Raw genomic sequence first — 45,232 nt, forward strand, 5'->3', positions numbered from 1 at the left:
GATGACAGTCCGGCTTGGGCTAATGGTCGCTGCCGCCGTCAGCATCATTGCCGCCATTCTTAAAATGTAGAGCATAGGATTTCTTTCGCCAAATGTGCTGATTGAGTGGAAAAATACTTGGTATATTCATTTTTTGATTATTAAGATGCTTAAAGCAAGATTATATACCAAAGATTTACCGTAACGCATTGAAAATTAATGATTTACAACCGGTCTCGAAAACCGTTAAGGGAGCAATCCCTTCCAGGGTTCAAATCCCTGTCTCTCCGCCACTTTTCAACGGGTTACAGCGTTTCCTTTATGTTACCAAAAACGCTGTTAGCGTTGAGTTAGCGTATTTTGTTAGCGTATTTTCGACTTATCGCTTACCAAAGGGCGGTCGAGAGATGGGGTTACGCTTACCTTTCTGTCATAGACTAGAACCTGTGATTCGGTCTTATGACCGCTGAAAAGTTGTTTATCTTTTGTCGAGCCCTGATAGTCTGAGATGCCCTTAGCTTTTAAGTCATGAAAAGTAAAGTCGAGGCTTTTCTCCAGCCTCTTACCAGCCTCCTTTCGTGCTTTTGTCCATAAATCATTAAAGCCGTTGTAGCTATATTTCTCACAAAAATAGTTAAAAACAACATATTTTGCATTGTCGTGTAGTAACTTTGCTTTATCAATCGTGAATCGCAACCGCTGAGTCCACGCTTTGATTTGTTTTTTTCCTGTTTTCCCTTGCTGAATAAAGACTCCATCCGGTAGTATTTGCTCCCACCGTAAATTTAATATGTCCGAAACTCGAGCTGCACAGAGATACGCAATTTCCATTCCTATAAACAAAACGTCATCTGCACATTCTATGACTGCTTGATACTCGTCATCGGTAATGTATCTATCGCGAATCTCGGCTTTGAACTTCATCACTCCCGCGCAAGGATTTCCCTTCACATAGCCTCGCTCATATCCCCATTTGTACACGCGAGACATGCTTGCCATTTCATGATTGGCCTGTGTTTTACTTTGCAGGCCACGCTTATCCATGAACGTTCTAACGTGCTCAGGTTTAATGTTGTCAGCTTTCACTTCACCGAATACGGCGATAAGCTTTTTCTGATGTTGCAAATAATCCTTCTGAGTCCTTGGCTTCAGTTCAGAGAAGTAGGCACTGCCAAGAAAGGAGTGCCACAATCGGGAAAAGGTCATGACCTTAGTCAGTTCGGACAGTGTTACTTCATACTGTCGCCATGTTTCAGATATTGACATATCCTTGGGGCCTAGCGCTATCGTTTGATTTCGGCTTGGCTTGAAGTACGTTTTATATTTTCCTCTATATACATTTTTGGGTAATTTATTATCTTCAGGGTTCTTTCTTCTCTGGCCCATTTAAATCACCCCGAAATTAGGCTCTTCCTCTTCTGGCTGATGATTGCCAGTGCTTGGTACGGTCTGAAAGTGTGAACGGTAGACGGCCGGCTTTCCCCTGGCGTTTTCTTCAAACGGGATATTCAGCTTTGCCAGCCACGCCTTTTGTAATTTCGGTTTTTTGTATCCAGTGAGAATGTACACTTCGTCATCATCAAGAAATGCTATAGTCATAATGATCTCTGCTAAAATCAAGCCGCTGCGCCGTTCGTCATGACGGCGAGCAGGTGCGGGAATTGTGAATCGTAGAAATGGGGCTGCGGATGGCGCGGATTGGCTGGGTCGGTGAGGTTCTTGCCAAACTGCAAGCCTTTCTCTGTGAGCGACCAGAACGTCTACTCTCTGTCGGGATGTTTAGTGCTGGGCCGCGACTTGCGCTCAACGAGGCCCAGCAGTTGCAGACGCTTGAAACCAGACTGTGCGGTATAGGGCTTGCCATGCAGCAGCAAAAGCTCAGTGAGCGAATGCGTGTGACCTCGCTGGAGCCCGTTGTGCTGCCATCGGGTGCGTCTACGGCGTAGGCTGGCAGGATATCCGGCATCCCGAGGGAAGATTGCAGCTTTTTCATTGCCCCCAGCATAGCCGAGGGCGCTATGCGCAATTCCTGCTTGTAGAAAGTGAGCATTGCAATACCCGCCTGCACCTTATCGGTCAGCGTCTGTACCATAGTGGCGGTGTTTACCGATTCCAGTTCATGCCAGCGACGAATGACGCGCATACGATGGATCGCGCTGTAGCCGGTTAGTAAACATTCGGTATGGTCGCGGTCGAGCAGATATTCTGTTTGCAGACGGTTCATGCTGTCCATATAGATATGCTCAAATCTGAGCGCATCTTCCTGAAGGTCATTCAGCATTACCTCAATGGCACGCTTGACATTTTTATGCTGTTTACCTGTTAATTCGGCAATTTCACGAGACGACATGGTTAGCACTTGTGAATTCATCAGGGCTTGGATAGTTAATTCAGACATAAATAATTCTCGTCAATTAAAACGATAATGTGAGTTTGCACACCCGGTATGCGGTGGTGAGGTAATTTCAGGCTGCCATGCGACAGCCACGATGATTTATTGCATGGGCGCTTTAATCCGATGCAGCGCACCATTTACCAGAGAGGCCAGTATTTCCTTTTTCGGCAACCCAGTACGAATGCCTTCCTCATATTCCTCAATAAGCTTGCAGTCCGCTTCAAATTGCGCTTGCCGGATATCATCTTTAAGAAGCCAGCACTCTGTATTGGCCTGATTCTCCATGCGGATAATACGTTTTTCCAGTTTTTCAATTTCTTCGATAAGGCCCGTTTCCCGACGGGCGAGTAATCCGGTGAGTAAGCCATTCATATTTCACCTCGATAGCGTTAATGTGAGTTGGAAAAGCGGCGTAGATTAGGCATCTGCAAGTTCATGCCTAGTTTATCGGCTTTTTGTTGTGCTTCGTAATATCGGGTGATTATCTCCCCATCAGGAAATAACCAGATGCCGGGCGTTGAGTTATAAAGCATTACCGTATCTTTAATAACATTGCTTTTTTTGTCCATGCTGAACTCCTGTATTACAGATAGCCGACTCCCTGACCGGGAGTCAGCGATGAATCGCGTTAATTTTTAGGTTTAGAATTTAAAAGGGGATGTCATCGTCAAACAGCGGTGGCGCTTCATTACTCACTGGCGGTTTATTTTGTTGAGGCTGCCCCTCCTGCTTGCTGGTGAAATCAATCTCGTTAACGATAACGACCGGCGTTGATTTCTCCGTACCATCTTTGGCCGTCCAGCTTTCGAGAACGAATTGCCCTGTAACGGTTACTTTCGTCCCTTTAGTGAGATAGCGGGGTAATTTCTCAGCTCTTGCGCCAAACATGCGGCCCTGCACCCAAGTAACTTTCTCATGCTCGCCATATCCTTGCTTGACGGGCAGTGAAAATGTGGCAATCACCTTGCCATTGGGTGTGCTGCGGGCAACACAATCACTGCCTAGGTTTCCTGAAAATATCACGACGTTTATTGACATTATGCGGCCTCCAGTTCTGCTTTGCGTATATCATAAACATTTTTGGCTTCTGTCTGCTGCGCTGTGCCATTCAACGGCGTCCAGATTTTGCCAAATTCCAGCTTGAGTTCATTTACTGATTTAACGGTCATTGTCTTTTCGGTGAAGGATTTAAGAATATCATCCGAGGTCGGGGATTCTACATGATGTTTCTGAACATCCTTAGAGGGAAGTGCCCATGATGGGATTTTAGGTGGAATCCAATAAAACACTGTGCCATCTTTAAGTTTTGCTCGATTCCAGCCGTCTTTCTTCTCTTTGGATATCGTGGCGAATCCCTCTGTAAGATTATAGAGATATCTCCCGATACCCCACTGAACGGCTGCTCTTTTCATTGCTCCTGACATTCCGCCTTTAACGGCCTCTACCTGAGTATTTTCAGCAGCATCCCATTTTGTTATCCATTCATTATTAATTCTGATAGATATGCCACACATCACACCGCTATCAGGTGCAGGGCGATATTCATTTTTCCAGCCGTCTTTTCCGCATACTTCGTCCAGTCGCTTCATGATGGCTCTGTTGGTTACATAAGCGAGGACCATTGCATAGATTGAATCTTCTCCATATTTTCCCGATTGCTGAATGCGCCATTCGATATCTGATTCTGGAAATGGTGTATCTAGTTGTTCAAGATTCATTGCAGAGTCTCCTTTTAAAAAGGTTCATTACCGTTTGGCATGAAATACTTGATATTTAGCTTTGCGGTGTTTGCATAATGCAGCGATTCCTTCTTAGCTTCACGCATGCCTAAGTGCCGATATTCAAGCGCCTGAATCAAGCAGAAGCGTCGCCATTCCTGACTGATTCGCAGTGTTTGCGGAAAGTCAGCCAGTTTACTTGATAAGTTCATTCTTCCTCCGAGCTTCATATATCTTGATGGTGATATCCCAGAGCAACGCGTCGTGTAATCGTAGAGATTCGGCGATTAGCGCCTGAATTAACTTGTTGGCATAAGTCATAACGGGTTGCCTTGCTGTTTGAGAATATCGATAAGCTTCTTACATCCACTTCTCAGCCATTTTACGATTTTATCCAAGTGAGTTTCTTCCGGGTGATAGCTCCCCATGAGGGCAGCCTCACCCGTGAATGCGTAATTCATGGGGCGCTCCTATTATTATATTGTTATTTGTGTGTTGTATGTCGCGTGACTCATGGTCTCCCAGTTATGGCCGTTATCTTTAGATAACATGCGCCAGCAAAGGGAAAGCCGTATTGATAAATAGCCTGTTCGTCGAATACGTCTTGCATGGATAAGCCCTTCGCGGTACAGACGTTCAAATCGCTTCGCCCGCTCTCTTACCCCGATGGGTATTTTAGGTTTCATTCTCCTTCTCCAGTTTACCGAAGATTTTATTTAAAGTTTCAGCCTGTACGAATTGTACAGCGATACACTCTAAAAATAGTCGACTAAAAACTAACGCTATTGCTGAAAAGATAACTATCTTTGGTTCTGCATCCATAATGCCAATGACAGTGGTTATCCCTGCTGCTATCCATGCCATAATTGAAATGGCGTTGATAATCTTCAGTGTCCAGAATGTTTTAAACATGATGAAATTCCTTTTGTGTTTCACTTTTCAGAGCGCTTAATCACCGGCCTCTTCAAACTCGCCGTTTACATTAAGCACATACCAGGTATCCGGTTTCACGCCGTTATCACCCACCTTGCTGGCGCGGATGTGGATAATGTCACCCTCATCATTGCGGTAGCACAGCACAATCGCGCTGCCCTCAGCGGCTTTAGCCTTACCCTGCGCGCCGAGAGACGCGGCAACCGATCCGATGCCACTAACGTCTGCGGCTGACTGGTCGCCCGCGTTGGTGGCGACTGACCACTCGCCGGTATTGGTGGCGACTGACTGGTAGCCGGTGTTGGTGGCGACTGACCTGTTGCCCGCGTTGGTGGCGACTGACTGGTAGCCGGTGCTGGTGGCAGCTGACCGGTAGCCCGCGTTGGTGGCGGCTGACCGGATGCCCGTGTTGGTGGCGGCTGACTGGTCGCCGGTGTTGGTGGCGGTTGACCGGAAGCCGGTGTTGGTGGCGGCTGACTGGCGGCCGGTGTTGGTGACAACTGACCAGTCGCCGGTGTTGGTGGCCTGTTCTGCGGACTTATCAGTTTTATTCATTATCCACTCGACGGCGCGGTCCACCATTTGGTGGAGGGACAGTTCCTTTCTGATGGTAATTGTGCTACTGGCGAGTTTGTCTCCCTCAGCTTCATGGGCGATATCACCGGATACCTCAACCTCGGCAAAACGGTGGTTCGCTGGCTCGTAGTAAGCGAAGACATCGAGTGGATACTCACAGGCATGAAAACCGGAGCCGCAGACTTCTACCGCGCCCTCGTGCTGGTAGGTTTTCCCGATCTCGAACTGATAATCACGGCAAGTCAGGTCGGCGTTAAAGCCTTTGTAGGCAATGATTTTGGTCATGGTGTTTATCCTTCTTGAGGTTGATGGGTTATTACGCCTGCATCAAAAGTTTTACGAAGTCATCGCGCATTTTCGGTGTGAGAAGGTAGTTAACGATGGCGACGCCCATTTCGGAGAGCCTTACCACGATATGGCCCTTGTCATCGTTTAAAACGTCCAGTTCGTGGACATGATTTTGCCATTGTTCAAGGCCCGTTGGCGTAGGGAGGGTTTGGTTGTAGTTCATAGTGGTAACTCCTTCCGTTGATGTAGTTAATTAGTTTGCAAACCTTATTGGTAAACGACTTTTGAGGCCGTTTTCGGTTAATTCGTATACTGTTTTCTTTATGTCTCCCGTCTCCCCGATGGCTCGTTTGGTATTGAGTGTTCCATTCTCAAGTTCGTTTAGCCAACGCTGGGCCGTGGCCTCAAACGGTTCATTTAGGGTCCCGGTGGCACATGGCAGATATCGTTCAATCTGTATCCAGATATCGCCTCGTCTTTGAAAGAACCTTCCGTTTTGTGTCGAATAGTTAGCACCGTAAATGCTCGGAAATGCCTGAGCCATTAGTTTTACTCCTTCCGTTGATGTGGTGGATACGCTACACTTGGCCTAAACAGGAGGATTTCCCATGGGCCAAGTCGCATTTGATACATTGCAGGCGTCAGAAGAGCTTGAGACTGCCGGTATTTCCAGAGAACAGGCGCGGGCGATTTCGCTCGTTGTACGCAAGTCTCATGAAGTGGCGGATGTGGCTACCAAGGCTGATATTGCCGATGTGAAGCGCGATATAGCTGATGTTTGCAAGGATATGGAAGCCCGCTTCGAGAAGACCGACGCGCAGATAGCCGATGTCCGTAAGGACCTATCCGCAGAGATAGCCGATGTCCGTAAGGATATGGCTAACAGGTTTGATAAGCTGGGACTACAGATGACGGTTCGTATGGGCGGGATGCTGATTGCAGCGATTGGTGTAATGACCGCCATTCTGCGTGTGCTGAAATAGCTTCAGCCGTACACCCGCGTTAACTTTCGCACCTGTTTCCTGAGCCGCTTATTTTCCTCTATTAGACAGGCAATGGTTGATTTATATACCATTGTCTCGTGGTCGTCGTATGGATGAATATTGACATTCATCAAATAGCGCGAATCGCTAATATTATTGCTACCGTCAATGACGGCGACCATCTCACCGAAATTCGGATGGTTGAAGGTCGTTATACGGGGCTTATTAAGTTGCATCATAATTAATCCTTGTTACCGGTAACTTTAAGAAAGCGGTACCATCATGGATAAAGGCATGGTAGAGATTTTTTGTCAGTGGTGATTCTGCAAGGGGTGTCAGCGGTAACAGTTGTGAAGCTACGTGCACAAAGTCACCAAAGTTAATATTGAATTTATCGAAGCATAAATTCTCAATATCGAAATCAACGCCCTCTCGCTGGTCTTCGCTAATGCCAAAGAGTGAGAAAAGCAGTTCTTCATAATCAAATTCGTTCATCATTCAATCCTCCGTTGGCTATCAAAATATTTCCGCTTCTCCCAATCTTCCCGGCATTCTGTGCAGCAGAAATTACCCTTGGTTGACACTTCGCAATAATAGCAGTGGCCGGTAAGGGGTAATTGCTGTCCCTGGTGCTTGGCAAGCACATGTTGGCGGAAAGCTTCTTCGTTCTGGCTAGCTAAATCTACATCATCTGCCATTTTTTATTAAATTCCCTATATTTCTTTAAATCGTTCATGTCAACGCATGGTATTAAGCCATTGGCAAAAATTATTTCACCATCAAGAGCTTCGACAAACCGCCAGTTCTTAAATATGCGGCGTGAAGCATGATTTTTTATGTCGTTCTCTATGGCGGTTGGGAAATCTACGACGTTTTTATCTAGCCATTCTAAGGCATCACTCCATTCATCATAATCAGAAGGGGCAACTGGTTTTGAGCATGGTTTAATAGTGGCAAAATTTTCATCTTCCATAAATACATGCCTCAATCGTTTAATAACTTCCGGGTATTGTCCGTCAGCGGTGCCTGATATTTCTCAACCATCCTCGCGGCATAATCGAGAGCGTCCTCACGGTCGGAGAAGTCGCCGATGGCCTGCGTTGTACCGTCAGCTTTACGGACATCGACGGTGAAAAAGTCAGCGTCATCATTCTCTTGCAGCGTATAGCCCCAATCGTCGTAGGTTGCGCCGGACAGGATTATATCAGTAACAATCGTCCCCGGCGCTATCAGGTGGTCGAATTCGTCGATGAGCTTTTGCATGGTGGCCTCCGTGTTAAGTGCCTGCTTTGGTGACCCTCTCAGGCGGCGAGTATAAGCTTTCGTTCTGCTGGCAGTCGCGCCCATGATAAATATTCACCTGGATAAATATCTTCTGGTGCATCGTCTGTGCTATCTACAATGAAACAGATAAATTCATCATTTTCATCGTAACACGCTTGTGCAAGGCAATAGCCATCACCTGCGTGTATGACAAGATAATATCCTCGCCCATCGACTTTTTCTGGAGTAGATTTATTGGATTCAAATATTAGATTGTATAATTTTGACATATTACACCATGCTCTTGGTTGAGTTGTAAATATCGACTACAGGGGTTTACCCATTACCTAGCTGAAAATATCCCTGCCAGTCGTGTTAAGTGCCTGCTTTGGTGACCCTCTCAGGCGGCGAGGGTTTCCCTGCTTTCCACAGTCAAAGGAAATCTGTTAGACTATGCGCTCCACAGTCTAAAAAGGATACATTATGTTTGAAAATAAAGATGCATTTCAATTAGCGCTAGCATTTACCGAGAGAAAAACTAGTCTTTCATATTATCTAAAACTAGTAATAGAGAACTATAACTTATTAGATAAAGCATTAAATAGTGATGACCCAGTAGAGTCAGTAAAGAAAAAGCCTTTTCATGTTCCTGACGATGCGTTTCCCCCAGAGTAAATTTCCTTGTAAATATCTGCCGCCGCTCTTATCGCAATGAGAGCGGCATTTTTTATTTCATCTCTACTTTTTCCTTTTGCTGCAAGATAAATTGACATGGCTGGAATTTGTGACATTATTTTTGTGAAAGCTTCCGTATCAAAAATCTCACGCCAATGTGATTTTTTTTCAGCATTAGACGAATTACTTATATTTTTAATTAACATTGCTTTGACATCAATGTCTTCAAGAGTTTTAATTTTTCGTTCAAGAATGTTATTAAGTGATTTTAATTTTAAGGCTAAATCGTTTTTCTTCTATTTTCATGATTTTCTCACTTTGTTATATAAAAAGAATAAATCGGTTTACCCCGATACCCCGCCTGAAATAAAGCCACATTCTCCAAGCAGCATGAGCCCTCCTCAAATTCCACGAACGTCCCGCGATGTGGATATCTGGCTTTCATGTGCTTCTGGGCGGAAAGGGTGATTTGCTCTTGGTACTGGGTCAGCGGGCTTAAATCTAGCGGTGGTGCTGGTTTGCGTTTGCTGGCTAATTCTATTTTGGTAAGGGTTTTGCGCTTCTCTGGTTTCAGCCCCAGCACCTTATCTATGCGGGATGCCACAAGTTCTCGCTGGACTGCTTCTGCCTTGCGGCGATCTTTAAGGCGTCCCGAAGCATGGGTGATCGGCCTGATCGTCTTACCATGTACGATAGTCGTCATACTTCCTCCTGTTGATTTTTGGCTGTGCTGGCATCAGCACACTCAGAAATCAGCAAAAGGTTTGCACTTTGTCAGTGCCCATAGAGCGTGAAGCTCGTTGTAAAGAGCGGTTAAATCAGAGCAGACTAATTAATCTGCTATCCCACAGTCTGGCTCGTCTTGAGGCTGTCTGGTGGGTTGATGGGAGAATAATAGGCTTTTGGATTGCATCAAGTCAATCGTAAAAGCGATTATAATTTTCATAATACGATAAATGATTGATGTATAGGTGATTAAAATTTTATTTTACGATTTTCTGTGAGTTGGACTTTAGGAGTAGATAAAAAGAGGGGGGGTAGGGCACTCTCAAGAGAAGGAAGCGGTTAGTCCATCAATTAAATGGAGCTAACCACATAATTATTAGTCAAAAACCCCTGCCACGTAGTAAACTTTTCCTATGATGGTTAGATCTGATATCGATATTATGTCTTCAGGATAATCATTAGGCTTGTTATTTTTCAATCTAACCTTACCTTCAGGTAGCTGATAAAGAGTACGAAGCATATAGACTCCTCCGTATGACACTGCGTAAGTTTTACCATTTCGCACCTCTTTCAAACTTCTATCTAATATAACAATAGAACCTTCCTCTATGTGAGGAGACATACTATCGTCTGGAGCAATGACAGCTACAGAGTTATCCAGAGAAGTATTTGTTTTTAATGAGATATTTTTAGGTAACCAAAACATGGTTTCAGAATCCTTTTCACCCCATTTGCCAGGGGAAAGCACCCACTCCATGCGGTTATATATTTTTATCGCATAAACATCACTGCTTATAGTTTCTTTGTTATTATATGATAAAACCGTATCAGAAAAAAATTGATAGTCGTTATTGTTATAGTTAGCTTGCATTTCTACAATGCCATCTGAAAGCCACTCAGGGTTGACGCCTAAGACTTTGGCTATCTTGAAAAGCTTCTTAGTTCCCGATGCACCACCACTGGTTAGCCTCCATACGCTAGATTGTGCCATACCGACAGCTCTAGCCAAGGAGCCTTGTGTGTGTCCCGTTGCTTTCATTGCAATTTTAAGCCTTTCTGAAAAGCTCACATGAATAACCTTTTGAACTGATTTGTAAAATAATATCGCAAAAGCGATAATTTTTTAAAATAGCAATCACGATTGACTGCGCAACTGAACATACCTATAATCGCATTTGCTTATAGGAGAATCGATTTATGAAAAATTTGGGAGTAGAACAGGCAATAGCTATCGTTGGTAGCCAGATGGCATTAGCAAAAAAGTGCGGCAGGGCACAATCAACGATCTGTGACTGGTTAAATGGCAAAATACAGATCTCCCCTGAATATGTGCCCGATCTGGTCGAAGCCACGGGAGGACTGGTTCCCGCTTACCAATTTCGGCCAGACTTACCTAAGCTGTTCCCGCACCCGGAACAGGCAGCCTAACCAGTAGCATCACCTTCACAACGGACATTCGTCCTACGGTCGCTGACAAAGCGAAAACTCAACATCCCACAGTACCAACTCACTGTGACTAGCTCACGGCATAGTCACGTCTATTGATTACCACACAAAGGATTATCTCCGATGGAGAACGCAAAAACACGCAAAAATTCTGCAGTGGGTTCGTATGTTATCATTTTGTGACAATACGAATAATTTCATTACACAGTTATTGTCATGGTTAATGATTTACTTCAATGAGATTAGATTACAGATCTCTTTTACTTTTATGATTAAAATATGTTTTTCGTTTTCATTGTTTAGTTTCCCTAAAGTGATTATATCATTAACTACTCTATTGAATTTCTTTCTGCGTCGTCTTGATAGCCTTCTTGCTATTTTACCCACAGCTAATATAGGGAATTCTGTGGTGCTGTAGTAACCAGACTCCCTGAGCTGAATGAAGTATTCTTCATAGTATTCGAGGAGAGGTTCTACAGTTTCGTTAAACTCCTTCCTCTTGTCGCGATTTATGGCGCTACGATGCCCCATGAAGTGACCAAGGAGAAAGGCAATAACTGTCCAACCAAACGCAATGAGAGGTAAAAAATGGTTGACGTGTTGATCAACTTCAACAATTTCCTTTGGCATTATTCTTGGACTCTATTCCCGTTTTTTGGATTTGCAATTGGGTATTTTTCGGCAAGGTGACCACCTAACCTGTAGTTCTTTTCTTACCACAATCGGCATTTCTCCGCACGTCGCTGAAAAGCGAGCTTAAAAATCCCGCATCACAAACTACTGTGACAAGTTCACGGCTTTGTCACGTCTATCAATCATCACATTAGGAATTATCACCAATGGTGAATACAAACACACGCAAAAATTCTGCGGTTGAGTTCATCAGCCGTCACCTCGTTGCATCAGCTTATCAGGCTATCACACGCATTAAGCAAACGAACATCGCAAAAATACTCGGCGTCGCTGATTCAACCGTCTTACGCCGCTCTGAAAAGCTCACCGAGACAATGGATATTTTAGCCGCCAGTGGCGTACAGGATTTCGTCTTTGAGGGCGAGAAGAAGCTTCCGCTGGATGAATACCGCTATCTGCTTCGTTCTGCGATGGAGTTAGCACGGATTCATCTGGTAGGGACAGAAAAGAACCCCCCCGGCACGGAGATACTGGAGGCGTAAAAGTATCGGAAATGTGACATAGAGGATTCTTATTAGAAGCGAGAAAACTATGAATCACGCCAAGCAAAAACGCAAGCAAAAACATCATCACCCGCCGGATTATCCCGGCGGCTTAGAGGACATCGCCCAGCGCAATACGGCTTTCGGCAGGCGCCTGGTGGAAGAATTTCGCAAGTTGAAGGAGCGTCGTCATGACTAACGTTGCCTATGCCGATTTCAGGCGTCAAAAGGTAAATTTGCAGATGGAAAATAAAAAACAAGGGCATGTTGCTCTGTTCAGGAGTCTGCTGTCTAAGGAGTGGGCCAAAGATACGGCTAAATTGGCTATGTGGATCAGATTGATTGGTGAGGCATCCTACAAGCCACGTACAGTGAAATTTGCTGGCAAGGAATGGCACCTTCAATTAGGCGAACTAGTCACTACTACTGCTATTCTGGCGCGTAAATTATGTGATCAGGATGGGGCTGAAAAAAGCAAGCAGTCTGTTATCCGAATGCTGAATTTTTTTGTCCGAGAAGGGATGATAACCACCAGAGGAACCAAACTTGGTACTGTGATATGCATCACAAATTATAGCCAATATCAAATAGGGTTAGACGATACACCCACCGATACACGCAAATCCAGATGTGACAATGCTTTGGAGGGGGCACCCGGTACACCACCCGATACACCGTTAGAGCAGTTTTTAGCCGGTACACCTTGCGATACACCAGCCGATACAAACAAACTCAGTGCTGGCAAGGCTTCAGCGTGTATACCCGGTACACCGCCCGAAGCACGATCCGGTGAACAGAACAAGAAATTAGTAGAACAAGAAGTAAATAATAAAACACATAGTCAACTTGCGTTGACTGCGAACTGTGAAAAACCGGAACGCAGAAAACCCATTTCATTCGACTACGAGTCCTACCTGAACGCCTACAACGACATCGTCGGAGACCGGTTACCTCATGCCGTTGAGGTCAATGCGCAGCGAAAACGCAAGCTCAAGTCGTTGGTAGGCTCCCTTGCGACACCGAATCTGGACGGCTTTCGTGCCTACGTTTTGGCGTTTATGGCTGCTGCCAGACCGTTTCACTTTGGTGAAAATGATCGTAGCTGGGTGGCAAATTTTGATTACTTGCTGCAACGCAACACACTGACGAAAATCAGGGAGGGCACACTGTGACAGACCAGGAAATCGAAGCCAGCGTCATCGGTGGCCTGCTGCTAGGCGGTTACACCCCTGATGCGGCGGATGTCCTCGCTACGCTGGATGACGACGCTTTCACCGCCAGTCTGTACCGTGAGACGTTCCGCGAAATTCGTCGTCAGGCGAAAACCCTTGGCCTGATTGACGGGCTGATGGTGGGTGAGGCGATGGGTAGCGGCAACTTTGGCGCGGTGATGGAAACGGCGAAGAAGTGTCCCAGCGCAGCAAATCTCAAGGGGTATGCGCGGGTACTGGCAGACTATCAGCGTGTGCGGCGCTTCACGGCTTTGTTGGGCGATGGACTGGAGCAGGTGCGCCAATCCTCGAACCACGAGCGAGCGCTGGCAGTGATGGGGCAGGTATTGGCCTCCCTGCGTGATATCGACTGCCCCGCCGACGAAGTGCGCCCGATGCATATCGACGAGCTGATAGACCCCTACACAGCGCTACTGGAAAAGCGTCTGAAGAATGGCGAAGCCTCGGACTCATTGAAAACGGGCATTGACGAACTGGATGAAATTCTCGGTGGTATCAATCCGGTAGATCTGGTGATTGTTGCCGCCCGTCCCGGCATGGGAAAGACTGAATTTGCCTTGAAGGTGGCGGAGGGTGTCGCTGCACAGCATACCACACGCCAGATTGACACGGAGAACGGCGCGATCACTGAAATCGAACGCAAGGGAGTATTGATCTTCTCGATGGAAATGGACGCGATGCAGGTTATCGAGCGCTCATTGGCGGGAGCCAGCCATCTTCCGGTTTCAACGTTGCGAAAGCCTTGCCGGATGGATGACGAAGGTTGGGCAAGAGTATCCCAGGGGCTTCGACGCTTACAGGGGCTTGATGTTTGGGTTGTGGATGCGTCATCGCTCACCATTGAGCAGATACGGGCCATTTCTTACCGGCACAAACTTACTCACCCTGCGTTATCGCTGATTATGGTCGATTATCTTGGCCTGATTGAGAAGCCCCGAGCAGAGCGTAATGACCTCGCCGTCGCGCATATTTCAGGCAGCCTCAAGCGTATGGCAAAGGAGCTTAAAACGCCGGTGATGTCGTTGAGCCAGTTATCCAGAAACGTAGAGCAACGCACCAATAAGCGGCCTACCTGTGCTAATTTAAGGGATTCAGGCAGCATCGAGCAAGACGCCGACAGCATCATCATGCTCTACCGCGATGCAGTGTACAACGAGAATAGTCCAGCGGCGAAATACGCTGAACTCATTGTCACTAAAAACCGGTTTGGCACCCAAGGAACGGCTTACCAGGAATTCAAAAACGGGCATTTTATGCCAACCGATCAGGAACAAGCTGCGAACGCTTGCCAGAACAACACTAACGTCGCGCCGATGAAACGTTATGCCAATGGAGCGGCAGTTTAGCGCAAACAGCGAGGAAAATACCGATGACGGCATATTTAACAGAATTAATCGTGGGGCTGCTTTTCATGGCAGCCCTTTTTATTTGGGTGGGTAAATTCAAAGGTGAGTGATGAATAAAACACGCTTCCTTCTGCGTGATGAACAAATACGAGAAAACCTGAAAGCGTTTATTGATTCACTCCCCACTGACGAACACCGCCCCCTCGAAATAACCATCAACGACAGCAAAAGAAATTTGCAGCAAAACAGTTTGTTCCATGTGCTATGCACTGATGTCTCACGGCAAGTGTTGTGGGCAGATAAACCGCGCTCGATGTTGGACTGGAAAGCGTTATTCGTCTCAGGCCATGCCATCGCCACAGGCAGGCCGGGAGAAGTGGTTACAGGGCTGGAGGGGGAATTTTGCAGCATCCGCGAGAGCACAGCTCAGATGGGCGTGAAGCGCATGAACAGTTTGATTGAGTACGCGCAAGCCTGGGCAGTGGGAAACGGCGTCAGGCTGCGGGAGGTGCGTTATTCAGGGGATTATTTTGGGAGAGCAACATGAAAAAGAGATTACAGAACACCAGCATCACTTTTCGGATGTTGCAGCACTGCTTATTCAGGCCGACCAAGCGTTCGCGCAATAAAGTCCGCGAGATACCTGCCGAGGAGGCGGTGACTACTTACGACTACAGCGCTCATATTCGTGACGTGCGGATGATGCGCGCCCGTACTCGGACTTCAAAAATAGATTTACAAGCTCAGTAAACTTGCATGGGTGGTGAGGAAATGATTATCAGCAAAACCCCGAAGGTGTGTAAGGACAGATGGCAGACGCCGCGCGAAGTATTCCAGGCATTAGATGCAGAGTTTGGGTTCTGCCTTGACGCTGCCGCCGACCACGATAACACCCTGTGTCGCCATTATCTGACCGAAGAGGATGATGCCCTGAGTTGCGAATGGCACACCCGGGGTGCCATTTTCTGCAATCCACCGTACAGCAATATCATGCCGTGGGTGAAAAAGGCTGCCGAGCAGTGCGCGTTACAGCAACAGACGGTCGTGATGCTCCTGCCCTCCGACACCTCGACAGCGTGGTTCGCTCAGGCACAAAAAACGGCTGATGAGGTGCGATTTATCACCGAGGGGCGATTGTCGTTTATCAGCGCTGAAACTGGCGAGAAGGGCAAGGCGGGTAACAGCAAGGGTAGCGTGTTGTTCATCTGGCGACCGTGGCGAACCACCCCAAAGGGGATGACCGTGGTAAGCAAGCAGGCGCTGATTAACCGAATGTGGGGGTAGGTATGGCAAATCTTCGCAAAGAAGCGCGGGGCCGCGAATGCATGGTTCGTTTGCCAGGAATATGCGGCGGTGATATCGAGACCGTGGTACTGGCACATTACCGCATGGCGGGACTCTGTGGTACCGGAATGAAACCCCATGATTTGTTCGGTGCCTGGACCTGTAGCCGGTGCCATAACGAAATCGACCGTCGAACCCGTTTAACCGATGCTGAATATGCCCGACTGGCACATCTGGAAGGCGTCATTCGCACACAGGCGGTCTTGCTGAAGGAGGAAAAGCTATCAACGTGAGGCGATACCACATCACTCTCCCGTTTCCTCCCTCGGTCAATCATTACTGGTATCACGCCAAAGGCAAACACTTCATCAAAGAGAAAGGCATCCAGTACCGGCGCTCGGTAATGGCCGAAATCGTGCGTCTACGGCTCGCTGTGCGGTTTTCCGGCCAGATTAGAGTCAGGGTGGTGGCGAACCCACCAGACCGCAGGAAACGGGATTTGGACAATCTTTTAAAAGCGCCCCTCGATGCGCTCCAGCACGCTGGGGTTTACGAAGACGACAACCAGATAATCGACCTGCACATCATCCGGGGCGAGAAGGTGCTGGGCGGGAAACTCGACATCACGTTAACGCTGCTGGAGGCATAGAATGAACATTGAGTGGGTGCGGGGCCGGGTCAGATACGCGTTGGCGGATACTCTCATCGCTGAAAACGGGCAGTTGGGCAATCTGGCGGAGGGGACGCGGATAGAGACCTCACGCTTCAATCGTAACCCGCCGCGCTTCTTGAGCTATGCGAACGGGCGCAAGGTCAGGGTGCCATCGTCGCCGGTGAAAGCGAAGCAAACGCGGGCGAAGGGCAAGTCGGCAATTCTGATGCTTGAGTACAATTATTCTCTCGTGCCCTGGCGTCGTGCCATCGGCTGCCTTGATGAGCCGCTACAGGCGTGGATCCGGTATTGCTACGGTGATTACCGGTATCATGCTGAGCAGCTCAAGGTGCTGCCTTACGTGTGGCAGAATTTCATAGAGCAGCAACCGGGGCATATATCCGACAAGGTGAGGCAGCGCTTACAAGGACTGGCGTTGCTTGCTGTGCAGGTGGTGGCACGGGAAATAGATGGTCGCCCGAATCGCTACACCTATGCTGAACTGGCGGATATGGTGGGTGTGACAGCTGACAATTGGCGGATGAGGTACGAGGGCTATTGGCGCGCCTTAATGGCGGAAGTTTCTGTACTAGATGAATACGCACTGGATGAGCTGTATCAACAGCGAAAGGGGCTTATCGAGGTGAGAAAGAAAAAGGATTTGCAAATGTTCGGTTTTTGCTTATAATTTGGCTATAAATCTATATGATGTTTAAATTGTAGCTAAAGCTTGGATGCATCAAATCCGGCTTCTCAAGGCCTCAACTCCCTCAGGTGTTTGGGGTTTTCTGCTATTGACAGCTACTGATTGCTGAATAAAATTATTGCGTCGCACATCTAATTGTTGTCTAGTCCGTATCAGTTTGCGCAGATGTGCGATAAGGCCCCGGTTAATGCCGGGGCTTTGTTCTAACAAAAAAATCCAAGTGCTTTCTCTAGGGTGGTCATTTTTATATTAGAATCCCCCTTAAGAACCATATCTGTTCGGTACTCAGCAATAGTTTCTAGTGATGACCATACCGTCGAGTCATGCTTTTGTATACTGCTGTGCTGGGATAAAAGCTCTTTATCATCGTAATCTTCGACATTAGTATAGAGGGCCACGTAGCGTAAAGCTTGTACTCGCGATGATTCGCCTTCAGCGCCAAATTTGAACGCATTCTGGACGGCTGCAATTGTTGCGATACATAAGCCGGTAAAAAGAGGATTTCCAATGGAGGCCATGACAGATGAGCCGAGAAGCAACAGACAGAAAGTAAGAACTTTATCAATTCTGCCTGTAATCACACTAAAAATGCGGTGTAGAACATAAGAGTAATAGATTGCGTAAACAGTGTTTTCTCGACTCATAAATCCTCTTTAATTACTTTTACCGCTTCCCCCTGAATTATTTTGAGATGGCGGTGTAATTGGTTTGGGTTGTTTGGCTTGCTCGTAGATTGTCTTTGCAAGCCCTTTGGGTAGACTGTCACCAGTAACTTGATGTTTAGGGTTGCTCATAAATTTCTCCGTGTCTGAATAGTAAATTTTGGCGAGTTAACGATATCAGATGTGGAAATGCGCCGCCAGACGTTATCTGGCACTTATTCCAAGGCTACGCTCCGGCGTGGCCTTTTTAATTTCTGACCGACAGCCACCCATCTAGAGGTGGGGTGATAAAAACAATGGGAAATTACACAACCGGCTACGCCTATAGCTGGGGTTTTGTCACGTGCCTGTTGGGCGTGTTCTCTCTCAGTCAGTGGGCATTGATTATTGGTATTGCCTGTACGCTGGCTACTTTCCTGCTGAACTGGATTTACCGGCATAAGGAATACCGTTTTAGGACGAAACGCGACCAATGAATCCCGATCTCCGTAACCGATTGATAAAAGCCACAGCAGGCGGCGCTATTGCTATGGCCACGGTACTCATCCAATGGCACGAGGGCGTACGCTACACGCCCTACCGGGATTCCGGCGGCGTGTTGTCGGTCTGTTATGGGCATACCGGTAGCGATATCGTTCCTGGTAAACGCTATAACGCTGCTGAATGCCAATACCTGTTGGATAGCGACCTGAAAGCGGCAATGGCCGTCGTTAACGTCAATGTCACGGTATCGCTAACAGAGAGCCAAAAAGCAGCGCTTGCGTCGTTCGTCTACAACGTGGGGAGCGGGGCGTTTGAGCGCTCGACGCTGCTGAAGAAGCTGAACGCCGGAGACAGGGCCGGTGCCTGTAACGAGATGCGGCGCTGGAAGTATGTTGACGGCAAGGTCTCGAAGGGGCTGGTCAGTCGGCGGGCGGTAGAGCGCGAGCTTTGTCTGACACCATCGTAACCCATTAATCCAAACCAATGAGCCTCGGCACAGTCCGGGGCTTTTTTTCACCTGCGCACCGAAAGCGCATCTAAAAACACCGAACCTGAACCTATGGAATGAGCCTTTGAGGGCGTCAGTTTGTGCTGGCGAGCCTTCGGTGGGCTGACGTTCTATTTCGGCAAAGGTTCATTTCATAGAAAAGGTAAACGCAATGAAAACATTAACGTTTAAAAATCACTCCGTGGTGCCGTTTGACAATGGTGACGGGAAAATCTGGTTTACCAGTGAGCAATTGGCGGAACTGCTGGGCTACGCTGACAGCAAGAAGATTGCCAATCTCTATAACCGTCATAAGGATGAGTTCACAGCCTGTATGTCAACCTTGGCCAAAGTGAGGACCTGTAATGAAAACAATGAATTACAGCATACTCAAGTACGCGTGTTTTCGCCACGGGGCGCTCACCTTATTGGCATGGTATCGCGTACCAAGGTAGCTAAAGACCTTCGTATTTGGTTGCTGGACCTGGCTGAAAAAGAATCAGGTATTGAAGTCGGCTGCCTTGAAGTTAGCAATCTCACTCAGCTTGCAGGGCAAAAGCTCCACGATGTGATAGCGGCATTTGACAAAAAGTCATTCAAACATCGTGGGCAGAAAGGAAGTGGATTACTCGCCCAACGTAAACGCGACATCCAGACGATCAAGGAAGCGACCAAACTCGCTCTGCAATTGACGCAAATAGCCATCCCAGATTTGGGCGGCTTTCCCGATACTGATGAAGATCCGCAAACAGCATGAAAGACTACACACCATTCATTGAAAAATATGTGGTCGCTGAACTGGTGAAACAGGGCTACGAGCAATCGGTCGCCCTGAAGGGTGCTGACAGGGCGGTAGACTATTACCGCCACTGTGCCTCCGCCAGTGCCAGAGGCAAGATGTTTGACGACTGCCTGCATATTGCCAAGGTGTGGGCAAGTAAGTATCAGCCGAAACGCAAGGGTGCTGCACGATGAATACCGTTCTCGGTTGGCGGATGATAGTAGTCGGCCTTTTGCTCGCGACGACTACCGCTCTCGCTATAGTGGTTAGAGTTCAGTACGTCGAAATCACCCATTTAAAGCAGGCGAACCAATCGATGGTCGCCGAGCGTGACGCCGCCCGCGCACAGTTTACCCACTATGAACAGGCGATAGCGCTGTTCAACCAGATAGCCGGAGCGACACAGGATGCACATCAGCACGCGGTGCAGGACTTTCAGCCCCGTATTGTCCAGATACGCGAGGCCATTACGCCTAAGCGCTGTGCTCGTCTGCCTGTGCCTGCTGGGGCTGTTAACCGGCTGCGGGCGCACGCAGACAAGATACCTGCCCATCCAACCCGCGCCGATACCGGCCACGCTGCTCGATGATTGTCCACCACCGGTCATCCCGGAGCGCATGACGTGGGGCGACAGCGTGATACTCAACGAGAAGCTGTTGCTGGCGCTGGAGATGTGCAATCAGGATAAAGCCGCTTTGAGGCAGATTGAGGATATAAGACATGGGACGACAAACAAAAAATAAAGTCGGTCGCCCGAGTGAGCTTGCACAAAGTCTGGAAAAGGCTAAAGCGTATTTGTTAGGGGACTATGAAAAGCTGGGTGATGTTGTCCCGAGCATCGCCGGATTGGCTTGCTATCTCGCCGTATCGCGCTCATCAGTGTACGACTGGGCTAAACAATCCAATGAATTTTCGTACATCGTAGAGGGCATTCTGGCCCTACAGGAAAATTGTTTAATTAACAAAGGATTGCAGGGCGAGTTTAACGCAACGATTGCCAAGCTTATGCTGACCAAACATGGCTACTCCGATAAGCAGGAGCTGACCGGCAAAGACGGCGGCCCACTTCAGGTAGAGACCAAACCACTCTCCTCACTATTTCATGATGACGAATCTTAATGCTATTTTCCGTCCATTCATCCAGCCACATCGCTACAAGATTGCCAAAGGTGGACGGGGAAGCGGTAAATCATGGGCCATCGCACGACTACTAGTAGAGATAGCGCGACGAGGCACTTATCGCTTTCTTTGCGCTCGTGAGTTCCAAGCCAGTATGGCCGATTCTGTTATCCAGTTGATTGCAGACACTATCCAGCGCGAAGGGTATCTGAAGGAGTTTGAGATTCACAAAGCGTATATCCGCCATCTTGCCACCGATAGCCTGTTTATGTTTTACGGTATAAAAAATAACGTTACCAAAATTAAATCGCTGGAAGGCATTGATATTGCGTGGGTGGAAGAAGCTGAAGCGGTGACCAAGGAGAGCTGGGATATTCTTATCCCCACTATCCGCAAACCGGGCAGTGAAATCTGGGTTAGCTTTAACCCGAAGAATATCCTCGACGACACCTATCAACGGTTTGTTGTCAATCCACCGGATGATATCTGCCTGCTGACGGTGAATTACACCGATAATCCCCATTTTCCTGACGTACTCCGCCTGGAAATGGAGGAGTGTAAGCGCAAGGATTACGACCTGTATTTGCACATCTGGGAAGGGGAGCCGGTCGCGGACAGCGACCTGGCGATTATCAAGCCGTTGTGGATTGCTGCGGCCGTCGATGCGCATATGACGCTGGGATTTGAGCCAGCGGGTAAAAAACGTATTGGTTTTGACGTCGCAGACGAGGGTGAGGATAGCAATGCGTTGATATTGTCCCACGGTTCAGTCGTTATGCATCTGGAGACGTGGAATAAAGGCGATGTTATTCAATCAGCAGACAGAGTGAAAAATTACGCTGAAAGCGTCATCGCTGATGAAATTATCTTTGACTCTATCGGCGTAGGGACGGGTGTGAAAGCACATTTGCGGCGAGTGAGTCGTATTACCGCGTCTGGCTTCAATGCCGGGGGGGCCGTTTTTAAACCTGATGCAAAATATGTTGATGGAAAAACCAACAAAGATATGTTTGCAAACCTCAAGGCACAGGCGTGGTGGGGCGTTCGGGAACGATTCTATAACACCTGGCGGGCCGTGGAGCATGTAAAGCACCATCCCGACGATAGCGATTTTGTCAAAGGGCTGAGAGACGACCAACTCATTAGTCTTTCATCCTGTCTTTCATCACTTGACTATCTCAAGGCGGAATTGTCGCGCCCCTGGGTTGACTACGACAACAACGGCAGGGTCAAGGTGGAAAGTAAAAAGGACATGAAAAAACGCGGCATACCGTCCCCCAATCGGGCTGACGCTCTGATTATGGCCTTTGCGCCAACGTATAAACCTTTCCACATTCCTGATGAGGCCTTTTACTGATGGGCAGACGCGATAAAAAACGCGTGACAGCGGATGCGCCTGTTTCGCCGAAAAAACCGTTTTCTATCCCGCTGTCGGCGTTGAATACAGGAAATGATGCCAGGGTGGCGGCGTTTGAGCCCTACAAGCCGCCGGAGGGTGTCATTCCCGCAGAGCAACGCGACAGCGCGCTGGCAATGGACAGTACGCCTTATGAGACGTTAAACAGCTATAGCATGGGCTTTCAGTATGGTGGCTTCCGGGGCTATCCGTATCTTGCCATGTTGTCGCAAGCCCCGGAATACGCCAATGTCCACGCGGTCTTTGCCGATGAAATCACCCGGACAGGGATAAAAATCACCAGCAGTGCCGATGAGCCCGCGCTGGTTGAGCACATGGAAGACTTGTTAATCAAGTATGGCGTTAAGGACATCGTGCATCATGCCGTCTTCCATGACTCTCTGTTTGGAGTGGCGCATATCTATATTGATACCGGTGCGGATGACCATGAAAAGCAGAACCCGCTGTTCAAAGATCCGCGCAAGGTGAACGGCAAGTTGAAAGGGTTTCGTCTGGTTGAGCCGGTCTGGATGTACCCAGCGATGTACAATGCCAATGATCCGCTCGCCGATAATTACTATCGCCCGGATGCGTGGTTTGTTATGGGTAAAACGGTGCATGCCTCGCGTTTTATTGACCTGGTCTCGCGTCCCGTGTCGCAAATCCTCAAACCGTCTTACAACTTTGGAGGCCTGTCACTGACGCAGCTCATGGAGCCTTACGTCAATGCATGGGCGCAAATCCGCCAGGAAATTCCCAAGATCATCAAGGCGTTCACGTTATCTGGCCTGAAAACAGATATGGACGCCAGAATGCAAAATCCTGCTGAATTCAAACGCCGTATTGACCTGATGGCCGAGTATCGCAACAACCGTGGCGTGCTGGCGCTTGACAAAGAAGAGGAGTTTTTCCAGGTCAATACTCCCATGACCGATCTGGAAAAACTGGCCACCAATTACCAGGAGCAGTTGTGTATCCCCTCGCGGATGCCGGTGATTAAGCTGTTGGGCAATTTGCCCCCCGGGCTCAGCTCGAGTGGTCAGGGTGAGATCGATGTCTGGCATGAAACCGTGGCGGGGATCCAGGAGCGGGACGTTAGACCACTGATTAAAGCGATGCTGGATTACATTATGCTCGCTGAGTTGGGGGAAATTCGTGAAGAAATTGATTTCGAGTTTAATCCCCTGGAAGAGATGAGTGATATTGAGCTGGCTGATGTACGTCTGAAAAACGCGCAGGCACTCAGTACGTTGCAAATCGCCGGTACCATTGATACGGCAGACGGTCACCAGTGGTTGATGAATGACCTGCATTCCGGCTTCGGCTTCCTGAAGGACACGGAACATGAACAAGAGGAAGAATACGAAGAAGACGCTTGATCCGGTTCTGCCCAATGCCAGCATTACGTGCTGGTATGAGCGGACGCTGCGCCGCGATATCAGGGCGATGTCTCGTGAGGTGATAACGGCTATCCAGTCGGTTTTTAACGAGACGGGGATGGCAAACGATGCCAGCCCGGCGGCGCATTTTAGAACGTTGCTGCGCCAGCTCACCACGCGTTGGGGACGGCGCTTCAATCGATTATCGCAAGAGATAGCAAAGACCTTTTATGCACGTACACAAGGTCATACTGACCGGGCCCTGATAGTGCAGCTCAAGGCGATGGGCTTTGCCCTTGATTTCAACATGACCGCCGAGATGCACAATGCCTCAACCGCGATCATCGCCGAGAATGTCTCGCTGATAAAATCGATACCGCAGAACTATTTCACACAGATTGAGTCACTAGTGATGCAGTCAGTAGCACGCGGCAGCGATTTGGGTACCCTGACGCAGCAGTTAACCGAGCAATACCGCGTCACGGCGCGTCGGGCGCAGCTGATTGCACGAGACCAGACCCGCAAGGCCAATGCGACGCTGGCGGTTATCCGGCAACGTTCGCTGGGGATAACCAGGGGTATCTGGCAGCACACTGGTGCCGGTCAACATCCCAGGGCTGACCATGTGGCCGCCAGTGGCCGCGAGTTTGACCTCGCCAAAGGGTGTCTGATTAGCGGCGAATATCTTTTTCCCGGACAAAAAATTAACTGTGGCTGCATCTGGCGGCCCGTTCTCCCGTTTCAGGATTAATCCATGCCAATCAGAAATGAACGCCTTGCGATGGACTCCGCCCGCGAGGTGGACCGGTTCGGCAAGATGTTTGTGCGCGACAATCGCATCAGCAAGGCCACCATCAACGACTATTACGGGGAGGAAATCCCCGGCCATGAAAAACTTGGACTGCAAAAAAAGCGGCTCTATCGCCTTTTACGGGCCCCCGAGGAGCTTGAGCAGTCCACCGCCAGTTTTCGCGGTATTCCCGTGCTGCTGGGGCATCCCGAGAACAATAACACCCGGCCACTGGCTGAATTGGCGGTCGGCGCGGTGATGAACGATGTGCGCTATGAACATCCTTACCTGGTGGCCTCTATTGTGGTCTGGGATGCGGGTGCATAGGCCGGTATCGAAACCGATATCCAGCGCGAACTCTCCCCGTCATACAAGTACACGGCGGATATGACACCGGGTGAGTTTGAAGGTGAAAACTATGATGGGGTGATGCGCGATATTCACGCTTATCACCTCGCCATCGTACCGGACGGGCGCACGGGCCCGGATATTCTCGTCAATGACGCAAAACCAGAGGGTTTACCCATGTCAGAAGAAAAAGACACCTCGGCGCAGGATGATGTGCTCGCGGGTCTCAAGGAGCGCTTGCCAAACGCAAGCGATGAAGAATTACAGTCGGTTTCTGAGTTTATGGCTAAGCGCGCCGCAAAAGCCAATGACGAAGAGCAAGACAAAAAAGCCGATGATGAAGAGGACAAAAACGAAAAAGCGGATGACCAGGAGGACGATAAAAAAGCCAACGATGCGCGACCGCTGACCGCCAATGATGCGGCGATTATCGCCCGTCAGGCAACCGAACAGGGCCGTAAGGCGGCCTGGACGGACTTTATGGCGTTACGTCAGGCCGAGCGCGACTGTGCCTCCCTGATTGGTGAAGTCGCCTGTGATTCGGCCGAAGACGTGTACCGACTGGCGCTGGCGCAAGAAGGTATCGACACCCAAGGTGTTCACCCTTCCGCGTTGCCAAAAATGGTTGAAGTGCTGAAATCCCGGCCCTCACAACCGCCCACCGTGGCGATGGATGCCCATTCCGTTAACCGCGTAGACAGCTTCTTTGGAGGTCAATAATGGCATTTCAACAAAACGTCGAGCTGTATCCTGCTCCTGGGCGTGAAGGGGCGTTTGCCTCCTGTAATGATGCTTTCGCCGTACCGCCGCCGGCTGACGGGTTTCGGGCGGGGAAAAATGGCCTGAACATGGCTCGTTTCGCCTGGCGCGACACCACCAGTGATGTGCTTCTTAACAATACCGGCACCGGTAAACCGCTTGGCTTTGTTGGTAATGAGATGACCGGCATCATCGGCCTATTTGACGCGACCACCATGAAAATCAGTGCCGGTACCCACGTCTCCGTGTACATGACCGGGGATTTTTGGGCAAAAGCCGCGACTACCGCCGCCATTGGGCAGAAAGTATTTGCCGTACTGGCCGATGGCACCCTGAAAACCGGGGAGGCAGATGCCACCGTTGACGGTGCACTGGAAACCCCCTTCGTGGTCATGACCGCCGCTGCTGTCGGTGAAATATTCAAAATGTCGAGCTGGAGCTAACCATGTCAGGACTTACTCAACAGGATTTTCATGCGGTGATGAACCGCGCCAAGGCCGGTGGTGTGACACTGCCGGCGTCCGTCAGTCGCCTCTATCTGGCCAATGACGCGCAGCCGTTGCCTTCTACCGTCACCAACGGCGGTATTCCTGCTATCGTTGCCGGCGGCATTGATCCGACCATACTGAAAACCATTTTCGCACCAACGCGCGCGGCTGAAATTTACGGGGAACGCAAGCTGGGGGCCTGGGAGCTGGATTACCATCTGATTGGCCGCTCGGAATACTCAGGCGAGACCGTGTCTTATGGCGATTACAATAATAACGGCGCGAACCAGGTCAATATCCAATGGGAGAATATCCGCCAGTATCGTTACCAGAGCATGATCACCTATGGCGATCTGGAAGTGAAGCGTTACGGTTTGGCACTGGTCAATTATGTGGCTGAAAAGCAGAATGCCATTGCCAACACATTGAATATCGTGCGCAACAAGTTCGCTTTCTACGGCGTTTCAGGCGTGAACCACGGGGCGCTGAATGATCCGTCCCTGCCCACGCCGATTACTCCCGTGGCGAATGCCAGTAAGAAAACGCAGTGGAAAGATAAAACCATCCAGGAGCGCTACAACGATATTCTGGCGCTGTACGGCGATCTGGTCGGTCGCACTCACGGTGCCGTCGGAGATGGGGTAGATATGGCCTCGCCGTTAAAACTGGTGCTTTCTAACCAGGCGTCCGTCTACCTGAAAAGCGCTAATGAAAGCTTCAACACCTCGCTGGAAGACATGATTAAGAAAGCCTTCCCGAATCTGGTGATTGAAACCGCGCCGCAGTTCAGTACCGATGCCGGTGAACTGATGCAGATGTTCCTGTCGGAATGGGGTGGCCAGCCGTCATGCTATGTGGCCTTCTCGGAAAAATACCGCGCGCATCCGGTTATCACCCAGCCGTCAAGCTGGGAGCAGAAAGTGTCCGCCGGAACCTTTGGTACCGTCATTACACAGCCGATGCTGTTTGCTCAAATGTTGGGGATTTAATCATGGCACAAAAAATCATTGTGGGATGCCGCCTGCCACACGGTCTTAGCATCACGGTTGATGGCGTCCGCGTGACCTTTAGCGGTGCCAGTCGCGGCATTAAATCTGAAGAGGGGGTGTTTACGCCCTTCGGTGTGAATGGCTGTGGTATTACCCGTGATGTCGATGGCGAGTGGTTCGACACATTTTTGGGGCTTTACGCCGACGCGCCTTATGTCCAGAAGGGATTGATTTTTCAAATCAAGTCCGAAAACGCCATTCATGACACCACCCGTGAACGCAAAGGGGTAAAAACCGGCATGGAGCAGGTGGGGCCGAAAGACGGCGATGGTAAAGGTGCTGTCGTCACGGAGCGCGTGTAAATGGCGGCGGTCACGCTTGATATCCCCCGATTTCGGGCGTGGTATCCGCGCTTTGGCAACGTTACCAATGATGCCCTGGAACACCTTTTTGAGCTGGCCTGTATGGGGTTTGATAACAGCGATTTTTCGCTCGAATCAAACCTCGATAAACGCGAGCGCCTGCCGTATTTGCTGCTGGCCCACCTAGCCTATGGCCGCTATGGTGACGCGGACGGTCATGGTGGTGAGGGGGCTGTGGGACGTATCGGCAGCGCCAGCGAAGGCAGCGTCAGCGTCTCTTTTGATATTGGCGCTGGACTGCCCTTTGACGCCGTCTGGTATATGCAGAGCGAATATGGGCAACTCTTCTGGCAGCTGACCAAACCCTACCGGCTGTTTGCCTATTTCCCCGGCGAAACAGGAGGGGCACGTTGCGTAAGATGAAAGCCCTTCTTGACGCGCAGGAGAAGCAGCTTCAGTCACGCAGACTGAAAGTGGGCTTTGCCTCAGGCGCAACCTACCCTGATGGCACGTCGGTGCCGGTGGTGGCTTATACGAATGAGGTAGGACGACCGGAGAAAAGGCAGCCTCCACGCCCTTTTTTTCGTATTGCCATCGCTGAACATCAGGCGGACTGGGTGCGTACCTGTACTCGGGCGTTACGTGCCGGCGTAGACACCGATACAGCATTAAATCTGGTGGGCGAGCAGGCGGTTGCGGATGTGCAGGCCTCAATTCTGGCGCTGTCATCCCCACCATTGGCACAGAAGACCCTTTACCGGAGACGCACGCGACAAGCGCCGCCCAAAAACCTTAACGATGATCCTCTGGTTGATACACGTGTGATGTTAAACAGCGTCACGCACTGGGTAGGAGGCGAGGATGAACCTGCATAAGCTGGCCAGCCGGGCGATTGGCCGCGTCAATCCGTTTATTGAGGCGCGCGTACGTCGCGCGTCCGGGTGGACGGCATCACCCGGTGCCAGGCAGAAACCCCAATACCAGCCAGATCAGCGCGTCTCTATCCAGTTTCAGCCATTATCATCCGACGATCTGCAGCATGTTGACGGCCTGAATCTTCAGGGGATAGTGAAGTCCATTTACGTTGACGGCAATTTTTATGGGGCAGTACGCCGTGAGCAAATAGGCGGCGATCTGTTTCTTGTCAATGGCGAGACCTGGCTGGTTGAACAGGCAATAGAGCTGTGGCCGGACTGGTGCCGGCTCCTGGTCAGGAGGCAGGATGATGCAAGTGACCTTAACGCTGGATGATATCCTTGATGTGCTTCAGGCATTTCTGGTCGGCAACATCGGGATCGGTGAAGTCTGGTCGTCACAGGTTAACCGGGTCCCCATGCCCCATGGCGATGTCGCTATCATGACGCCGTTGTTCTTCAAGCGGCTAGGGACCACCTGGGCGACGAACCAGGATACCGGTAATACCGACAGCAGCACGGTGACGAAACACGTGCTACGCACCCTTGATGTTCAAATTGACCTTTACGGCCGTCATGCTGCTGAAAACGCGGTGATGCTGGAGACGCTGTTTCGTGATGGGTACGCCGTGGACGCTATCCATGCCCTTCATCCGGCCATAACGCCATTGTATGCCAGTGACGTTCATCAGAATGTGTTTAATACCGATGCACACCAGTACCTTGAGCGCTACATCGTCACCCTGACGATGCAGACCCAGATTGACATTATCATTCCGCAGGCGTTTTTTGACTGGGCGGCGGTATCGCCTTATCAGGCAGACCAAGAGACTTTAGCATGATCCCCTTACAACGCGATTTTTCTATTACCCCGGGCGTCATCAGTGCGGCAGGCACGGCGCTGGATATGACGGGCTTGTTGCTGACCGGCAATGACCTAGCCCCAACCGGTAGCGTACAGGCGTTTTCCACGCAGGCCGCCGTGGGTGACTATTTTGGCGCGGCGTCGGACGAATACACGGCAGCCGGACTCTATTTTAACGGTTACGACAACGCCACAACACGGGCGAGTACGCTACTGATAGGCCGCTTTGTGACTGACGAGGCCGGTGCGTCGGCCTGGTTGGTCTCGGGCAGTTTCAAGGGCCAGCCCGTGACGGCATTGCAAGCGGTGAGCGGTAAGCTCAAGCTGACGGTTGACGGCCAATCCGTGACCAGCAGTGATATCAATCTGAGTGCAGTGACCAGCTATGATGCGGCCGCCGCCGCCCTTGAAACGGCGATAGGCAACAAGGTGTCAGTCAAATGGTTATCGGTCCAGCAGCGTTTTCGCGTCAGCAGTGTAAAAGCGGGCGCAGACAGCACGATAATCTTTGCATCGGGGAGTGCTGCCGCGGCACTGAAATTGACCGCTGACAGCGGTGCAGCGTTGTCTCAGGGCGCTGCCCCCTCAGTGGTTGCCGACACGATGGATACCTTGACTCGAGCGCATCAGAACTGGGTATTGTTTACTACGCTGTTTGCGCCGACCACAGCACAAAGCCTGGCGTTTGCTGCCTGGGCGACGCAGCAGAACTACCGTTTTGGCTATATCGCCTGGGATAATACTTCGGCGGGAACGATAGCCAATAACCCCGACTGTCTGGCGCATCAGATAATGACGGTGAACGGCTATCAAAACGTTGCCATGATGTACGGCGATTACCGCTATGCCATGACGGCGCTGGCGTATGCGGGCTCACTGAATTTTGACGCCACCAATGGCCGCGTCTCCTATAAATTCCGCGCGTTCTCGGGTCTACCTGCGAATGTCACCGATGGCACCCTCGCCGATGCGCTGGCGTCAAACGGTTACACCTATTACGGTACGTTCGGGGCGAACAATATCGTCTATCACTATGCCTCAGACGGGGCCATCAGTGGTGCGTTTAAATGGCTCGATACCTTTCTGTGCCAGGTGTGGATCAACGCCAACCTGCTCGGGGCTTTCGCCACTGTTTTCACACAGAACCAATCGTTTCCCTTTAATGAAAAGGGGTATACCGCCTTGCGGGCCTGTGTGATTGATGTGGCGCAAAAAGCCCTGAACTTTGGTGCGATCCGCACCGGGATCACGCTGGACGCCTCACAGCGCCAGCAGGTGAATAATGCCGTCGGTAAAGAGATTAGTAACACGCTTTATGCTGAGGGATGGTACCTGGCTATCCCGCCACAGAGTGCCACGAACCGCACCGAGCGCAAATTAACCGGGGCAGTCTTTTTCTATACTGACGGTAGCCTTATCCAGCATATCCGCCTCGCCTCTCTCGACGTTATGTAAGGATAATTCATGCTTACGAATATTACCAGTGCCAATAGCGCACTGCGCATTGTGGTGCCCGAGTTTTACCCAGGGGGCTTCGATGTAGACGATTACGCCGCTGACAGCATGTTTGAAACCGCCGCGCTTGAAATGGCTGAAGATCTGATGTCCGCGGACGGCAAGTACCACGCCGGTTTTGTCTTCAATCCGACCGAGTTGACGCTCAGCTTGACGCCGACCTCGTCAGCCGCGACGCGGTTTGATAACTGGTATGCCGCCCAGCGCGCCGCTATCACGATCTTCGCCTGTAATGCCATCTTGTCCATACCGGCCCTGGAAGCCAAATACAGCTTCGTTAACGGGGTGCTGTATTCCTGGCCCCCAGCCCCAGTAGGGCAACGTATTCTTGGCGCGCGCCAGGCCGTTTTTCATTTTGAGTCGGTGACCCGGAGTGCCCTGTAATGCGAAAAACACATGAGTATGTCGTGAAAGAGCAAAACCGTGATGCGGGCAAGGTGTTTATCATCACCGAAATGTCCGCCGTGGCGGGCGAAGATTTGGCTGAAGAGATGTTCAGAGTCATGGGCCAGTCACGTTTTTACAGCATTCCGCCCGAGGTGGTGCAGATGGGCACGGCGGGGTTGGCGACAGTCGGCCTGGCGGCCCTTGCCAATGCAGATCGTGAGGCGGCCAGGCTTATCAGCCAGCGACTGTTGTCCACGGTGAAAATACGGATTGAGCATGAGGGCAAGGTGATAGAGCGGGCGCTAGATCCTGATAATGATTTTGAGGAGATTTCTACCCTGCGCGCGCTTAAAGATAACGTTTTCAGGCTCAATTTCGATTTTTTAACCGTCGCCGCCGAATCGACTACCCCTGCCTGAGAGACGGCGGCAGTCCCTCGTCACTGGTCACGACCCGCAATATCTCCCCGCATATCGCTGCCGTGGTGCGTTCAGGTAAAGCGCGCTTGATTGAGCTGCAGCGGGATTACAGCGTGAAAGATCTGTGGGATTTTTTGGAAATGATAGCGGTGGAAAGCCATAACCACGCTGCCTGGCAGCATTACAGCGAGGTCAACCATGGACGTCGATGAGTATGTCTATGTCTACCGGGTAGACGCCCGCGATTTTCTTAACAACAAAAAGAAAATCGTCATTGCCCTGGATGATCTGGATAAACACTTGGTACACAGTGGAAAACAGGTCAGTGTGCTCAGTAAAAAGGTGGCCGCCAGTGGGCGGGAGGGGGTCAACGCCTTTTCTGCGCTATCCAAGGCGGCGTTGGGTTTCTTTGGCGCTTCCCTGACGCTTGGCGGCATAACGGGCCTGCTGGGCGGCATGTCGCGCACCCTGACCCAGCTGGGAAATCAGTCTGCCTTATCTGGCTATCCCGGCACAACGCCTTGATGGGCTGTCTCGTGCCGCAGAAGCCGCCGGCAGCAGTACCGGCGCATTGATGACGCAGCTAAAAAACCTGCGCGATTCACAGGCATGGCTACGTGCCGGTATTACGGATGTCAATGACTATACGCTGGCGTTATCACAGCTACAGGGCGTCACCGGGGTAGACATTATCGGTGCGACATCGCCCGATGAGGCCTTCGCGCGTGTTGGCCAGGCATTGCGATCGCTCAAAAACGCCGATCTGCGTCTGCAATACGCTAACCGGCTCGGACTCGACGCGGGCTTGCAACGCAGCATTAACGACCAGACATTTGACCGTAACGCCAGCACATTTACCCGCAATTCACGTTTGACCCCCACGCTGATTGCCCAGGCACAACGGGTCAATGCCCAGCTCGAAGATCTGAAGCAACAGATGGGTATTTTAAGCCTGCAGGCGTACGACGCCATTATCCCGATAGCCGAAGCGCTGATGCCCATACTGAAAGACCTGATTAAATATGTTGCCGATCATGGCGATGATATTGCGGCCTTTTTCAAATCAGGGGCGGCAGGCATCCAGAACTTTACGGCGGCGGTCGGCGGTGCGGAAAATGCCATGAAGCTGCTGCTAGCAGCCTGGGTAGCGGTCAAAGCAAAAGGATTATTGACGGGTGGCGCGGCGGGAGCGGCTGGCAGGGCAGGGGCCCTCGGAGCGGCCCTCACGGCAACCGGCGCGTATGTGACCACCGCATCGGGCGTGGAGGTGTGGGAGCGACTCAAGGCATTAAAAGACGGACGACATTATGGCGGGATCGCCACACAAAGCGAAGAGATGCGTGAGCTTGCACGGCTGAAGCGTCACAATCTGGCGGTAAACAGCGCTCAGGTTGAACAGCATGCACAGTCTGCTCGCCTATCGAGGGGGATCCGCAACAACAATCCCGGCAACATTGAGTTTAGGGGGCAGCAGGGGGCGACGGGGAGTGATGGGCGCTATGCCATCTTCGAGACACCCTACACGGGGATCAAGGCGCTATCGGGACAGTTGATGCGCTATTACAGCGGACAAACCACCGGGCGGCCATTGCGCACCGTTAACGATATTATCTCTACGTGGGCACCGGCCGGTGAAAATAATACCGCCGCCTATATTACGCAGGTCTCCAAGGCGCTGGGTGTTGAGGCGCATACGCGACTTGACCTTAATGATAACGCCGTGATGCAAAAACTGGTGTCGGCCATTATTCGGCATGAAAACGGCACTAACCCTTATGACGCATTGACCCTTGCCAAGGCGGTAGCAGACAGTCGTACCGACAATCCGCAGATGGCAGCGTACTACCCGCAGCAGCAACGCGCTCTCCAACAGGCGCAGACGGTCAATCATAGCCAGCGTGTCAGCCATACCGTAACGGAAAATCATATTCAGAACGTGAATGTGACGACGAACACGGCACAGGCTGATGTGCTGCTCGAGCAGATACAGCAAAAGGCGCGCCAATCGCAGCTGACCGCGCCGTATATCAGCGGCGTCATGCCGTAAAGGGGGCCCTATGGCGTTCGTTAATCGCAATATACTGAATATCAATGCCGCCACCCTGTTCAATGCCTTGGGCGGTGGCAGTCCACTCAGTATCATCAACAGTATCGTCGGGGCGTCTTACCGTATTCTAAAGCATAAGACGTCAGAAAACGCATTAAGGTTTGATGGCGTCGTGGCGCTGCAGCCCACCAAAGGGGCAAGCATTCTTACTGCACCCGTGGCCCAAGGCCAGTACGGTGCCTTCAACAAGATCCAGTCGCCCGGCAAGCTGACAGTCAGGGTGGCGATTAACGGCTTTACCGGATATGCCTGCTCAATACCAAATCTGGCTAACCTGACGCTGACCAGCCAAAGAGATATCCTGGCGGCCATCGACGACATGATCGCCAATACCGATCTGTACGATATTGAAACACCGAAAGAAACGTTTGTCAGCTATGATCTGGTGGGCAAGGACTACAGCGTGACGGCAAGAAACGGCGTCACCTTGCTGGTCGTGGATCTATTTTTTCAGGAAGTGATACAGGCGACCGAGGTCGTGCTGTCCTCCCCGGCGACGCGTAACCGCCCTGCCGCCAATGCCACGGCGAAGAGTGCCAGTGCGGTCACTGAATCGGTACCCGGTAATACCCGCAGTGTGAGTTTGGATACAGTGAAAGCGGTACGGACATCACAGGCACGCAGCGGGCAGCCTGTTCCCGCGCCGGGCTTTACCAGCGCACTCAAGACAGTCGGGCAATCGCCGCAGGCGGTCGGTAGCGCCACCGGTAACGCCCTTCGTCAAGATATTCACGCTATCGCGCAAGGACTTTTCTGATGCTGGAGATGTCACTTAGCCCCCTGAAGGCCCAGCAGTTTACTGTGGGGCTGGCGGGGCAATCCTGCCTTATCCGCCTGTTTCAAATGCCCAACGGCCTTTATCTGGATTTGACGGTAGAGGGCAAGCCGTTGCTTCAGGGGATCCCCTGCCTGAATATGAGCCGTCTGGTGCGATATGGTTATCTGGGCTTTGCCGGTGACCTGTTTTTTTCAGACCGGGAAGGGACGGAGGATCCGGTTTGGTCACAGCTGGGCGATCGCTTCCGGCTTTTTTATCTGACGGCGGATGAACTGAATGTATGAGCATAAAACATTAAGTGTGCGTTTTACGCTGACTCAGGGGGCTTTCGATAACCACAATACCGATGAAATTACCCTGAGCAACGTCAAGGCGCAGGTGATCATGCGCGCCTGTACCGGAATACAGGGTTTTACCGCCGAGATCACCCTGCGCGGGTTGTCGCTAACACTCTTGTCGATGCTCTCCAGCAAGGGGCAAGGTATCTATACTGGCTCACCGGACACGCTGCGGATCGGCCTTTATCATAAAGACGGGCAGATTTTTCAGGGAGGCATTGTGTCGGCGTGGGCGGATATGAATGCCGCTCCAGAGCCGGCCCTTCACCTCTATGCGGTGGCCGCGCTGGCGGCAAGACAGCGGGCGGCGGCCCCCTTTACCCATCAGGACGCAGTGAAACTGACCCGTATGCTGAGCGCCATCGCCCGTGCCGCCGGTATGGGGGTGGATCTGCACGATGTGTCCGGTGTGGCCAATAATCCCTATTACGAGGGCAGCCCCTTTGAGCAACTGATCCATATCTGTCTCGATTACCGCCTCAGCGCCTTTGTGGATGAGCAGAATACGTTTCATGCCTGGGTAAAACAACGTGATGGCCTGCGTCCGCACATCAGCCCGGCACATGGCCTGATTGGTTACCCGGTCTTTACCCCCCGCGGGATCCTGTTTAATACCGTCTACTCCCCGATGCTGAGTGTGGGCAGGGCGGTTTATCTTGAGACTGAATTACCGAATGCCACAGGCAACTACATTATTTTTGCCGCCGATCATGTGCTGACCACCTGGAGCGAAGGCGGGGTGTGGCAAACGGTCTGCCAGGCAACCAAGGAGAGTGTCACCGATGACAACGCCGTATATCAGCGCGGAATACAGCAATAGCGATGCGGGCAGTATTGAATTTATGATTGAAAAAATGCTGTCCGGCAAGGTGTTTATTGAGCTGGCGTGCGTCAATGCCTGTGATCCGGCGGCACAAACTGTCGATGTGACCCCGCTGGTTAACCGCGCCGATCCCGAGGGCAAACCGATAACGCACGGCACGGTCTACGGTGTCCGTTTCCTGCGCTGGCAATGTGGCGGGAGTGCTATCATCATGAACCCGGAGCCGGGGGATATCGGGCTGTTTGCCGTCTGTGACCGGGATATCAGCCTGGTTGTCGCCAACCGCAGGGGGGCGTTGGCGGGTAGCCAGCGTCGCCACTCGCGCACGGACGGTGTTTATCTGGGCGGTCTGCTGAATGCCTTTCCAACGCAATATCTGGAGCTGGCGAAAAACGCGATCAATATCGTTACCCCCAATCCGGTCAATGTTTCTTGCCACCATGCCACCCTCAAGGCCCCGGAAGGGGTGACCATTGATACGCCGCTCGCGGCCTTCACGGGGGATATCGTTGACCATGCCGGCAGTAATAGCGTGTCGCTCAAAGACTTGCGCGACCATTTTAATGCCCACCGGCACGACGTACAGGGTGTGGAGAGCGGCAGCAGTCGCGTCACGTCTGCACCGCCCGATATTCCGACGGAGTAAGCATGCTAACACAATCACTGAAATTGAATTCACAGACGTGGGATATCACGCTGGACGGGGCCGGTCATCTTGCCACGGTGTCCGAGGCGGCCGCAGTGGCACAGGACGTGGCGAGCGCCTGTAAAACGTTTTTAGGCGAGGTGTGGTTCAATGACAAGCTTGGCATACCGTGGATGAGTGAAATACTGGGTAAGCCCACCACGACCACCTTTATCCAGGCGCAGCTTGAACAACAGGCGATGAGACTGCCCTACGGGGCGCTGGCCAGAGCCACAGTAATAGCCCATCGTGATAAGCGCGGGGCCAGCGGCGTTATCGCGGTGGTCGATACGCATGGAGAAAGCAGCCAGGTGTCTTTATGAACGAGAAAACCTTAACGACTGCGGTACCGGGCGTCACGCTCACCTCAGCGGGTCTGGCTATTCCCGATATTGCCGATGTGCTGGCGGGTCGCCTGGCGGATTTTGATGCTGCGCTGGGCGGTGGCATGAGTCGCGAACTGACTACACCACAGGGGCAGATAGCCAGCAGCGAAGCGGAAATCATTGCCGAGGTGTATGACCGGCTGCTGTGCCTGTTTAACCAGATTAACCCGGATTATGCCGCCGGGCGTTTTCAGGATGGCATCGGGCGGCTTTATTTTCTGACGCGCATTGCCGGACGGGGCACCCTGGTGACGGCGACCTGTAGTGGCGCGGTGGGGGCGGTCATTCCCGCGGGCAGTCTGGCGCAAGATACGCGCGGCTATCAGTATGTTGCGGTCAATGCTGCCACCCTGCCCGCGAGCGGCAGCGCTGAGGTGCTGTTTCAGAATACGACCCAGGGGCCGATCCCCTGTGGTGCCGGGGAGTTAATCCAGATTTACCGGGCAGTACCGGGTTGGTCGGCCATCACGAATCACGCCGCGGGCGTGTTGGGCAATGAGGTCGAAGGCCGTACGGCGTTTGAAGCGCGCCGGCGTCGTTCTGTCGCCGCGAATGCACGCAATCTGGATGTGTCTCTTCAGGCGGCGCTCTTGGCGGTGCCCGGCGTGACCGACGCCTATGTCTGGTCAAATCGCAAGAGCGAGGCCGTGACAAGGGGTGCGACGGGATTTTCCGTGGCCCCGCATTCGGTCTACATTGGTGTTTATGGCGGTGCACAGGCCGATATTGCCCAGGCTATTTTCAACAACAAGGCACCCGGTTGTGAGATGAACGGCGATACGCATTACACCGTTCAGCATACCGAGGGCTACAGCCCACCATATCCCGAATACGCCTTGCAGTGGCAGACGGCAAAGCCCACCACGGTGTCTTTTCGGGTGACGCTGCAAAATCAGCGCACAGAGCTGCCCGCCGATACCGATAGTCGTATCCAGCAGGCGATTATCAAGACCTTTACCGGGCAGGACGATATCAACGCCGCCGCGACCATCGGGGCGCTTATCCCTGCCGGGCGGTTTTATGCCGGTGTGGCGGCGGTTGACCCGGTCAGGCTGAATATTGCAGTGATAGAGTTATCGCTGGACGCTCAGCACTGGTCGTCGGGGGTGACGCTGGGCATTGACCAGGTGCCGGTGACGTCAGAGACGGCTATTCAGGTGGTGACGGCATGAACTACCTGAAGACGATACAGGCGCAGTATGCGGCATCACCGGCATTAAATGCTGTGATAGCCACCTTTGAGCAGGCCGTCAGTCTCGAGCGCTTTACCGACACCTTTTTAACGGCGGTATGGGACATCGAGACGGCACAAACCTATGGTCTGGATATCTGGGGAAAAATTGTCGGCGTGTCGCGCTATCTGACGGTGGAAGATACCCCGGATTATCTGGGCTTTGACGAGGCTGAAATTACCACCATTGACGGTTACCCGCAGCCGTTCGATGTGTCACCGTTTTACGCCGGGCTACAACCCTCATCGGTGGTCAGATTAACCGATGACGCCTACCGCAAGCTGATACGGGCAAAAGCCTTTAGCAATATTACCGATGCCACCATCCCGTCGATTAACCGCTTTTTGCGCATTCTGTTTACTGACCGGGGCAAGGTGTACTGCACCGACGGGCGGGATATGACCATGAACATTGTGTTCGAGTTTCCGCCGACGCCGTCTGACCTGGCGATACTGAAAACGCTGGCAGTGATGCCGGTCCCGAGCGGGGTAGAGGTGAGATTTATCATTGCGCCGACGCCCAATCTGGGCTTTGCGGCAGACACCTATCCGATGGATGAGGGCACATTTTACTGAATGACCTGCGACATGCAGGTTTTTTTATGGGAGTTTACATGAAATCCAGCCATACCCCCACCAAACACGCGATACCGTTCGGGCAGAACGGCAACAAGCGTGATATCCCGCAGGACACCAAAACCGGCAGCGGTGAGGCCTCGTTGAGTCTGGGCTTTCCGCCTGAAACGATGGTGCCCAAAGTCTCAGGTGGCATTCCGCCCAGCGGCAAGGACTTTAACGGTATCCTCAATGAGCTCTCGGCGATGGGGCGCTGGGCCAATGCCGGGGCGGGCTACCCGTTTGATGCGGCGTTTGCCAAAGCCATCGGCGGTTACCCCGCCGGTGCGAAAATTCCGAACGCGGAGAACAGCGGCTTCTGGCTGAACACCGTCGATAACAATCTGGATAATCCCGAGGTGACAGACGGCCGGCTTACAGGCTGGGTACCGGCAGAAAACTACGGTATTGCCACGCTATCCGGGTTGTCAAAAGCGGATGTAACGCTGACTGCATTGCAGGCAGCTAAAGCGCGTATCGTGCTCTCTGGCGACCTGAAGGCCAATGTAGCGGTTATCTTCCCCGCGTGGCAAAAGAGCTGGACGGGGGTGAATCAATGTACGGGCAGTGGCTCGCTGATTTGTCGTACGAAAGCGGGGGTGGGCGTTGTGGTGCCCAAGGGTGAGTCGAGAGAGATTGTTGGCGACGGCAGTGGCCTTGTGCAGCGTATCGTAAATGCAAGCACAACAGTTGCGGGCATTACCCAACTCAGCAGCGCCACAGACAGCGAGACGCTGACTGCGACACCAAAAGCTGTTAAGGCGATAGCTGATACTCTCAGCGGTGGCCGTCTGCTGAATATCCAGTCCTTCACCCACAGCGGCACCTATACCCCCATACCGGGGACACGGAAAGTCCGCGTGAAATGCTGGGGCGCAGGCGGAGGCGGTGCGGGCATGTCCAAACAAAATCGGGGTTCGGTGTCCGGCGCGGGCCGGAGCCTATGCCGAAGCGTTACTGGATGCAACGTCGCTTTCGTCCGTGAGCATTGAAGTGGGTACTGGCGGCGCCGCCGCGCCCGCCGGCGTTTCACAGGATGGCGGCAATGGCGGTAGGTCGTCTTTTGGTACGCAGGTCACCTGTGGCGGCGGCGCAGGCGGTATAGTTGGGCAAGGTTTAGCCAAAGGCGGCGAGCCCTCAGGTGGAAACGTAATGATGGTCGGAGGGCAAGCCGGACAAGGTGGCACTTATACATCAGATATATTAAGTAATGGTGTTGGCGGGGCATCTTTTGGAGGTTATAACGCTTTACCACACGTTTCATTAAAAGGTGATGATGGATCTTTTCCGGGAGGAGGTGGAGCTATAGGGTCATACGTTAATGATGATACCCAGTATGCTGCCGGGAAAGGTGGAGATGGTTTCATTATTTTAGAGGAATATTCATGATGAAAGATACAGGCTCGTATGCTTTGATACCAGAGGGTAGCAATCGAGTTGAAAATATTATTGTCGCCAGCGATGATTATCAACGCAAAGGCTATTACACCATCCGCTATGACGATACTATCTTTTGTCAGCCAGGAATGTTTTATGATAAAAAAAGTGGTATTTTTTATGATGATAAAAGCTTTACAAAAATAAATAAAATTAGTGTTGTTGAAAGGGGTCACTGACCCCTTTGTCGATTAGGTAGACTTGAAACTTTATCTCAGACTTTTTGTTTTTATTTTCTATATTTTCGCTGGTAAATCTTATGAGTTCTTTTATCTTTTTAAGCTTGCAATTTTTGTATTGCCATAATCCTACGCCATTAAGTCCATAACTATTATTTTCCTCTGTTTTGTAATCTATTTCAGGTATAATATAATTGTTTTTGTAGGATGAAATAAAGTATGGTGATGCGACAAACTCAAATGCATTATACATATTTTCTGCTGATTTTATGTCCTCTATTTTTTCAAGTATTGCTACTTTTTTGTAATCTGAGGAAATAAACACTTTCCCATCAGGGAAAAAGTAAATTTCTTGCATGTTTTGAAAATCTTGAGAGACCGGTATTCTTTTTACTTCTGTCAATTCTTTGTTGTTTTTTGTAACAAGGATTTCTGGTGTTGATTTTGATGAAACATAGTATATGAACACATCATGAATCGTAAATGATCTTATTTCAAAATGATTATCATTAGCAGAAAGCGAATATGGAAGCTTTACATGTGAATCTATCTTTGCTTTGTCATCCTTTATCGATATACGCCAAAAATCTCCGGTTGTTGCCGACAATAACATAAATTGATTACGTTCTTTGTCAAAAATTGTTCTATGAGTACGCCTTCCTAAGTTATCTATAGATGTGACTTCTTTGAAATCCTTCCCTTCAAAAGTGTAGAATACTATTCTACCATGTTCAGTATCTTCAGTTGCCCAATATTTTCTCCCATCATATGCCAGAGTATGAGATGAAAATTTGTTCTCCATTGTTTTCCAGTTCGATAAGTTTTCATCTAATTTATCATTCCACAGGATTCTACTATGCCAGCAATCAACTAGAAACCATTTATTATCGATATTAACCATGTATGTTGGCGCATAAACAGTATTTATCCATAAATTCTCTGATATTTTTTTTCTTATTTCATTTTTTGACTTTTCAAAATCTTGATTAAATTCATGGCTAGAATGCAGAGCGGATACTACTGAAGAGGCAATAAGACGTCCAGCATCTACACTGCTCTTCCAGTGGACACCACAAATAATTCCATATTCACCGATTTTATATCCTCGTTTTAGTATTTCCTCTTTTCTTTCTGGATATATTTCAGATAGTATCAAGGCAAGTGCCCAACCAGTAGCAGAGTGACCAGATGGATAATCACCATTTTTTTTAAGAGAATTTTCTTTTTCTGGTGTGCATGAATGAGTGTTAAAGTATACGAAAGGCCGCTGTCTGTTGTAGTACTGTTTTGTGTTTTTTACCACCTGGCTATTAATCAAGGCAACAACAGAACGTAATAGCTCCACTGTCTTAGGTGTGTTTTCCTCAGTTATCTTGAAGCCTACTGCATCTGAAAATAATTCATCAATGTTATTCGAATCAGTGATTTCTATGGCCTCATTCCAATCTGATTTTTTTGATGCGATTTCTGGGCGAACATACACACTTTTATCTGCATTGAACGCTGCGCTTTTTTCTTTTGGTGGAGGTGGTAAGATATAAAGGCTATTAGGAATTTGTTCGCTAGACAGATAAGTGTTGGCAAAGCTTAAGTTACTTATCAGTAGTGTTAATAACGTTATTCTCTTCTTCAATTTTATTTTTTCCTATCTCTAAATAGAGTGAGAGCGCAACCTTTAGCAAGACAGATATCGATAGTAAAAATTAATGCTAGAGAATCTACTAACTCAACAAATCATCCAGCTCAAGGTCGGAGAGACCGGTAAACTGTTTCACCGCACTCCGAGTTAGGCCACTGTTGAGCATATGTTGGGCGATCTTGAGCGAGGCAAGCTTTTCACCTTTTTCTATGCCTTTCTGCTCGCCAAGCTGGATGCCTTCTTGACGCCCGAGTTGGATGCCCTTCTGGATGCCCTTAGCTTCAAGCTGCTCTGCAATGGTCATGATGTCCTCCCGGTAGTCTGTTGCTTTGGTGGCGATATGCTGTAGGAATTGCGCCTCATCCGAAGTATTTCCGCGTTCTGCAATATAGTACATCAGGCTACGGAACTGCTCTTTCGGTATCGCCCATAGATTCAGCAACCGAGCGATATCAGCGGCTAGTTCTAACATGTCCCGAGTTCGGATGTGCTTCTGCACTAACTCTAGCAGAGCTACCCGCCGATGAGACAGTATTTCATCATCCGGCATAGCAGTGATATCAACCAGCGGGAATGCTTGCCTGTAGACTGATTCTGCCTGTTCAGGGTCAGCAAAGCAATCCAGCCATTGGGTGCTGTACGGATACGGCGACGTGGTGCCGTGGTAGAACAGCAACGGAATCACCACCGGCAAAGAGTCATTACCTTGCTCAAGGTGCCGCTGCATCGCGGCGACGGCATACCGCATCAGGCGAAACGCCATCAGCTTTTCCGGTCGGCTCTGGTGCTCGACAAGGCAGTAGACGTAACCATCATGGCCCGTCGTGGTCTTCATTGAATATAGCATGTCCGAGCATTGGTTCTTAAGGTCGTCTTCGATGAAGCTGCCCGATTCCATCGCCAGAGTGCTGAAAGTGCACCGCTCCCGCAGATGTGGCGGCAGATGAATTTCCAGAAAGTCCCCGAGCGACGGCGATATCGCCGAGAAACTTTTTGAACAGGGCGTCGTGTTGGGATAGTGAGGATTTTGTCATCGGTGGAGTATACCTTGCTCAGGTTGCGGTATGCCATCGAAATCCCCGGCCTTCAGGGCGGGGAGCAGTCAACGCAAAATATCATCAACACGAATCAATCCATTTCTGCTCAAATATTCCATAGCACGGGAATGTAACTTGCTGTCTGGTCTTGCATTTCTAAGTGAGTGGGCTAATCGCTTAACCCACATTGTCAATTCGTCCACTTGATTAGCGCTTTTCACTAGCGCAAGAGCCATATTTTCGACATTTTCACTAGTACAGACTCGTCCCCGGTTTTCTGCGTGAATTGTGTCGAATGGCTTGTAATTTGCATTCCTGCATAGTTCCACTATTTCCTGCAGGAATTCTCTGGTCAATGTTGATTCACTCAATGCTTATCTCCTTAACATCCTGCCCGCTGAGAGCGGTTTTTTTGTGCCTGAAAAACGTAAGCCCCGACTGTTACAAGCAGTGCGGGGCTTTTTCATGTCTGGTTTTGGTATCGATACTACGGTCAAGGAGGTCGTGCGTGAATTATAAACGAATTTTGCTGAGGTTGACTATGAAAAATGGTGAATTAATTTTCTTCATCACTCAGGCCGTGCATTTGAGTTCCTGTGCGCGGAAACGCTCGTTTAAAGGCTCTGTCGAATTCTGTTTTGTTCCTTGAGCTTGATAGTATGCCTACCACCTGCCATAAGTGTGCCCTAAATATAGGCATACCTACGTTCTCTGTTAGGAACTGGAACATCTTATATCTCCGCTTGCCATTGGCATATACAACAGGGTTCTGCTCATCAAGCATATCCAAAACAGCGCCTTTACTTAACGCTAACGGCTCGTATATATATTTTCGGGTAAATTTTCCGAAGAACTGAGGGTGACGCACTGGGGTCTTCTGCGTCAATCCGTAGAGGCGATAGAAACCATCCGTAAATTGTTTCGGAAATTCTTTTGAGTATTCTTTGACCTGTTCTCTGATAAAATCCTGGAATAAGGTGCGGTATTCGTCTTGACGCTTTTCGTCTATATGACCTGTAGCCTCATCGACAAGGGCAACAATGCCCACCTCTGCAAGACCTCTCATCACAATATCAGCCTGAACTGAAATCGGTATTTGAGAAGGTAGAAGAGTATTGCCATTATCTCTCATTTTGAGATAAACGTTGCAAATCTTTGGCAGCAAAGACGCCTCAATACCGTATGCTGGTGAGGCCCCTTTGTTGCTTTTGAAAAGTCGGCGCCGGGCAAGACCTTCCAATAATTCGTTATTAATGAATGGTTTAATGTTTTTTGCTGAAAGAAAAACAGGTAAATAGGCGCAATCTGGATTATTTTTCATTCTCTTCCAGTGTGATCCACCTCGCTTACCGCCAAATGCCTTGGTTATAGCTCTTTCTGAAAGCACTCGCGATCCATCTTCCAGAACGGCACACTGTATGGTCATATCACCTATTGTTATGTTGCCAGCTTTCTTAGCAACCTCTACGCCATCGTCAGTTTCCCATCTTGCTGCCGCTGCTTTTTTTGCAATCTCAGTACGTTGTTCCTGTGTTAGGGACTCTGCACGGGCTACCCCACCTTTAGCTCTCCCCATGCATTCTTTCTTTTCTGTTACCACAAGCAAGCACCATTTTTAAAAAACATGCTTGCATGGTAACTGCCCTATTTGAGTTTAGCAAGTACGTTTATAATTTTTATGCTTGCAGCTGTGTAGATATTTTAAGAAAGCCACCTTCCCCGGCCCTCAACGAGCCGGGGTTGTTGTCAGTGCCTCTGCGCGAACTGGCCGAGCTCGGACTTATGCCAGCGAGTCAGGGTATCGGTGAGCATGAAGGTGTTGCTCTGGCTGGCTTCAAGAAGCAAGCTATCGATTTCACCCATCACGCTATCTACATTCTCCCGCTTGCGCACCAGTTGACGAATGGTTCGCCTCTCGGCCTCTACCATAGCAGATTGCAGGCGTTCTATAACAGCCCATATGCGTTCGCATTCTCGGGCGATATGCGGGATGTGACGGACTTCCATCGGCTGGGGTGAGGGAAGTCCTGTGACTTCGCGCTGGGCGTACCAAATGCCGTTACTCCATGCCTGCTTGAAGCGGAAGTTATGGCTCATGTGCCAAATCAGGCGGGCGAGGTTGGAGGTATCGCTAGCGGTGAAGAGTTCGTGGGATTCTGGCTTGTAAACGGGATGTTCGTATTTGCCGGTCTTGCGGATTGATGGAAGCACCTCACTCGTTACCCACTTGCGAAAGCGATGGGGCAGAGTGCCTTGCTTCACTGCGTCGCGGCAGCGTAGTACCAAGGTGAACATGCCGGATTCGGATATTAGGCAAATGCTCTGAGCGCCCATTCCTGCCTGACTATCGGTTAAACCTAAAGTCGTCTTTTCATCAAAATCCAGCTTGTATAAAGCATCCGTGACATTGGCTATTTTTAGTGCTGAGCACACATCTGTAGCAACGAACCAAAGCTC

The 45,232-nt window shown here is 50.4% G+C and carries 68 protein-coding genes and 2 pseudogenes; 45 read left to right on the top strand and 25 right to left on the bottom strand.

Annotation, left to right across the window (positions count from 1 at the left end; genetic code table 11):
- Nucleotides 1-342 precede the first annotated feature (342 nt).
- The 11 genes from ACMX3H_RS10335 to ACMX3H_RS10385 form a co-directional block, all read right to left on the bottom strand.
- Nucleotides 343-1,365: a tyrosine-type recombinase/integrase gene (locus ACMX3H_RS10335; protein WP_415210751.1), complete on the bottom strand. Its 1,023-nt coding sequence runs from the start codon at nt 1,363-1,365 to the stop codon at nt 343-345.
- Nucleotides 1,366-1,599, bottom strand: coding sequence for a DUF4224 domain-containing protein (locus ACMX3H_RS10340; RefSeq protein WP_415210752.1), 234 nt, complete (start codon nt 1,597-1,599; stop codon nt 1,366-1,368).
- 16 nt (nt 1,600-1,615) lie between these two features.
- The gene (locus tag ACMX3H_RS10345; protein WP_415210753.1) at nt 1,616-2,377 is read right to left on the bottom strand and encodes a Rha family transcriptional regulator; all 762 of its coding nucleotides are present in this window, start codon (nt 2,375-2,377) and stop codon (nt 1,616-1,618) included.
- A 96-nt stretch (nt 2,378-2,473) separates the two neighbouring features.
- A complete protein-coding gene (locus ACMX3H_RS10350) occupies nt 2,474-2,746 on the bottom strand; it encodes a hypothetical protein (protein WP_415210754.1) in 273 nt (90 codons plus the stop codon).
- A gap of 17 nt (nt 2,747-2,763) precedes the next feature.
- A complete protein-coding gene (locus tag ACMX3H_RS10355) occupies nt 2,764-2,943 on the bottom strand; it encodes a hypothetical protein (protein WP_415210755.1) in 180 nt (59 codons plus the stop codon).
- Nucleotides 2,944-3,022: 79 nt separating this feature from the next.
- Nucleotides 3,023-3,412: a single-stranded DNA-binding protein gene (locus ACMX3H_RS10360; RefSeq protein ID WP_415210756.1), complete on the bottom strand. Its 390-nt coding sequence runs from the start codon at nt 3,410-3,412 to the stop codon at nt 3,023-3,025.
- Nucleotides 3,412-4,092 (bottom strand): Rad52/Rad22 family DNA repair protein, encoded by a 681-nt coding sequence (locus ACMX3H_RS10365; RefSeq protein ID WP_415210757.1) that lies wholly within the window; start codon nt 4,090-4,092, stop codon nt 3,412-3,414. Before ACMX3H_RS10365 ends, ACMX3H_RS10360 begins: the two co-directional genes overlap by 1 nt.
- Nucleotides 4,093-4,409: 317 nt before the next feature.
- Complete coding sequence (locus ACMX3H_RS10370; protein ID WP_415210758.1) at nt 4,410-4,553, bottom strand: protease FtsH-inhibitory lysogeny factor CIII; 144 nt, start codon at nt 4,551-4,553, stop codon at nt 4,410-4,412.
- Between the two features lie 214 nt (nt 4,554-4,767).
- Nucleotides 4,768-5,004, bottom strand: a complete 237-nt coding sequence (locus tag ACMX3H_RS10375) for a hypothetical protein (RefSeq protein WP_415210759.1) — start codon at nt 5,002-5,004, stop codon at nt 4,768-4,770.
- A 36-nt stretch (nt 5,005-5,040) separates the two neighbouring features.
- A complete protein-coding gene (locus ACMX3H_RS10380) occupies nt 5,041-5,886 on the bottom strand; it encodes a hypothetical protein (RefSeq protein ID WP_415210760.1) in 846 nt (281 codons plus the stop codon).
- A gap of 31 nt (nt 5,887-5,917) precedes the next feature.
- Nucleotides 5,918-6,112 carry a hypothetical protein gene (locus ACMX3H_RS10385; protein WP_415210761.1) on the bottom strand — a complete coding sequence of 65 codons (195 nt, stop codon included), beginning with the start codon at nt 6,110-6,112 and terminating at the stop codon, nt 5,918-5,920.
- 385 nt (nt 6,113-6,497) lie between these two features.
- Between ACMX3H_RS10385 and ACMX3H_RS10390 the strand changes: the two genes are divergently transcribed.
- A complete protein-coding gene (locus ACMX3H_RS10390) occupies nt 6,498-6,872 on the top strand; it encodes a DUF1640 domain-containing protein (RefSeq protein ID WP_415210762.1) in 375 nt (124 codons plus the stop codon).
- 225 nt (nt 6,873-7,097) lie between these two features.
- On the opposite strand, the gene ACMX3H_RS10395 is transcribed toward ACMX3H_RS10390, so the two are convergent.
- The 7 genes from ACMX3H_RS10395 to ACMX3H_RS10425 all read right to left on the bottom strand — a co-directional run bounded on the left by ACMX3H_RS10395 (nt 7,098) and on the right by ACMX3H_RS10425 (nt 10,605).
- A complete protein-coding gene (locus tag ACMX3H_RS10395; protein ID WP_415210763.1) occupies nt 7,098-7,370 on the bottom strand; it encodes a hypothetical protein in 273 nt (90 codons plus the stop codon).
- Nucleotides 7,371-7,554: 184 nt separating this feature from the next.
- Complete coding sequence (locus ACMX3H_RS10400; protein ID WP_415210764.1) at nt 7,555-7,845, bottom strand: hypothetical protein; 291 nt, start codon at nt 7,843-7,845, stop codon at nt 7,555-7,557.
- Between the two features lie 11 nt (nt 7,846-7,856).
- Nucleotides 7,857-8,135 carry a hypothetical protein gene (locus ACMX3H_RS10405; RefSeq protein ID WP_415210765.1) on the bottom strand — a complete coding sequence of 93 codons (279 nt, stop codon included), beginning with the start codon at nt 8,133-8,135 and terminating at the stop codon, nt 7,857-7,859.
- Nucleotides 8,136-8,173: 38 nt separating this feature from the next.
- Nucleotides 8,174-8,425 carry a hypothetical protein gene (locus ACMX3H_RS10410; protein WP_415210766.1) on the bottom strand — a complete coding sequence of 84 codons (252 nt, stop codon included), beginning with the start codon at nt 8,423-8,425 and terminating at the stop codon, nt 8,174-8,176.
- A gap of 351 nt (nt 8,426-8,776) precedes the next feature.
- The gene (locus tag ACMX3H_RS10415; protein WP_415210767.1) at nt 8,777-9,016 is read right to left on the bottom strand and encodes a hypothetical protein; all 240 of its coding nucleotides are present in this window, start codon (nt 9,014-9,016) and stop codon (nt 8,777-8,779) included.
- Nucleotides 9,017-9,123: 107 nt separating this feature from the next.
- Entirely contained in the window at nt 9,124-9,513 is a 390-nt protein-coding gene (locus ACMX3H_RS10420; RefSeq protein WP_415210768.1) for an antitermination protein, read from the bottom strand.
- A gap of 399 nt (nt 9,514-9,912) precedes the next feature.
- Nucleotides 9,913-10,605: an XRE family transcriptional regulator gene (locus ACMX3H_RS10425; RefSeq protein WP_415210769.1), complete on the bottom strand. Its 693-nt coding sequence runs from the start codon at nt 10,603-10,605 to the stop codon at nt 9,913-9,915.
- A 128-nt stretch (nt 10,606-10,733) separates the two neighbouring features.
- Here ACMX3H_RS10425 and ACMX3H_RS10430 point away from each other — a divergent pair, with 128 nt between their 5' ends.
- On the top strand, nt 10,734-10,964 hold the full coding sequence (locus ACMX3H_RS10430; protein WP_415210770.1) for a transcriptional regulator: 231 nt from the start codon (nt 10,734-10,736) through the stop codon (nt 10,962-10,964).
- 246 nt (nt 10,965-11,210) lie between these two features.
- Here ACMX3H_RS10430 and ACMX3H_RS10435 read toward each other — a convergent pair whose 3' ends face one another.
- Nucleotides 11,211-11,612, bottom strand: a complete 402-nt coding sequence (locus ACMX3H_RS10435; RefSeq protein WP_415210771.1) for a hypothetical protein — start codon at nt 11,610-11,612, stop codon at nt 11,211-11,213.
- A gap of 209 nt (nt 11,613-11,821) precedes the next feature.
- Between ACMX3H_RS10435 and ACMX3H_RS10440 the strand changes: the two genes are divergently transcribed.
- From ACMX3H_RS10440 to ACMX3H_RS10485, 10 genes are all read left to right on the top strand, one after another.
- Nucleotides 11,822-12,157 carry a hypothetical protein gene (locus ACMX3H_RS10440; protein WP_415210772.1) on the top strand — a complete coding sequence of 112 codons (336 nt, stop codon included), beginning with the start codon at nt 11,822-11,824 and terminating at the stop codon, nt 12,155-12,157.
- 49 nt (nt 12,158-12,206) lie between these two features.
- On the top strand, nt 12,207-12,356 hold the full coding sequence (locus ACMX3H_RS10445) for a hypothetical protein (RefSeq protein WP_415210773.1): 150 nt from the start codon (nt 12,207-12,209) through the stop codon (nt 12,354-12,356).
- The gene (locus ACMX3H_RS10450) at nt 12,349-13,329 is read left to right on the top strand and encodes a replication protein (RefSeq protein ID WP_415210774.1); all 981 of its coding nucleotides are present in this window, start codon (nt 12,349-12,351) and stop codon (nt 13,327-13,329) included. The genes ACMX3H_RS10445 and ACMX3H_RS10450 overlap by 8 nt, the downstream gene beginning before the upstream one ends.
- On the top strand, nt 13,326-14,735 hold the full coding sequence (locus ACMX3H_RS10455; RefSeq protein WP_415210775.1) for a replicative DNA helicase: 1,410 nt from the start codon (nt 13,326-13,328) through the stop codon (nt 14,733-14,735). Before ACMX3H_RS10450 ends, ACMX3H_RS10455 begins: the two co-directional genes overlap by 4 nt.
- Before the next feature lie 109 nt (nt 14,736-14,844).
- Entirely contained in the window at nt 14,845-15,282 is a 438-nt protein-coding gene (locus ACMX3H_RS10460; RefSeq protein WP_415210776.1) for a recombination protein NinB, read from the top strand.
- Entirely contained in the window at nt 15,279-15,485 is a 207-nt protein-coding gene (locus ACMX3H_RS10465; RefSeq protein WP_415210777.1) for a NinE family protein, read from the top strand. The genes ACMX3H_RS10460 and ACMX3H_RS10465 overlap by 4 nt, the downstream gene beginning before the upstream one ends.
- A 21-nt stretch (nt 15,486-15,506) precedes the next feature.
- Nucleotides 15,507-16,019: a phage N-6-adenine-methyltransferase gene (locus tag ACMX3H_RS10470; RefSeq protein WP_415210778.1), complete on the top strand. Its 513-nt coding sequence runs from the start codon at nt 15,507-15,509 to the stop codon at nt 16,017-16,019.
- A 2-nt stretch (nt 16,020-16,021) separates the two neighbouring features.
- Nucleotides 16,022-16,312: a DUF1364 domain-containing protein gene (locus ACMX3H_RS10475; RefSeq protein ID WP_415210779.1), complete on the top strand. Its 291-nt coding sequence runs from the start codon at nt 16,022-16,024 to the stop codon at nt 16,310-16,312.
- A complete protein-coding gene (locus tag ACMX3H_RS10480) occupies nt 16,309-16,668 on the top strand; it encodes a RusA family crossover junction endodeoxyribonuclease (RefSeq protein WP_415210780.1) in 360 nt (119 codons plus the stop codon). Before ACMX3H_RS10475 ends, ACMX3H_RS10480 begins: the two co-directional genes overlap by 4 nt.
- 1 nt (nt 16,669) lies before the next feature.
- Complete coding sequence (locus ACMX3H_RS10485) at nt 16,670-17,359, top strand: bacteriophage antitermination protein Q (protein WP_415210781.1); 690 nt, start codon at nt 16,670-16,672, stop codon at nt 17,357-17,359.
- 221 nt (nt 17,360-17,580) lie between these two features.
- On the opposite strand, the gene ACMX3H_RS10490 is transcribed toward ACMX3H_RS10485, so the two are convergent.
- Nucleotides 17,581-18,021, bottom strand: coding sequence for a hypothetical protein (locus ACMX3H_RS10490; RefSeq protein WP_415210782.1), 441 nt, complete (start codon nt 18,019-18,021; stop codon nt 17,581-17,583).
- Between the two features lie 9 nt (nt 18,022-18,030).
- Nucleotides 18,031-18,171 (bottom strand): hypothetical protein, encoded by a 141-nt coding sequence (locus tag ACMX3H_RS10495; protein ID WP_415210783.1) that lies wholly within the window; start codon nt 18,169-18,171, stop codon nt 18,031-18,033.
- A gap of 164 nt (nt 18,172-18,335) precedes the next feature.
- Here ACMX3H_RS10495 and ACMX3H_RS10500 point away from each other — a divergent pair, with 164 nt between their 5' ends.
- The 33 genes and pseudogenes from ACMX3H_RS10500 (at nt 18,336) to ACMX3H_RS10660 (ending at nt 40,099) form a co-directional block, all read left to right on the top strand.
- Nucleotides 18,336-18,515, top strand: coding sequence for a phage holin family protein (locus tag ACMX3H_RS10500; protein ID WP_415210784.1), 180 nt, complete (start codon nt 18,336-18,338; stop codon nt 18,513-18,515).
- A complete protein-coding gene (locus ACMX3H_RS10505) occupies nt 18,512-18,988 on the top strand; it encodes a lysozyme (protein WP_415210785.1) in 477 nt (158 codons plus the stop codon). Before ACMX3H_RS10500 ends, ACMX3H_RS10505 begins: the two co-directional genes overlap by 4 nt.
- Before the next feature lie 193 nt (nt 18,989-19,181).
- Entirely contained in the window at nt 19,182-19,766 is a 585-nt protein-coding gene (locus tag ACMX3H_RS10510; RefSeq protein WP_415210786.1) for a BRO family protein, read from the top strand.
- A complete protein-coding gene (locus ACMX3H_RS10515; protein WP_415210787.1) occupies nt 19,763-19,984 on the top strand; it encodes a hypothetical protein in 222 nt (73 codons plus the stop codon). The genes ACMX3H_RS10510 and ACMX3H_RS10515 overlap by 4 nt, the downstream gene beginning before the upstream one ends.
- Complete coding sequence (locus ACMX3H_RS10520) at nt 19,981-20,379, top strand: hypothetical protein (RefSeq protein ID WP_415210788.1); 399 nt, start codon at nt 19,981-19,983, stop codon at nt 20,377-20,379. The genes ACMX3H_RS10515 and ACMX3H_RS10520 overlap by 4 nt, the downstream gene beginning before the upstream one ends.
- Nucleotides 20,380-20,510: 131 nt before the next feature.
- Nucleotides 20,511-20,909 (top strand): DNA-packaging protein, encoded by a 399-nt coding sequence (locus ACMX3H_RS10525; RefSeq protein ID WP_415210789.1) that lies wholly within the window; start codon nt 20,511-20,513, stop codon nt 20,907-20,909.
- Nucleotides 20,896-22,266, top strand: a complete 1,371-nt coding sequence (locus ACMX3H_RS10530; RefSeq protein WP_415210815.1) for a PBSX family phage terminase large subunit — start codon at nt 20,896-20,898, stop codon at nt 22,264-22,266. The genes ACMX3H_RS10525 and ACMX3H_RS10530 overlap by 14 nt, the downstream gene beginning before the upstream one ends.
- Entirely contained in the window at nt 22,266-23,684 is a 1,419-nt protein-coding gene (locus tag ACMX3H_RS10535; RefSeq protein ID WP_415210790.1) for a DUF1073 domain-containing protein, read from the top strand. The genes ACMX3H_RS10530 and ACMX3H_RS10535 overlap by 1 nt, the downstream gene beginning before the upstream one ends.
- The gene (locus tag ACMX3H_RS10540; RefSeq protein WP_415210791.1) at nt 23,650-24,435 is read left to right on the top strand and encodes a phage minor head protein; all 786 of its coding nucleotides are present in this window, start codon (nt 23,650-23,652) and stop codon (nt 24,433-24,435) included. Before ACMX3H_RS10535 ends, ACMX3H_RS10540 begins: the two co-directional genes overlap by 35 nt.
- 30 nt (nt 24,436-24,465) lie before the next feature.
- Nucleotides 24,466-25,542 (top strand): annotated as a pseudogene (locus tag ACMX3H_RS10545) (DUF2213 domain-containing protein).
- Complete coding sequence (locus tag ACMX3H_RS10550; RefSeq protein ID WP_415210792.1) at nt 25,542-26,024, top strand: hypothetical protein; 483 nt, start codon at nt 25,542-25,544, stop codon at nt 26,022-26,024. Before ACMX3H_RS10545 ends, ACMX3H_RS10550 begins: the two are co-directional and overlap by 1 nt.
- 2 nt (nt 26,025-26,026) lie before the next feature.
- On the top strand, nt 26,027-27,058 hold the full coding sequence (locus ACMX3H_RS10555) for a hypothetical protein (RefSeq protein WP_415210793.1): 1,032 nt from the start codon (nt 26,027-26,029) through the stop codon (nt 27,056-27,058).
- Nucleotides 27,059-27,060: 2 nt separating this feature from the next.
- Nucleotides 27,061-27,420, top strand: a complete 360-nt coding sequence (locus ACMX3H_RS10560; RefSeq protein WP_415210794.1) for a hypothetical protein — start codon at nt 27,061-27,063, stop codon at nt 27,418-27,420.
- The gene (locus ACMX3H_RS10565) at nt 27,421-27,843 is read left to right on the top strand and encodes a DUF4054 domain-containing protein (protein WP_415210795.1); all 423 of its coding nucleotides are present in this window, start codon (nt 27,421-27,423) and stop codon (nt 27,841-27,843) included.
- Entirely contained in the window at nt 27,840-28,295 is a 456-nt protein-coding gene (locus ACMX3H_RS10570) for a hypothetical protein (protein WP_415210796.1), read from the top strand. Before ACMX3H_RS10565 ends, ACMX3H_RS10570 begins: the two co-directional genes overlap by 4 nt.
- Nucleotides 28,282-28,671 carry a hypothetical protein gene (locus ACMX3H_RS10575; protein ID WP_011410618.1) on the top strand — a complete coding sequence of 130 codons (390 nt, stop codon included), beginning with the start codon at nt 28,282-28,284 and terminating at the stop codon, nt 28,669-28,671. Before ACMX3H_RS10570 ends, ACMX3H_RS10575 begins: the two co-directional genes overlap by 14 nt.
- Nucleotides 28,643-29,176, top strand: coding sequence for an LIC_12616 family protein (locus ACMX3H_RS10580; protein ID WP_415210797.1), 534 nt, complete (start codon nt 28,643-28,645; stop codon nt 29,174-29,176). Before ACMX3H_RS10575 ends, ACMX3H_RS10580 begins: the two co-directional genes overlap by 29 nt.
- Nucleotides 29,173-30,654 carry a DUF3383 family protein gene (locus ACMX3H_RS10585; protein ID WP_415210798.1) on the top strand — a complete coding sequence of 494 codons (1,482 nt, stop codon included), beginning with the start codon at nt 29,173-29,175 and terminating at the stop codon, nt 30,652-30,654. Before ACMX3H_RS10580 ends, ACMX3H_RS10585 begins: the two co-directional genes overlap by 4 nt.
- Nucleotides 30,655-30,663: 9 nt before the next feature.
- A complete protein-coding gene (locus tag ACMX3H_RS10590; protein ID WP_011410620.1) occupies nt 30,664-31,098 on the top strand; it encodes a phage tail fiber protein in 435 nt (144 codons plus the stop codon).
- Nucleotides 31,098-31,520: a hypothetical protein gene (locus tag ACMX3H_RS10595; protein ID WP_415210799.1), complete on the top strand. Its 423-nt coding sequence runs from the start codon at nt 31,098-31,100 to the stop codon at nt 31,518-31,520. Before ACMX3H_RS10590 ends, ACMX3H_RS10595 begins: the two co-directional genes overlap by 1 nt.
- A gap of 86 nt (nt 31,521-31,606) precedes the next feature.
- On the top strand, nt 31,607-31,732 hold the full coding sequence (locus ACMX3H_RS10600) for a hypothetical protein (RefSeq protein WP_415210800.1): 126 nt from the start codon (nt 31,607-31,609) through the stop codon (nt 31,730-31,732).
- On the top strand, nt 31,719-32,045 hold the full coding sequence (locus ACMX3H_RS10605; RefSeq protein WP_415210801.1) for a hypothetical protein: 327 nt from the start codon (nt 31,719-31,721) through the stop codon (nt 32,043-32,045). The genes ACMX3H_RS10600 and ACMX3H_RS10605 overlap by 14 nt, the downstream gene beginning before the upstream one ends.
- A 49-nt stretch (nt 32,046-32,094) precedes the next feature.
- Nucleotides 32,095-33,567: a hypothetical protein gene (locus tag ACMX3H_RS10610; RefSeq protein WP_415210802.1), complete on the top strand. Its 1,473-nt coding sequence runs from the start codon at nt 32,095-32,097 to the stop codon at nt 33,565-33,567.
- Between the two features lie 10 nt (nt 33,568-33,577).
- On the top strand, nt 33,578-34,384 hold the full coding sequence (locus ACMX3H_RS10615; RefSeq protein WP_415210803.1) for a hypothetical protein: 807 nt from the start codon (nt 33,578-33,580) through the stop codon (nt 34,382-34,384).
- Nucleotides 34,384-34,689, top strand: coding sequence for a phage baseplate plug family protein (locus tag ACMX3H_RS10620; RefSeq protein WP_011410623.1), 306 nt, complete (start codon nt 34,384-34,386; stop codon nt 34,687-34,689). Before ACMX3H_RS10615 ends, ACMX3H_RS10620 begins: the two co-directional genes overlap by 1 nt.
- Nucleotides 34,682-35,563, top strand: a complete 882-nt coding sequence (locus ACMX3H_RS10625; RefSeq protein WP_415210804.1) for a baseplate hub protein — start codon at nt 34,682-34,684, stop codon at nt 35,561-35,563. The genes ACMX3H_RS10620 and ACMX3H_RS10625 overlap by 8 nt, the downstream gene beginning before the upstream one ends.
- Nucleotides 35,526-36,212: a phage baseplate protein gene (locus ACMX3H_RS10630; RefSeq protein ID WP_415210805.1), complete on the top strand. Its 687-nt coding sequence runs from the start codon at nt 35,526-35,528 to the stop codon at nt 36,210-36,212. Before ACMX3H_RS10625 ends, ACMX3H_RS10630 begins: the two co-directional genes overlap by 38 nt.
- A 2-nt stretch (nt 36,213-36,214) precedes the next feature.
- Nucleotides 36,215-36,574 carry a hypothetical protein gene (locus tag ACMX3H_RS10635; protein WP_415210806.1) on the top strand — a complete coding sequence of 120 codons (360 nt, stop codon included), beginning with the start codon at nt 36,215-36,217 and terminating at the stop codon, nt 36,572-36,574.
- A complete protein-coding gene (locus ACMX3H_RS10640; protein WP_415210807.1) occupies nt 36,571-37,809 on the top strand; it encodes a baseplate J/gp47 family protein in 1,239 nt (412 codons plus the stop codon). Before ACMX3H_RS10635 ends, ACMX3H_RS10640 begins: the two co-directional genes overlap by 4 nt.
- Nucleotides 37,806-38,444 (top strand): DUF2612 domain-containing protein, encoded by a 639-nt coding sequence (locus ACMX3H_RS10645; protein WP_415210808.1) that lies wholly within the window; start codon nt 37,806-37,808, stop codon nt 38,442-38,444. The genes ACMX3H_RS10640 and ACMX3H_RS10645 overlap by 4 nt, the downstream gene beginning before the upstream one ends.
- A 38-nt stretch (nt 38,445-38,482) precedes the next feature.
- Nucleotides 38,483-39,475, top strand: coding sequence for a phage tail protein (locus ACMX3H_RS10650; protein ID WP_415210809.1), 993 nt, complete (start codon nt 38,483-38,485; stop codon nt 39,473-39,475).
- A gap of 160 nt (nt 39,476-39,635) precedes the next feature.
- Complete coding sequence (locus ACMX3H_RS10655) at nt 39,636-39,872, top strand: hypothetical protein (RefSeq protein WP_415210810.1); 237 nt, start codon at nt 39,636-39,638, stop codon at nt 39,870-39,872.
- A complete protein-coding gene (locus ACMX3H_RS10660) occupies nt 39,869-40,099 on the top strand; it encodes a hypothetical protein (RefSeq protein ID WP_415210811.1) in 231 nt (76 codons plus the stop codon). The genes ACMX3H_RS10655 and ACMX3H_RS10660 overlap by 4 nt, the downstream gene beginning before the upstream one ends.
- Here the strand turns inward: ACMX3H_RS10660 and ACMX3H_RS10665 are convergent.
- From ACMX3H_RS10665 to ACMX3H_RS10680, 4 genes and pseudogenes are all read right to left on the bottom strand, one after another.
- Nucleotides 40,074-41,732, bottom strand: coding sequence for an acid phosphatase (locus ACMX3H_RS10665; RefSeq protein WP_415210812.1), 1,659 nt, complete (start codon nt 41,730-41,732; stop codon nt 40,074-40,076). The genes ACMX3H_RS10660 and ACMX3H_RS10665 overlap by 26 nt on opposite strands.
- 88 nt (nt 41,733-41,820) lie before the next feature.
- Nucleotides 41,821-42,772: pseudogene (locus tag ACMX3H_RS10670) on the bottom strand (Rpn family recombination-promoting nuclease/putative transposase).
- A gap of 559 nt (nt 42,773-43,331) precedes the next feature.
- Complete coding sequence (locus tag ACMX3H_RS10675) at nt 43,332-44,375, bottom strand: P63C domain-containing protein (protein WP_415210813.1); 1,044 nt, start codon at nt 44,373-44,375, stop codon at nt 43,332-43,334.
- Nucleotides 44,376-44,521: 146 nt separating this feature from the next.
- On the bottom strand, nt 44,522-45,232 hold a 711-nt coding region (locus tag ACMX3H_RS10680; protein ID WP_415210814.1), incomplete at its 5' end, for a Bro-N domain-containing protein.

The sequence above is a fragment of the Sodalis sp. (in: enterobacteria) genome (genome assembly GCF_047607725.1).
Classification (GTDB): Bacteria; Pseudomonadota; Gammaproteobacteria; order Enterobacterales; family Enterobacteriaceae; genus JBLKSS01.

What these genes read in the sequence shown, in the direction of transcription:
- ACMX3H_RS10505 (WP_415210785.1), top strand. Translation starts at nt 18,512, where the DNA reads ATGAATCCCGATCTCCGTAACCGATTGATAAAAGCCACAGCAGGCGGC.
- ACMX3H_RS10620 (WP_011410623.1), top strand. Translation starts at nt 34,384, where the DNA reads ATGCTGGAGATGTCACTTAGCCCCCTGAAGGCCCAGCAGTTTACTGTG.
- ACMX3H_RS10540 (WP_415210791.1), top strand. Translation starts at nt 23,650, where the DNA reads ATGAACAAGAGGAAGAATACGAAGAAGACGCTTGATCCGGTTCTGCCC.
- ACMX3H_RS10430 (WP_415210770.1), top strand. Translation starts at nt 10,734, where the DNA reads ATGAAAAATTTGGGAGTAGAACAGGCAATAGCTATCGTTGGTAGCCAG.
- ACMX3H_RS10350 (WP_415210754.1), bottom strand. Translation starts at nt 2,746, where the DNA reads ATGAATGGCTTACTCACCGGATTACTCGCCCGTCGGGAAACGGGCCTT.
- ACMX3H_RS10660 (WP_415210811.1), top strand. Translation starts at nt 39,869, where the DNA reads ATGATGAAAGATACAGGCTCGTATGCTTTGATACCAGAGGGTAGCAAT.
- ACMX3H_RS10390 (WP_415210762.1), top strand. Translation starts at nt 6,498, where the DNA reads ATGGGCCAAGTCGCATTTGATACATTGCAGGCGTCAGAAGAGCTTGAG.
- ACMX3H_RS10635 (WP_415210806.1), top strand. Translation starts at nt 36,215, where the DNA reads ATGCTAACACAATCACTGAAATTGAATTCACAGACGTGGGATATCACG.
- ACMX3H_RS10625 (WP_415210804.1), top strand. Translation starts at nt 34,682, where the DNA reads ATGTATGAGCATAAAACATTAAGTGTGCGTTTTACGCTGACTCAGGGG.
- ACMX3H_RS10360 (WP_415210756.1), bottom strand. Translation starts at nt 3,412, where the DNA reads ATGTCAATAAACGTCGTGATATTTTCAGGAAACCTAGGCAGTGATTGT.
- ACMX3H_RS10375 (WP_415210759.1), bottom strand. Translation starts at nt 5,004, where the DNA reads ATGTTTAAAACATTCTGGACACTGAAGATTATCAACGCCATTTCAATT.
- ACMX3H_RS10575 (WP_011410618.1), top strand. Translation starts at nt 28,282, where the DNA reads ATGAACCTGCATAAGCTGGCCAGCCGGGCGATTGGCCGCGTCAATCCG.
- ACMX3H_RS10460 (WP_415210776.1), top strand. Translation starts at nt 14,845, where the DNA reads ATGAATAAAACACGCTTCCTTCTGCGTGATGAACAAATACGAGAAAAC.
- ACMX3H_RS10490 (WP_415210782.1), bottom strand. Translation starts at nt 18,021, where the DNA reads ATGAGTCGAGAAAACACTGTTTACGCAATCTATTACTCTTATGTTCTA.
- ACMX3H_RS10630 (WP_415210805.1), top strand. Translation starts at nt 35,526, where the DNA reads ATGACAACGCCGTATATCAGCGCGGAATACAGCAATAGCGATGCGGGC.
- ACMX3H_RS10640 (WP_415210807.1), top strand. Translation starts at nt 36,571, where the DNA reads ATGAACGAGAAAACCTTAACGACTGCGGTACCGGGCGTCACGCTCACC.
- ACMX3H_RS10500 (WP_415210784.1), top strand. Translation starts at nt 18,336, where the DNA reads ATGGGAAATTACACAACCGGCTACGCCTATAGCTGGGGTTTTGTCACG.
- ACMX3H_RS10605 (WP_415210801.1), top strand. Translation starts at nt 31,719, where the DNA reads ATGGACGTCGATGAGTATGTCTATGTCTACCGGGTAGACGCCCGCGAT.
- ACMX3H_RS10470 (WP_415210778.1), top strand. Translation starts at nt 15,507, where the DNA reads ATGATTATCAGCAAAACCCCGAAGGTGTGTAAGGACAGATGGCAGACG.
- ACMX3H_RS10655 (WP_415210810.1), top strand. Translation starts at nt 39,636, where the DNA reads ATGATGGTCGGAGGGCAAGCCGGACAAGGTGGCACTTATACATCAGAT.
- ACMX3H_RS10530 (WP_415210815.1), top strand. Translation starts at nt 20,896, where the DNA reads ATGACGAATCTTAATGCTATTTTCCGTCCATTCATCCAGCCACATCGC.
- ACMX3H_RS10535 (WP_415210790.1), top strand. Translation starts at nt 22,266, where the DNA reads ATGGGCAGACGCGATAAAAAACGCGTGACAGCGGATGCGCCTGTTTCG.
- ACMX3H_RS10440 (WP_415210772.1), top strand. Translation starts at nt 11,822, where the DNA reads ATGGTGAATACAAACACACGCAAAAATTCTGCGGTTGAGTTCATCAGC.
- ACMX3H_RS10410 (WP_415210766.1), bottom strand. Translation starts at nt 8,425, where the DNA reads ATGTCAAAATTATACAATCTAATATTTGAATCCAATAAATCTACTCCA.
- ACMX3H_RS10550 (WP_415210792.1), top strand. Translation starts at nt 25,542, where the DNA reads ATGGCATTTCAACAAAACGTCGAGCTGTATCCTGCTCCTGGGCGTGAA.
- ACMX3H_RS10560 (WP_415210794.1), top strand. Translation starts at nt 27,061, where the DNA reads ATGGCACAAAAAATCATTGTGGGATGCCGCCTGCCACACGGTCTTAGC.
- ACMX3H_RS10345 (WP_415210753.1), bottom strand. Translation starts at nt 2,377, where the DNA reads ATGTCTGAATTAACTATCCAAGCCCTGATGAATTCACAAGTGCTAACC.
- ACMX3H_RS10510 (WP_415210786.1), top strand. Translation starts at nt 19,182, where the DNA reads ATGAAAACATTAACGTTTAAAAATCACTCCGTGGTGCCGTTTGACAAT.
- ACMX3H_RS10525 (WP_415210789.1), top strand. Translation starts at nt 20,511, where the DNA reads ATGGGACGACAAACAAAAAATAAAGTCGGTCGCCCGAGTGAGCTTGCA.
- ACMX3H_RS10420 (WP_415210768.1), bottom strand. Translation starts at nt 9,513, where the DNA reads ATGACGACTATCGTACATGGTAAGACGATCAGGCCGATCACCCATGCT.
- ACMX3H_RS10515 (WP_415210787.1), top strand. Translation starts at nt 19,763, where the DNA reads ATGAAAGACTACACACCATTCATTGAAAAATATGTGGTCGCTGAACTG.
- ACMX3H_RS10585 (WP_415210798.1), top strand. Translation starts at nt 29,173, where the DNA reads ATGATCCCCTTACAACGCGATTTTTCTATTACCCCGGGCGTCATCAGT.
- ACMX3H_RS10450 (WP_415210774.1), top strand. Translation starts at nt 12,349, where the DNA reads ATGACTAACGTTGCCTATGCCGATTTCAGGCGTCAAAAGGTAAATTTG.
- ACMX3H_RS10465 (WP_415210777.1), top strand. Translation starts at nt 15,279, where the DNA reads ATGAAAAAGAGATTACAGAACACCAGCATCACTTTTCGGATGTTGCAG.
- ACMX3H_RS10595 (WP_415210799.1), top strand. Translation starts at nt 31,098, where the DNA reads ATGCGAAAAACACATGAGTATGTCGTGAAAGAGCAAAACCGTGATGCG.
- ACMX3H_RS10335 (WP_415210751.1), bottom strand. Translation starts at nt 1,365, where the DNA reads ATGGGCCAGAGAAGAAAGAACCCTGAAGATAATAAATTACCCAAAAAT.
- ACMX3H_RS10415 (WP_415210767.1), bottom strand. Translation starts at nt 9,016, where the DNA reads ATGTTAATTAAAAATATAAGTAATTCGTCTAATGCTGAAAAAAAATCA.
- ACMX3H_RS10385 (WP_415210761.1), bottom strand. Translation starts at nt 6,112, where the DNA reads ATGAACTACAACCAAACCCTCCCTACGCCAACGGGCCTTGAACAATGG.
- ACMX3H_RS10520 (WP_415210788.1), top strand. Translation starts at nt 19,981, where the DNA reads ATGAATACCGTTCTCGGTTGGCGGATGATAGTAGTCGGCCTTTTGCTC.
- ACMX3H_RS10495 (WP_415210783.1), bottom strand. Translation starts at nt 18,171, where the DNA reads ATGAGCAACCCTAAACATCAAGTTACTGGTGACAGTCTACCCAAAGGG.
- ACMX3H_RS10355 (WP_415210755.1), bottom strand. Translation starts at nt 2,943, where the DNA reads ATGGACAAAAAAAGCAATGTTATTAAAGATACGGTAATGCTTTATAAC.
- ACMX3H_RS10395 (WP_415210763.1), bottom strand. Translation starts at nt 7,370, where the DNA reads ATGATGAACGAATTTGATTATGAAGAACTGCTTTTCTCACTCTTTGGC.
- ACMX3H_RS10590 (WP_011410620.1), top strand. Translation starts at nt 30,664, where the DNA reads ATGCTTACGAATATTACCAGTGCCAATAGCGCACTGCGCATTGTGGTG.
- ACMX3H_RS10565 (WP_415210795.1), top strand. Translation starts at nt 27,421, where the DNA reads ATGGCGGCGGTCACGCTTGATATCCCCCGATTTCGGGCGTGGTATCCG.
- ACMX3H_RS10380 (WP_415210760.1), bottom strand. Translation starts at nt 5,886, where the DNA reads ATGACCAAAATCATTGCCTACAAAGGCTTTAACGCCGACCTGACTTGC.
- ACMX3H_RS10570 (WP_415210796.1), top strand. Translation starts at nt 27,840, where the DNA reads ATGAAAGCCCTTCTTGACGCGCAGGAGAAGCAGCTTCAGTCACGCAGA.
- ACMX3H_RS10485 (WP_415210781.1), top strand. Translation starts at nt 16,670, where the DNA reads ATGAACATTGAGTGGGTGCGGGGCCGGGTCAGATACGCGTTGGCGGAT.
- ACMX3H_RS10650 (WP_415210809.1), top strand. Translation starts at nt 38,483, where the DNA reads ATGAAATCCAGCCATACCCCCACCAAACACGCGATACCGTTCGGGCAG.
- ACMX3H_RS10610 (WP_415210802.1), top strand. Translation starts at nt 32,095, where the DNA reads ATGACGCAGCTAAAAAACCTGCGCGATTCACAGGCATGGCTACGTGCC.
- ACMX3H_RS10370 (WP_415210758.1), bottom strand. Translation starts at nt 4,553, where the DNA reads ATGAATTACGCATTCACGGGTGAGGCTGCCCTCATGGGGAGCTATCAC.
- ACMX3H_RS10445 (WP_415210773.1), top strand. Translation starts at nt 12,207, where the DNA reads ATGAATCACGCCAAGCAAAAACGCAAGCAAAAACATCATCACCCGCCG.
- ACMX3H_RS10475 (WP_415210779.1), top strand. Translation starts at nt 16,022, where the DNA reads ATGGCAAATCTTCGCAAAGAAGCGCGGGGCCGCGAATGCATGGTTCGT.
- ACMX3H_RS10365 (WP_415210757.1), bottom strand. Translation starts at nt 4,092, where the DNA reads ATGAATCTTGAACAACTAGATACACCATTTCCAGAATCAGATATCGAA.
- ACMX3H_RS10435 (WP_415210771.1), bottom strand. Translation starts at nt 11,612, where the DNA reads ATGCCAAAGGAAATTGTTGAAGTTGATCAACACGTCAACCATTTTTTA.
- ACMX3H_RS10400 (WP_415210764.1), bottom strand. Translation starts at nt 7,845, where the DNA reads ATGGAAGATGAAAATTTTGCCACTATTAAACCATGCTCAAAACCAGTT.
- ACMX3H_RS10405 (WP_415210765.1), bottom strand. Translation starts at nt 8,135, where the DNA reads ATGCAAAAGCTCATCGACGAATTCGACCACCTGATAGCGCCGGGGACG.
- ACMX3H_RS10580 (WP_415210797.1), top strand. Translation starts at nt 28,643, where the DNA reads ATGATGCAAGTGACCTTAACGCTGGATGATATCCTTGATGTGCTTCAG.
- ACMX3H_RS10615 (WP_415210803.1), top strand. Translation starts at nt 33,578, where the DNA reads ATGGCGTTCGTTAATCGCAATATACTGAATATCAATGCCGCCACCCTG.
- ACMX3H_RS10555 (WP_415210793.1), top strand. Translation starts at nt 26,027, where the DNA reads ATGTCAGGACTTACTCAACAGGATTTTCATGCGGTGATGAACCGCGCC.
- ACMX3H_RS10645 (WP_415210808.1), top strand. Translation starts at nt 37,806, where the DNA reads ATGAACTACCTGAAGACGATACAGGCGCAGTATGCGGCATCACCGGCA.